We start from the raw sequence: 57,671 nt of genomic DNA, 5'->3' as shown, positions 1-57,671 counted from the left end.
CGATAGGGATAATCCGGCTGATCCGGATTATAATTAAGAAACTCGGCGAAGAGTACGTTTACGAAATCGGCTCCGCCCATTGCACCTCCGGGATGTCCGGACTTTGCTTTTTCTACCATCGATGCGGCAAGAATACGGATGTTGTCCGCCGCACGGTTCATGTTTTTAATTTCGTTCATTATCCTTTGGTCGATTAGTTATGAAGAACTGCATGGCAAAGGTAGATGATTTTTATCAGAAATACTAATCGGCATGTCCTTCACCTTTCCACAGCGAACATATTTTCCTGCTTCATGTCCGATAAAGAAAAATTTTAATCCTCAAAGAGTATCCGTATAGCGCTCTCTTTAACACGAAATCGTTATCATCTCCGGAGAGGTCCGGAAACAATTTTCCCCGCCAATCACACCCGATTGATCAAACAGGTTCATGGCGGGGATTTTTTCAGCCGGTTGCGAAAAGGTGTGTCAAAACACAATGTTATGACACACCGCCAAGCAAGCCGTATCGAAGCTTATGCGAGCTTCACGTTACGCATGTCTCCGCTTTTCGCAAACTCTTTGTGGAACGCGAAGCAACAATCGAGATTCTGTTGCGTATGTCCTTTGATGCCCATGTTGAGGTATTCGTTCAGCAATGGACGATAGTCGGGATGTACGCAGTTGTCGATGATTTCGTGCGCACGCTGTATCGGTGACTTGCCGCGCAAATCGGCCACTCCGTATTCGGAAATAATAATCTTCACAGAGTGTTCGCTATGATCAAGGTGCGAAACCATCGGAACGAAAGCGCTGATTTTTCCGTCTTTCGCTGTCGAGGGCGTGGTAAAGATCGAAAGATATGCCGAGCGCGTGAAGTCTCCCGAGCCGCCGATTCCGTTCATCATCTTCGTGCCCAATACGTGAGTCGAGTTAATGTTGCCGAAGATATCGGCTTCGAGCGCGGTATTGATCGTGATCAATCCCATACGGCGCACAAGTTCGGGATTGTTCGAAATTTCTTCGGGACGAAGCAGAAGCTTATCTTTGAAGAAGTCGAGGCGCGAATAGATTTCTTTCATAGCCTCCCGGCTGACACTCAACGAACAGCCGCTTGCGAACTTGACACGTCCTTCCTCCATCAACTTGATGACGGCATCCTGAATCACCTCCGTATAAATATTGAATGCGGGTATTTCCTTATTCTCGCCCATGCATCCGAGTACGGCGTTGGCCACATTTCCCACACCGCTCTGCAAGGGCAGGAACGATGCCGGAATACGTCCGGCTTTCATTTCGTTTACTAAGAAGTTCGACACGTTACGTCCGATGGCCAATGTCACGTCATCGAGCGGAGCAAAGGTGCTTCCGTCCGGCTCGTTATTCGTTTCGACAATCCCGATGATCTTTTTCGGATCGACCTTGACATAGGGCTTACCGATGCGATCGGACGGTTGATAGATCGGAATTTCGCGGCGTAGCGGCGGATCGGCCGGCTCGTAAATGTCATGCATTCCGCGAATTTCTTTCGGATGAAACCGGTTCAGCTCAATCAGAATTTTATCGGCCAAGCGACAGATCGTTGGAACAATTCCTACGCCCTCCGTCGGGATAATTTCACCATCTTCCGTCACTTCGGCAGCCTCTACGACAGCCACGTCTACTTTGCCTAAAAAACCGTAACGCAACGACTGTGCCAACTCGGAAAGGTGCATATCGAAATACTGAGCGCCGCCGGCATTAAGCAGCGCGCGCATATCCTTATTCGACTGGTAAGGGGTACGGAATTTAACGGCCTGGGCACGCGCCAATGCTCCGTCGAGGTGGTCGCCGGTCGATGCGCCGGTAAACATACCGATTTGAAAAGGATTTCCTTTACGATGCTCTTCTTCCGCTCTTTTAGCAATGGCTTCCGGAATAACTTTCGGACAGCCCGCGGGCGTAAATCCGCTGAATCCGACGTTGTCGTCGTTGTTTACATACGAGGCAGCCTCTTCGGCCGTGATGAATTTAAATGACATGATATTCTTCTACTATTTATTGGGTTAATGTTCTTATGGGGGCAAAGATAGCAATAATATCAAACCGAGGCAATGATTTGGAGGATTTCTTCCGCCGTGTGCGCCACATGCTGTGCGCCACATGCATTCAACTCGCTAAGAGGACGGAATCCCCATGTTACGCCCACCGACGTCACACCGGCGTTTTCAGCAGTCTGCATATCCACACCCGAATCACCCACATAGAGCGTCTCGGCTACCGACCGACCGGTAATTTTCAAAATATTGCGCACGATGGTCGGGTCGGGCTTGACCGGCACCCCTTGACGTTGACCGAAGACAGCAGCAAAACGAATCTCCGGGAAATAAGCGCGCACAAGCTTTTCCGTTGCTCGCTGATACTTGTTCGACGCTACCGAGAGTACAATTCCTTCGGTCTGTAACGCAGCGAGGAGATCGGAAACTCCATCGTACGGACGCGTGTAGTCGGCATTATGCTCATCGTAATAAGGAAGAAAAACTTCACGGACACGCAGAATGTTATCCTGTGTTCGCTCATCTTCGGGCAAGGCACGCTCAAACAGCTTGTTGATGCCGTTCCCGACAAAATATTTGTAGGCTTCGACAGGATGGGTCGGAAAGCCCGTCTGTTCGAGGGCATGATTCGTACTGTGCGCAAGGTCTGCAATCGTATCGAGCAATGTGCCGTCGAGATCGAATATAACGGATTGAATTTGTTTCATAAATGTTGTTGCTGATTTTTTTATCGGGCAAAGATACAAGGTGATTTTTTAACTACTCCTTTCGTCATGCGCTTTGATCAGGGCAATCGGGTCAAATGCCTTTGTTTGAATTGAACATGGCCTTTTTTAAACGCAAAGGTCTCCATTCATACAGAAAACAAAAAGACGGAGGAGAGCAGGATAATACAGTGAATAGTGACTGCTGAAAGCAGACCACCGACCGCTAAATGACGGCAGAATTCGGGTTTATGCCTGTTTCTCCGCAGGAAGATCGGTCGGTTTCTTTTTCTTGACTTTCAGGTGGTCGAACCCTTGGCCATAAACCCCGATGACGGCACTCTGCGAAATGAATGCGTGGGGGTCGATGTCGTTGATAATACGGAAGATGGTTGTCGATTGCCGTTTCTTGGCCAGCACGAACATCATCTTTTGCGGCTGTCCGGTGTACATCCCGACGGTATCGATCACCGTCACCCCGCGATGCATCGCATTGATGGCGCGGCCGATTTCTTCGTATCGTTTGGAGATGATAAAAAACTGCACGGACTGACGTGCGCTGTTGACGATCTGATCGAGCATAAAGCTGCATACATATAGCGTTACGAAACCGTAAACCACTTTTTCCCAATCTTTCAGCACAAAATAACTGGATGTAATAATGATCGTGTCGCAGATCATCATCACCCGCCCCAATGTAATGTCTCTGTATTTGTTGATGATGGCGGCCACAATATCCGTTCCTCCCGCGCTGCCGTTAGCCGAGAAAGCGATACCCAACCCGCATCCGCAGAACGAGGCGCCCAGCACGCAGGCCATAAAAGGCTGATCTTGCAATAATCTCATGCCCTGAGTCAACGCCTGTACGACCGTCAAAGCAGACGTCAGCATAAAAACGCCGTAAACCGTCTTGATACTGAACTTCCATCCCAGAATTTTAATCGAAAGCAATAATAAAAAGATATTTACTCCGAAATACACATACTGTACTTTCAGTCCGGTAGCAAAATAGACGATGGAGGCAATACCGGGCACGCCGCCCGTCACGATATCGTTCGGGAGTAGGAACACCGTCCATCCGATGCTGTAAAGCACCATCCCCAAAGCAATCATTAGATAGTCTTGCACTTCTCTGGCTATCACCTGATTCGATCTTATCGACGTAATAGGATTCATGTTGATGTTTTTCTTAAATGGCTGCAAAATTAGCAAAGATTCGCAAACCGCCTGCGAAAAATGAAAAGTTTACTCCGCGCGCAGTATGCAGGCTTCATAATGACCTGTTCTTTGGTTTTGAATATCCGATTTTTTTAGTTCGGCATCGGACCTTTTTGCTTCGACATCGGACCTTTTTGCTTCGACATCGAACCTTTTTGCTTCGGCATCGGACCTTTTTGCTCGGATATCGGACCTTTTTGCTTCGACATCGAACCTTTTTGGTTCAACATCGAACCTTTTTGCTTCGACATTGAACCTTTTTAGTTCGGCATCGGACCTTTTTGCTCGGATATCGGAATTTTTACTCCCACTCAATCGTTGCGGGCGGTTTCGAACTGATGTCATAAACGACTCGATTCACGCCTTTTACCTTGTTGATGATTTCGTTCGACACCTTGGCCAGAAACTCGTAGGGCAGTTGTGCCCAGTCGGCCGTCATGGCGTCGGTCGAGGTTACCGCGCGCAGAGCGATCGTGTTTTCGTAGGTGCGTTCGTCGCCCATTACGCCTACCGACCGTATCGGCAGCAGAATAGCGCCGGCCTGCCATACCTTATCATACAGTCCCCATTCGCGCAGCAGGGAGATATACACGTGGTCGGCTTCTTGCAAGATGTGTACTTTTTCCGGAGTGACGTCTCCAAGGATGCGTATGCCCAAGCCGGGGCCGGGGAACGGATGGCGTTTAAGCAGGTGCGGCATCATCCCTAATTCGGCGCCGACGCTGCGCACCTCGTCTTTAAAGAGCAGGCGCAGAGGCTCGACGAGTTTCAGTCGCATCTTTTCGGGCAGCCCTCCCACATTGTGATGGCTCTTGATGACCGTTCCGGTGATGGAGAGCGATTCGATTACGTCGGGATAAATCGTTCCCTGGCCGAGCCATTGAATGTCTTCGAGTTTATGCGCTTCTTCATCGAACACCTCGATGAAGTTCTTACCGATAATCTTCCGTTTCGTTTCCGGATCGCTTACACCGGCAAGCTCCTTGTAAAACTTTTCTTTTGCATCGACCCCGATCACATTCAGTCCCAAGTGTTCGTAATCCTTCAATACGGTCTCGAACTCGTTTTTGCGAAGCAGCCCGTGATCGACGAAAATGCACGTCAGGTTTCTGCCGATGGCTTTGTGAAGCAGCACGGCCGTTACGGACGAGTCGACGCCGCCCGAAAGCGCCAGAATTACTTGATCGTTGCCGAGCATGTCTTTCAACTCCTGTACGGTCGATTCGATGAACGAAGCCGGCGTCCAGTTCTTTTTGCATCCGCAGATGTTCAGAAAATTATCCAGCAGTTTCGTGCCGTCGGTCGAATGAAATACTTCCGGATGGAACTGTACGCCCCACGTCTGTTCGCCCTCGATGTGAAAAGCGGCAGCTTCCACATCGTCCGTACTGGCAATTACCCGAAACGTTTCCGGCAGGCGGGTAATCGTATCGCCGTGCGACATCCAGACTTGTGTTCCCGTAGCGATTCCGTGAAGCAGCGGGTCGTTCGTGTCGAGCGACGAGAGATGCGCCCGACCGTACTCGCGCGAGTCGGCCGATTCGACACTCCCTCCGCTTGTGGCCGAGAGAAACTGCGCTCCGTAACAGATACCCAGCACAGGATACTGTCCACGGATGGCGCTCAGGTCGGCCTTGAAAGCCTCGGGACTATTCACCGAATAGGGGCTTCCGGAGAGAATCACCCCTTTGACGCCCGAAGCATCGGACGGAAATTTATGATAAGGCACGATTTCGCAATACGTGTTAAGCTCTCTGATGCGACGACCGATAAGCTGCGTCGTCTGCGAACCGAAATCCAGAATGATAATTTTTTCGTACATAATCGTCTAAAGCTGATTTTAGGTCGCAAAGGTAAGAAAAATTGTCATTGACCAATGGTTAATAGCCGAACTTTCTTATCTTTGTCCCCCGAATAGATTGTTTACGTATGAATTCGGAAGAAAAAGAAATCAAGAAAAAAACATTTTTGATCATGGCCATCGTCATCGTGCTGCTGGCACTCGTCGCCGTGGGCTATGTCATTTATCACCAGCGGCAGCAGATGGCAGACATGGCCGAAATGTTCGCGCTCGAAAAAGAAGAACTTTCCGATGAATATGCCGAACTCTCCCTTCAATACGAAGGATATAAATTCAGCGTAGGCAACGATTCGCTCGTAGCGCTGCTGACCACCGAACAGATGAAGGTGCAACGACTGATGGAGGAGCTTCGCACGGTCAAGGCGACGAATACGCGACGCATCACGGAGTTGAAAAAAGAATTGGAGACGCTCCGGAAAATCATGCGGAATTATGTCATACAAATCGATTCGCTGAATGCCGAAAACGGACGCCTGCGCAACGAAAACGAACGGGTGACGCAGCAATACCGCCAGGCCACATCGGCGGCCGCCCAACTAACGCGTGAAAAAGAAAAACTTACCGAACGCGTAACGCTGGCCAGCCGCATGGACGCCACCGCCATACACATACGCCCCGTAACTTCGCGCGGCAAGGACGCCAAAAAGATCGACAAAATCGCGCAACTCGTACTTACGTTCCATCTGGCTAAAAACATCACGGCTCCGGTGGGAGAGAAGAATATCTATGTACGTATCATGCGTCCGGACGATGATATCCTGACTAAACCCAACTCCGGCGTATTTGCCTTCGAGAACAAGCATATTTCCTACTCCATGATGAAGACGATCGAATATGAAGGCGAGGAGTTACCCGTAACGATGTATTGGGATGTAGCCGAATACCTCTCGCCCGGAACTTATCGTGTCGATATCTTTGCCGATGGCAATCTGATCGGTCGCAAATCGTTTACGTTGCAAAATTAAACGACAAACGGCTTTTTTTGCACATTTTTTTACGTCATATCAGAATTATCTGTTACTTTTGCAAAGAATATTCATCAAACTTTAAATTTTAATTCGTGATGCAAAACAGACGTGATTTTATCAAACGAGCTTCCTTATTGCTCGCAGGCGGCATGGTAATGCCGAAACTTTTAACTTCTTGCAGCGGTGGCGCTGCTGCCGGATCTTCCAAGTATATCGGTCTGCAACTCTATTCGTTGCGTGATATGGTAAAAGATGCCGGAATTCAGAAAACACTTGAAACCGTCGCCAAGATGGGCTACAACAACTTGGAAACAGCAGGGTATAACGACGGCAAAATCTACGGATTGGAGCCGGCCGAGTTTAAGAAAATGGTCGACGATTTGGGAATGAAAGCGACAAGCGCACATCTCGGACGCGAATTGAGCGGCGACTACGAAGCCGATATGGCTTGGTGGAGTAAAGCTGTCGACACGCACAACGCAGCCGGATTCAAATACATGATCATGCCGTGGGCTCCGCTGAAAGGCGAACAGGCGACCCTCGACAATATCAAACGCTACGCCGACTATTTCAGTGAGATCGGACTCAAAACGGCTGCTTCGAGTATCCGCTTCGGTTATCACAACCATGATTTCGAATTCAAAGGCAAGATCGATGAAACGCCCGTATACGACCTGCTTATGGAGCATACCAGCGCCGACCATGTCTGCTTCGAGCTCGACGTGTATTGGGTGAAAAAAGGCGGATACGATCCGGTGGACTACATGAAGAAATATCCGAAACGCATCCAATTGCTGCATATCAAAGACGAAACAGCGATTGGTACACAAAATGTGGTAGATTATAAAGCCGTGTTCGATCAGGCTTATGCCGCGGGCGTCATTAAAGATTGGTATGCCGAAATCGAACGATATGACGGCATGCCCGAAGAAGATGTCAAGAAAAGCTACGACTACCTTGCGGCTGCCGACTTTGTGAAGTAAGTAAAAACGAGTTCCGTTTTCAGCCTTGCGGTTATGGGAGCATTGAAATTCGGTCATTGTGTTCCGATATTGCTTTTCCGATAAACAGAGTAGGGGATGTGTCAAAAACAAACGAGCGTTTGAGGCACATCCCCTACCTATCTTTTTGTCTCCATTGACTCGTCGTGTAGGCTGTTGTAATGCAATTTTAGGATCGATACAAAAATAAGAAGAGGATGATGAGAAAAATGATTATCGCGCTGATGGCCGGATGTTGCTTGCCGGTCATGGCGCAAAGCTGGCTCCCTCTCCAAGAGCTGGCTGCCAGACAAGCCGATTGGAAAAAACACGAGGCCGTCGCATTGCTCGACAGCATCGGAGTTGTCGTAGCCGACAACGGGTCGGGGAGTTTCACGATTCGTCAGGTCGTGCAAGTAAAAAACAAAGCGGGAGCGCTGAAATACCGGGTGATCAAATACGATTACGATCCGTTGACGGCCTTTGCCGAGTTCAGCCGTGCAACGGTTTATAAGGCCGATGGGTCGCAACGTTCCATCGATGTGAGTCAGGCTTGTGACTATGCGGCGCCGGCGCGTGCCATCTACTGGGGGGCACGGCAGATTATGCTCGAAGTCGGCGCGCTCGACGCCGGCGATATCATCGACTACGAAATCAGCAAGAAAGGTTTTACCTATGCCCTGCTTGCAACCGACGACGAGGAGCGCTTCGTTCCGCCTATGCGCGGACAGTTCTACGATATCGTACCGTTCTGGGTGACGGTCCCGACCGTTTCGAAAATCTACACCGTAGACATGCCTCGTACGAAGGAAGTACAATATGAGTTTTATCAGGGCGAATGCCGCTCGTCAGTGCGGCTCTCCGGCGATCGTAAAGTATTGAGTTTCTCCGTCGCCGACGCACACCCTTTTGTAAAAGAACCGAACATGGTCGATCTCTTCGATGTGGCGCCCAAACTGATGATGTCTTCTACCCCCGAATGGAAAGACAAATCGCTTTGGTTTAACAAGGTGAACGAAGATTACAACAGTTTTGCCCCCGACCCCGAAGCTCAAAAGAAGGTCGACGAATTGTTACGCGGAAAAAAGACCGAGATGGAAAAAATCGCTGCGTTGACTCACTGGGTGGCCGACAACATACGCTATTCCGGCATCTCGATGGGGAAAGGCGAAGGCTATACGCTGCATACGACGAAAATGAACTTTACCGACCGCTGCGGGGTCTGCAAAGACAAGGCGGCCCTGCTGATTTCGATGTTGCGGATGGCCGGCTTCGAGGCTTATCCGGCTATGACGATGGCCGGTTCACGCATCGAAGCGATTCCGGCCGACCACTTCAATCATTGCGTGACAGTCGTGAAGCTGTCCAGCGGACAATACATCCCTCTCGACCCGACGTGGGTGCCTTTCCTGCGCGAGCTCTGGTCAAGCGCCGAACAACAGCAGCATTACCTGCCCGGCATTCCTGAAGGATCGGGCTTGCTGGAAACGCCGGTATCGCCTCCCGAAAATCATTACTTCAAGCTTTCGGCGCGTACTTCGCTCGATGCCCATGGAACGTTGCGCGGCGAATTTACGGTGACTGCCGAAGGACAATCCGACGGTAGCGTGCGCCGTCCTTTCACGCGAGGTTTTATGACCAACTGGCGACAAGCGATGGAGAACGAACTGCTGCAAGTGTCGCCGCAAGCTCGTATGGTGAGCGTAGATTACGGCACCAATCCGAAAGACTATATGGCCGGACCGATACGTATCACGATGAAATTCGAAATCCCCGATTACGCGCTTACGGGCGACGGGGTGCTCATGCTACGCCCCATCTGCGGACGACTGTATCAGGGTACGCGTACGTACCTGCGCATCGATACGGACCGGGAGGAACGCCGTTATGCGTTCAAAGACGCCTGCTCGCGTCTGGTAGAACTGAAAGAAACGATGACCATTCCGGCAGGATATACCCTGCGCGGCGAAGCAAAAGAGCAGAAGCTGGCAAGCGAGGTTGCCGACTTCAACGGTTCGTTGAGTCAGCAAAACAATAAGGTGAACATCAATCATCAGCTGACATTGCGCAAGCGCGTATATGACGCGGCAGACTGGAAGGGTTTCCGCACAGCCGTCAAAGCGCATAAAGACTTAGCCGACGAATGGTTGATTTTTGAAAAGAAATAAACGTAAATACAACACAAGATGAAAAAATACAATCTACTGATCATCGGCTTGCTTGCTGTTGTTACGGCCATGGCGCAGCCGGAAGCGGTTTTCGATAAAATCGTTAAACAATATACATGGAACAGAGACGGAAGTATGACTTTCCGATACCGGAAAGAATTGAAACTGAACACGCATTTCGCATTCAATAATTTATACGGTGAAACATTTATTGTCTATAATCCGGAGTTCCAGGCCTTGAAAATCAATGAATCTTACACGAAGCAAGCCGACGGAACGGTAATCCGTACCCCCGACAATGCCTTTAACGAAGTGCTGCCGTCTTTCGCGGCCGATGCTCCCGCATATAATCATCTGAAGGAGATGGTCGTTACCCATACGGGACTGGAAGTCGGTGCCACGATCTATCTCGATTATACGCTCACCACCCACGTCGGATTCTATCCCTTTCTCGATGTGGCCGAACAACTACAGGAGCACTCGCCCGTGAAGGATTATCAGGTAGAGATTACGCTGCCGGAGGAAGAGAAACTTACCTATGGCCTGAATGCCTTAAAAGGGGAGCCGACTGTTCGTCAGCATAGCGGCATGACGACGTACGCATGGCATTTCCAACATATTCCGGCTTTTCCGATGGAGTCATATACGGCCGGAAAGGCATCGCCCATGCTTTTCGCTTCGAATGCGGAGGGAGAAAACGGCGTAGCATGGCTCTCGGCAATGAAAGTCGATCCGGAAGCATGTGCTTCGCTTGTTTCTATCTTGCTGGCAGACAGGCAGACGACCGATGAGAAGCGCTCGGAGATCCTGCGTTACGTGGTCGATGAGATCGCTACCGTCCGACTGCCGATCCTCCTGTCTGCCAAGATTCGTCCGCCTCGGGAGGTCTTGCAATCGGCCTACGGTTCACCGTCAGAAAAAGCGACTTTGCTGGCCTCCATGCTACTGGCCGCTGGCCTCGATGCCCAGATTATGATGAGTTTCCCGTCTTTTGCCACGCCGATCGCAGTCCATGCGATTTCCGATATTCGAGTGAAATCCGGTGATCGCTATCTTTCTCCCTCGCGTAAAGACGCGTCTGATCCGGCTCTGCGTGCCACACGCGACCAATTTTGGCAAACCGGAGAAAACGGGGTAGGAGTGATTCAGCTGGACGAAAAACAGATGACCTTAGACTATCAAGTCAACATTGCACTGAATGATACGCTGGCTAATGTGAGCGGCAGCCTGAAAAACAGTGAAGAAGTAACGGACCAAGCCGATTTCAGCCGAAAGAAACCGATTCGACCGACCAACGGTTATACCTTATATATATTACCGACTACCGATAAAGGAATCGACACATGGCGGCTACGACTGAATAGTACACGTACTCAACCGATGGAACTGCCTAACCGCATCAAAGAGTCATGCAGCTATACACTGACCGTCGACGGTTGGGAGGTAGAAACACGCCCTTTTCGGAAAGAAATGAGTAATCCGGTCGGAAAAGTCAGTTTAACGATGGATCGCGAAGATAACCGGTTGATCATTCGCCGTGAAATTGAACTTCAAAAAACGATTATCGAACCGGACGAATATTCTGCTTTCCGCGCATTGGTGCTGCTTTGGAAAAATGATGCGTTCCGCATGTTGATGCTGAAGAAAAAATAAGGCATCGGAGATTTTGTATTTCAAGAGACTACGCCGTTTGTTGAAAGGGCGTAGTCTTTTTGTTTTTCTGCCTGCCAAAATGACCGATGAGAAGTGTTAAAATGAAGCGAAAGCCCTCTTTTTATCGTTAAACGCGGTTAAGTGCCGAATGTAGCCGTTAAAAGTGTTAAAAAATCACCCTCAAAAGGAATAATTGCATCATTTTTGAGTTTTCTTTGTTGTAGAAAAGTGTTAAATTTAAATGTTCAACTAAAATATCAGAAGGTATGAAAACAATGTGGAAAAAAGGATTGGTAGTTGTTTTTGTGGCTGTAGTAAGTTTTGTTACAGCCATTGGCGCAGTGACTTATATGGTAAAGTATAATGCGACGGTACGGGCAGCCTTGGTCGATGACGGTGAAGGCACATTCAAACAACCGCTTCGATTAACAGGCTATCATGCCAGTGCGGCAGAAAATACGGACTTCACCTATGCCGCCGACATGGCCGTTCATGCAGTAGTGCATATCCGATCGACCGTCAAAGAGCGATCATCAGGCCGTGGCGAATACTTCGATCCTTTCGAATTCTTTTTCGGGAATGGACGCGGTTTTCAGGAACGCACACCGCGTCCCCGCTCGGGTTCAGGATCGGGCGTCATTATCTCGACCGACGGATATATCGTGACAAATAATCACGTGATCGAAAATGCGGACGAGCTGGAAGTAACCTTGAACGATAACCGTAAATTCTCTGCCAAGGTAATCGGCACAGACCCGAACACCGATATCGCACTGATCAAAATCGAGGCGAAAGATTTAAAAACCCTGTCGTTTGGTGATTCCGAACAACTCAAAGTCGGCGAATGGGTACTGGCCGTAGGCAACCCGTTTAACCTGACTTCGACCGTAACAGCTGGTATCGTCAGTGCTAAAGGACGCGGTATCATGTCGGGGAATACCAACCTGAACAAAATCGAATCATTCATTCAGACCGATGCGGCTGTCAATGCCGGAAATAGTGGGGGCGCATTGGTGAATACGAAAGGAGAATTAATCGGGATCAATACAGCCATTTATTCGGAGACCGGTAACTTCGCGGGATATTCTTTTGCTGTGCCCATCAGCATCGCCGGTAAGGTCGTGGCCGACCTGAAGCAATACGGTACGGTGCAGCGTGCCATCCTGGGCGTTGTTATACAAAATGCTCAAGCAGCAAGTCAGAGCGACAAGAAGGTGAAGGAGCTGGAGGGCGCTTACGTGGCAGAGTTTGCTCAGCGCAGCTCGGCTAAGGAGGCCGGTGTCGAAGTCGGTGACGTAATTACTTCGGTCAATGGGGTGCGCATCCGTTCGAATAATGCTTTGCAGGAACAGATCAGCAAATATCGTCCGGGCGATAAAGTGAAACTTGAAGTAAACCGTTACGGAGCAATCAAGAATTTTACGGTTGAGCTGCGTAACCCGCAGGGCGGTACCGATGTCGTAAAGAAAAACGGCGATGTAGCCGAAATGCTGGGAGCCGCTTTCCGCGAACTGAGCGATGCACAGAAGAAAGAATACGGCGTAAGCTACGGAATCGAAGTGAACGGCATCGGTAAAGGGAAAGTACAGGAAGCCGGTATCCGGAAAGGATTTATCATCATGGTTGTGAACGACCAGAAGATTTCGACGCCCGAAGATTTGTTCCAGATTGTAGAGAAGATACAAAAAGGTTCGTCTGAAGATCAAGGGTTGTTTATTAGAGGGTTCTATCCGAATGGAAGAACACAGCTCTACGCCATCAATTTCTCGGAATAAACCAATCGGTCGATGAGATTGTTATAGCGTTATAAAATGATAAAAACATGGGGGCACGCAGTTCGTGCACAAAAAAGTATTATCTTTGCACCCCCATGTTTTTCAACTATTCATTGAATGAGACAGTTAAAAATTACAAAATCCATTACCAATCGCGAAAGCGCTTCGCTGGATAAGTATCTTCAAGAGATTGGTCGAGAAGATCTGATCACAGTCGAAGAGGAAGTAGAGTTGGCACAAGCCATCAGGAAAGGTGATCGGAGGGCGTTGGAAAAGTTGACTCGAGCTAATCTGCGTTTTGTGGTATCTGTTGCGAAACAATACCAGAACCAGGGACTTAGTCTCCCCGACTTGATCAACGAAGGCAATCTGGGACTGATCAAGGCCGCAGAAAAGTTTGACGAGACGAGAGGATTCAAATTTATCTCGTATGCCGTATGGTGGATTCGTCAATCCATTTTGCAAGCATTGGCCGAACAGTCACGTATCGTACGTTTGCCGCTCAATCAGGTAGGCTCGCTGAATAAAATCGGTAAAGCCTTTTCACGGTTCGAGCAGGAGAACGAACGGAAGCCTTCACCCGAAGAACTTGCCCAGGAACTAGATATCCCGGTGGATAAGATTTCCGATACACTCAAAGTGTCCGGACGTCATATCTCTGTGGATGCTCCGTTTGTCGAGGGCGAAGATAACAGCCTTTTGGATGTGTTGGTGAACGATGATGCTCCGAATGCGGATGGAACGTTGATGAACGAATCGCTGTCGAAGGAAATCGACAGGGCGCTTGCTACGCTGACCGAACGCGAAAGTGACATCATTAAGATGTTTTTCGGTATCGGATGCCAGGAGGTAACATTAGAAGAGATCGGCGATAAATTCGGGTTGACCCGCGAACGTGTACGCCAGATCAAGGAGAAAGCAATTAGACGGTTACGGCAGGGAACGCGCAGCAGGTTGCTGAAAACGTATTTAGGCTAAGAAAAGATAGGGTTTGCCTCGGTAATGAGCAAACGCTTTCTAACGAAAAAAATCCCGGAGCGCAGTGCGTTTTCGGGATTTCTTTTTTTTGAATAAAACCATAAGAGGATACGTCAATTATCTGGATATGGAATAAACCCAAATTACGCGATATACTGTTCGGCGTTTACCATTAATAATGGACGAACGAATGTACGACAATGGTTACGTCAGGCCTACAGCCCCCCGACGAAATACGATGCCTTTTTCCCCAACGCTTCGCATTGGGCTGAATGATCTCGCCCTTTCAGGGTTCTTTCAGCGGTCAGCCAACAATTCAGCATGACAACGAATCAACGCATACAAGGGCTGAAAGCCCGGATTATTTCAGCCCCATCCCGCAAGGGTGGGGTATCGACATCCGGACCTTGTTCGGAGGGCTGAAGGCCTGAATGAAATTTATTCTTATATTTTCTATTGCGGAATCTGGGATAAAGTTAAACTGAAGATTTCAATACCAGATAATCTGCCGGCACAACAGCAAAAGAAGGAGAAACAATGCGGCAAACAACAAATTGTTTTTCTTCGAACGGAAAAAGCCGATGAGCAGAAACAGGATACCATAGACGCCGAGCAGTGTAACTTCATCAAAACGAAGTGTAAATGTAGCTCCCGGTATCTGACTGAAACGGTTTACCAACCACATCATGCCATGCGTCAACTGTTCGACCCATGATTGCAGTATGGCTGATCCGGGAACAGAGAGGGGGAGCAGAATCCAGATCAGACATAGAGGAATCAGCAAGGTGGCGATGAGGGAAAGAAACAAGTTGGTAAACAGGAAAACGGTCGAGCTTTGTCTAAAGTAATAGCAACAAAGCGGAAAGGTGCCGATTTGGGCGGCAACAGTAACAGTCAATATTCCCCAAGGAATAGCGATCAATGGGTTTCGGATTTCAAGCAGGCGGTACAAAGGAGGTTGCATATACAGGATGAAGAAGATCGCGGTGAAGCTTAACTGAAAGCCTACATTGAACAGGTAGAACGGATTGTAAATCAGCATCAGGAACGCGGATGCCGCGAGCGTGTTATACTTGTCCGGCGACCGCAGAAAAACCTGTCCGGTCATGAAGATCGTTAGCATCAGCGTTGCCCGTACCGCCGGAGGAGAAAATCCCGATATCGCGGCGAATGTCCACATCAAGATCACCGTCAATATATACCGAAACCATCGGAAAAATGATCGATCAGGAAAAAAAGAAAAGCAGACCACTAAGAAGCCGCATACGATGCCGACATGAAATCCGCTGACCGAGAGCAAATGGGCTACCCCTATAACGGAAAAGCGATGACGTATCTCGCGTGTCATTGTTCGCCGGTAATTGACCGTAATCGTCGCCAGTACAGCTTTCTCGCTGTCGGACAGTTGTAACCGGTTTAATTTCTCAACCACCCGTAACTGTATTTTCTGTGCTTCTTCTTGCAATCGGGAGGTTTGGGGAGGTTCTGATAACCGACGCTCGGCCAAAGCTGTAGCTTGGATAGCCATAAAGACAAAGCAGCAAGCAATCAGAACACCTCCCAACCAGCGAGCGTCATATAAATGTTCGGCATTTTTTCCCTTAGCAAAAAAAGAAAGAGATACAACGAGAATAACCGGCAGCAATAAAACGAACGACCAACGTTCGAGCGGAAAACAAATCTCCGCCAATATTCCTACGATCCAAAAGAAAAGCGGCCTCACAAAAGGTCGCTTCTGTATCTCTTCTATCATAAAAGGGAGGTGTAAGGTAAGACTATAAAGCTTTCAGCTCACGAATGGTCTCCATCGGATCCGAAGATTTGAAGACGTAACTGCCTGCTACGAGCACGTCGGCACCGGCATCCAGTAAAGGCCGAGCCGTTTCCTTATTTACCCCACCGTCGACTTCGATCAGCGTAGATAATCCTCGAGACGTAATCAACTGTTTGAGCTTGGCTACTTTAAGTACAGAATGTTTGATGAACGACTGAGATGCATAACCAGGATTGACCGACATGAGCAACACCATATCGACATCCTGAATAATATCTTCGAGCAAACCGATCGGTGTGTGCGGATTCAACGTGACACCGGCTTTCATGCCTGCATCTTTGATCGCGTGAATCGTACGGTGCAGATGGGTACAAGCTTCATAGTGTACATTCATCATGTATGCGCCTGCTGCTGCTATTTCGCGAATGAATTTCTGGGGCTCCACAATCATCAGGTGTACATCCATGGGCTTTGTGCATACTCCTTTCAGGGCATCCAATACGGAAAAGCCGAACGAAATATTCGGGACGAACACGCCGTCCATCACATCCAGATGAAGCCAATCGGCCTCGCTCCGGTTAATCATTTCGATATCGCGCTGCAAGTTCAGAAAATCGGCAGACAATAAGGAGGGGGCAATCTTATGACTCATGATATATCTCTTATTTTTTTGCAAAGATAGCAAAAACGAAGAAACTGTAGCTGCCTATAAAAAAACAGAGCGGTGTGTCAGAACGGACAAACTGCTTCGTTGCTTGCGAAATACGAGCTCGGTCACATACCTTAGTATGCTCCCTCACCCTCATCCTTAGCGCCTTGCTTTTTACTCATTCTTACACACCCTCCCGTGTTTTGTAAAACGAGTGATAAAGGCGCTCAATTTACGATAAACGAACCTAATTTGTCCGTACCTAATCGGGGATCATAGGTATAAACGCGTGCAAACTGACGTATCCAGTCTAATGTCTCCCGACGCGGAGCGGGAGTCTCAACGTTCATCCCTTTCACCTTCAAGTTCTGATTCTCGTTTGCAACATACGGTGTACTCATTTTCATAGGCATTCTTCTTTTTAAATTACTACAAGAAGAACGCTGCCAGAGATAAAATATTGTTTCCCGTCCGTTTATTTTTTACAAACGTTATGGTGAGGCGGGAAAGCTATGCGATCGAAAGCTCGATCCGGTTTTCTTCTGCCATCCGGCGCATGTTCAGAATTGCGTAACGCATCCGTCCCAATGCCGTATTGATGCTTACTCCCGTACGATCGGCAATCTCTTTGAAGCTCATATTCTGATAATAGCGCATCTCCAGTACCTCGCGCTGATTGTCGGGTAAATACTCCACCATCTTCTTAACATCGGAGAATACCTGAGCCTGTACCAGATGATCTTCGACCGTGCCTTCGCACAAACGCATGTCGTTGAACAAATCGACTTCCACCTCGTCGTTCGAAATCGTGTTCTCGTTCCGTTCCTGACGGAAATGGTCAATAATCAGGTTGTGCGCGATACGAGTGATCCAGGCTTTAAACTTACCGTTTTCCGTATAACGTCCCTGTTTGATCGTCATGATCACTTTCACAAATGTCTCCTGAAAAATGTCTTCCGTCAAGTCGCGATCACGCACAATATAATAGATATAGGCGTGTATGTTACTCTTGTAACGGTTCAACAAAACATCGAATGCTGCATTATTTCCTGTTGCATACATCACGACCAACTCTTCGTCGGCCATCGATTTTAAATTTTTCATTACGTCCTAAATATTGGTTTCAGAGTAATGTCTATGCAATAGGCAATTTGAATTTTAAAATGATACTTTTTTATTTTTTTACGCAACAAAGAAAAGAAGAATTACAGAAGTGGCCAAATTTTCATCTTAAAAAAAAGCCCCATTTCGTATTTTTTGTACAAAATGGGGATTCTTAAGGACGAAAGAGTCTTCTTCAGACAAATTCCTTATTTATTAAAACTTATAACCGAGCGTTAAGGCTATCCGTGTCGTGTTCGCCGTCACTTTGGCCGGCTCTGCATGAACCGGTTTGATATGATGTTTGGCGTCTTCGATAAAAACACTGGAAAACGGGTAGAGCTCTTCTTTTTGGGTGCGGTAAATGCAGGCCAAATCCATGTAGAAGTTCGGTGTGAAACGGTAGCCGAGCCCGGCCGTATAATAATGCGTCTGCCCGGCCGTCGTATAATGGGTTACCGTGCCGGCGGTAAAGACTTCCTGTTTACCCTGCGTTAATGTTTCTTGCATGGGAGACGGTTGCCATACATAGCCGCTACGTATCGCGAATTGAGGAGTAACCCTGTATTCCGCACCGACTTTAAGCGTCTGTCCCATCTTGAAATCCCGTTTTACCTGCGTGGTAATATCGCCGTAGTATTCCGTTCCACTTTCATTGCCCAAACGCATCGTTTTGTAATTCGTCAGTTCATAATCGACACTGATCAGCGCCGATGTTCCGATAATTCCTGCCATGCTGAAAATCCATCGATCGGGCGAACGAAACGAATAATGAAATGTTCCATCTCTCTTCGTTTCAGCACTCATTTTGGGTCTATCTGCATAAGCCTTGATATAACTCTCGCCTCGGGCAAATGCAAAATCCGTCATTTTATACCACTTGGGCGAATTGTATGCGACACCGAAGCGAAAAGCCTGTGCCGGGCGAATGATCACCCCCGTGTTGAGCGAATAACCTGTTCCATTCGTTTCCAAAGCGTTTTCCATAAACAAATAATCGCCCCGACCGAAGTCTTCGTCATGTTTCGAATATAATCGGTAGTTGATATCGGAAAGTCCTAGCGTAGCTCCTAAAAAGACATAATCGGAAATATTTAGTGAAGCCGAAAAATTATACTCACTGATCCAGCCGCTTTCCCGGATATTCATCATTGCTTCTTTCGGCGAAGCAGGATTCCAGATATCGTTTCCGTCACGCTCTCCGAAACCGCTGTGATAGACATCATTCCACTTGTACTTGGTGCCAAAGAATCCGGACTTGTATCCCAGAATAGACAGCCAATGAGCACTTAACTTTGGATTCTGGTAGGGATCATCGACTTTCAGATCTCCTTCCGGAATTCCGCCATCATTGAATGCATTCGTTGCCATAGCTGCCGTATAGTCTGCCAATGAATATTTGGGATTGCCGACTGCCTGATAAGTACGGTAAAAATTCTTTACCCGGTTGTAGGAAATTCCGAAGTTCCAACCTTTTATTCCCGTATCGTATCCTGTGGGAAAATATCCGACATACGACAAATTATCGAAATTGAATCGGGTGCGGTTTTGTGACCGATTAACTCCCGTCCAGTCCGACGACATATTGGCCATCGACAGATTCAAGGTGGTCTGCACTTCCGAGCTGCGATATACACCGAGCCCGGCGGGATTATGAGACATGACGGACATGTCTCCGCCCAAAGCGCCGAATGCTCCACCCATGCTCATCGACCGTGCTGTCCCGTTTAATTCGGTCTGCGAAAAGCGATACGCGTCCATCTCACTTTGTGCAAACAGCCATCCGCTGCTTAAAAAAAATAATATGCCTATATACAAACCTTTAGCCTTCATAATTTTATTTGTCTGTTTTAAGTAAATCGATTAAGGGTGCATTTTGCACCCTTAATCGATTCAATGTTATGATGTTTTCTCTTTTTCTCTGCAATGCGTTGTTCTATCGACGGCCACCGCCTGATCCGGAACGGTTACTGCTGCTGCTTCCACCGCCACCGCCACTGCTGTAGCTTCCACTCGAACGACTGCTGCTTCCGCCAAAGCTTCCGCCACTGCTGTAGCTTCCACTCGAACGACTGCTGCTCCCACTATAACCGCTTGAACGGCTACTACCTCCCGAATAGCTTCCACCCGACGAACGACTGCTTCCGAAGCTGCCGGAACGACTGCTTCCCGAATAACTTCCACCGGAGTTGCCGCGCATGCTCGAGCCTCTATCGCCCGAGTAAGAATCGGAACCGCGTGTCGTGCGTGTCGTACGCATGCTGCTGCTACGGCTTGAATTGCCCGAAGACGGATCATAACTTGAACGGCTGCTGCCCGAAGAGCGACTCGTGCCGTAACTGCCCGATCGGCTGCTGCCTATATACCCATCATCCGAACGTCCGGAACGGTTTGAACGACTCAGCGAGCTTGAATTCCGGCCTGACCGATCGCTGCTGCGCATCGATGAGCTTCGGTCGGAAGAATACCTGTCTCCGTATGACGAGGAACGAGAAGAAGCGATTCCGTCACGTGAGGATGAAGAAGTACGGTAGCTGGTCGAGCGGTTGCTGCCTCCTGTCATCCGACCGTACCCATAGCTCGGTCCCCAACTGTAATAACTATCTCTGTAATAGGGATAATAATGGTAATGATAACAGCTCCAAGACCCACCGTAATACCCTCCGTACCACGGATCATACCACGGGTCGTACCAGCCGGCATAAAAACCACCCCAGCCCCAGCCGAAGCTCCAGCCCCAATAAGGACGTCTCCATCGCCACGAATATGGCGAATAGTAAGTCCACGGATCATACCATGAATACCAGCTATCCCATCCGTTGCCGATGTTTATATTGATGTTCACATTGGACTCTCCGTCGGAATAATCTGTCTCGTATCCGTAGGAATAATAGCCGTCGCTCAGATTCAGTTCCACATTGTCCGCTCCGGCAATGGTGATTTTGCTGGGCGAATGGTAACGGACGATCCGTTCCGAATATTCATTATCCGAACGACGCTCTTGTACTTGGATCGTATCGTCTGCCATATCATCGTATGCCTCGTCCGCTCTTTCGTTGTATCGGCGATTATATGCGTCCACATCCATTTCCGTGATCGAAGTCTGCCTTGCGGTTGTTCTTGAATCGGAAGAACCGTAGGCCGAAGACGTGTGCTGACGACTCGTTTTCTCCTTTTTCTTTGTCTTTCCGGAAGAGAAATACACATCATCGTAAAACTCTTCCTGTGCCATTGCACCGAATGCTAACGTAAGCATCACCATGATGGAAGTTAATTTCATTGTTTTCATTTTCGTTTCTCCTCTATTTTTAGTTTATATTGCCTATCATCATTTTATTGTTAGACCTGATTTTACCGCTAAAGTTTAATGTTCGCCTGTCTTTGTCCGAAATAAAACGTTTTTTTCTCTGAAGACAAACATACAGTTTTTTCCGTATTCCAAGCAAGCGAATTAGAATATTTAACACAATCCATTGAGATACGGTTTCATAAGCATGATGCAAAAGAGGAATAAATGTGACGAGAGTACACCGTTTTTTATATTTTTTTAAGAGCGAAAAAACTGGTCGAATATGGCTATGTTATTTTCAGTGAGCAAGGGAACGAATATCTAATTCTTTTGTTGCTCAGGCATGTTGCTTTCTGAATCTCAAGGTGCCAGACGTTGGATTTTCCAATTTTTTCCGGATTTAAGATACAGAATTCGGTCGTGGAGCCGGTTCGGGCGTCCTTGCCAAAACTCAATGAGATGGGGAATAATCAGGTAGCCTCCCCAATGAGTCGGACGGTGAATCGGTTTACCGAAGAATTTGCGTTCGTTTTCTTGTTGTAAATGATCCAGTTCTTCACGCGAATGCAATACCTTGCTCTGAGGAGAAACCCATGCCCCCAGCTTACTCGTTTCGGGACGGGAGTTGAAATACGCATCGGAATCTTCTGCCGGAATCTTTTCGATCACTCCTTCCACTCTTACCTGTCTTTCTATAGGATGCCACGGAAACACCAAAGCGACATGAGGATTTTCTGCGATTTCTTTTCCTTTTCTGCTTTCGTAATTAGTGAAAAATACAAACCCGTTTGATGTGACTTCTTTCAATAAAACAATTCGTGCCGAAGGTGTTCCGTCACATAAAGCGGTTGCTAAAATCATCGCATTGGGTTCGGGGAGTCCGCTTTCAATCGCTTCTTGCATCCAACCCGAGAATTGATGTAATGGGTTATCATGCATCCGGGCTTCCCACAATTCACCTTGATTATATTCTTCTCTGAAATCTGATAAATTCTTCATAGATAAATTTATGTAATGTGATAATGGAGATGTTTTTAAAACAAAAGTACCATTTTATTTATATTTTGGTGCATGTCTGCAAGGTTCTCTGAAGCAATGAGTCTGAAAAACGTTGGAATGATTATCGAAGTGTTTCTTTTGTATTGGTTTAAAGTGTTTTGTTTTTTTAAACTCACTACTTTTCTTTCCAAGCTATTTTTAGAAGCCAATATCAGATAGGAAAATAATAGTATTTTTTGACAAAATAAATTTGTATATAATATTTATTTGTATATTTGTGCATGATTTTTAAAAAAAGACAAAGAAACGATCAAAACCAGAATACAAGTATTGATGGAAGAAGTTAAAAATATTATTACGAATATGATGAAGGGATTCATCGGCAAGAATCCGGGCTTATCTGTATTTTCTGCCGAGAGTAATCCTTCCACCTTGAGCATTAGGTTTAGTCTTCTCTATATAATAATATTTAACAAATGTATTTGTGCAAGACGCGCACCCGTCTCACGAGGAAAAGCAGTCGATACGCTCCGGAATTTCGCAGAAAACGCATACCGGAATCGACAAAGTAATCATAAAGAACAATGAAGAAAACAATATGAACCATTGAATAAGCAATATTGAAAATTTGAACGTATGAAACGAAAGTTAATCCTGTTTTTATCCTCTTTTCTGTTGGGAATAGGGATGATGACGGCTCAAGTATCTGTTAAAGGTATAGTCGTCGACGAGAATGGCGAGCCGGTTCCGGGCGCGAGCATTCAATTGAAAAGTAATAAAGGATATGGTACGGCGACCGACATGGATGGGCGTTTCACCCTCTCGGTACCGGAGGGGGCTACCTTAATCATATCTTATATCGGTACGGTCACACAAGAGGTAAGTGCAACTCCTGACATGCGGATTGTACTCAAATCGGAGAGTCAGCAACTTCAGGAAGTAGTGGTTACCGGGATGGTGGCTACCGACAAACGTCTTTTTACAGGAGCGACCGATAAGTTATCGGCCGACAAGGTTAAATTAGACGGTATGGCCGATATCAGTCGCGGTCTCGAAGGCCGTTCGGCCGGTGTTTCGGTGCAAAACGTATCGGGAACGTTCGGCACGGCGCCCAAGATACGCGTACGCGGGGCGACGTCCATCTACGGAAGCTCCAAGCCGTTGTGGGTTGTCGATGGTGTCATACAGGACAATATTGTCGATCTGGGCGCCGATGATTTGTCGTCGGGGAATGCCATTACCCTGATCAGTTCGGCCATTGCCGGCCTGAACTCCGACGATATCGAGAGTTTTCAAATATTGAAAGACGGTTCGGCCACCTCTATCTATGGAGCTAAAGCGATGGCGGGTGTCATTGTCATCACGACGAAGAAAGGCCGTGCGGGGTCGAGCAGTTTCGCCTACACCGGCGAGTTCACGACACGCCTCAAGCCGATGTACAACACGTTCAACATCATGAACTCGCAGGATCAGATGGGAATCTATCAAGAGTTGCAGCAGAAAGGTTGGCTTAATTACGCGACGATCTACCGTGCGGCCAATAGTGGCGTATACGGCAAAATGTATGAACTGACCCATCACTACAACCCGTTAACGCAGCAGTTCGGTCTGGCGAACACACCTGAAGCGCGTGCTGCTTATTTGCGCGCGGCAGAATTTCGCAATACGGACTGGTTCGATGAATTATTCAGTCACTCAATCATGATGAACCATTCGGTCAGCATGTCGACCGGTACCGAGAAATCACAGTCGTACATATCACTCAGTTTGATGAACGATCCGGGCTGGATGAAAGCCAACGAAGTGCAACGCTATACGGCGAATCTTAATAACACCTACAACTTGTCGAGGCAGTTTGCATTCACTTCGATCGCCAATGCGTCATATCGTAAACAGGAAGCTCCCGGCACACTCGGCCAGAGCAACGATGCCGTGACGGGACAAGTGTCACGTTCGTTCGACATTAATCCGTATTCTTATTCGTTGAATACGTCGCGTACGCTTGACTCCAAAACATATTATAAACGTAACTATGCTCCGTTCAATATTTTCAACGAATTGGATAACAATACGCTTTCGCTGGATATCGTTGACTTGAAGTTTCAAGGTGAACTTAAATGGAAACACCAGTCCGGATTACAATTGAGCATGCTCGGCGCGCTGAAATATTCGTCTGTTTCACAAGCTCACAAAATACGTGACCTCTCCAATCAAGCACTGGCATACCGGGCGATGGACGATGCAACGATTATTCAATCTAACGACTGGCTATATAAAGACCCCGATCAGCCGAACACTCTTCCCAACACGATTCTTCCTGTCGGAGGCTTTTACAGTAAAACAGAGTATAAGATGCTCAGTTACGACTTTCGCTTGGCCGCCACCTATAATCATGTATTTCGTGACATTCATATCCTCAACACCTACGCAGGGATGGAAATTAATTCGCAGTCACGCACCAGCGACTGGTTCGATGGCTGGGGCATGCAGTATGAGAACGGTGAACTGCCTTTTTTCGATTATCTGGCGTTCAAGTCCATGCGCGAACGCAATACGAATTATTATGGACTGGACAACCGTATCAACCGTCAGGCCGCCTTTTTTACGACGGCAACCTATTCGTATATGGGTAAATATACGTTGACCGGTACGCTGCGTTATGAAGGAAGCAACCGACTGGGAAAAGCCCGTTCGGCACGCTGGCTGCCGACATGGAATGTCGCTGCCGCATGGAATGCGCACGATGAAGTTTTTTTCCGTTCGTTACAACCTGCGCTGTCCCATTTGACCATGAAGGCCTCGTATAGTCTTACGGCCGACGCCGGGCCGTCGTGGGTGACGAACTCGCGCGTCGTCATCAGCAGCTATAACCCGTGGCGCCCGTCTGCCGGCGTGACCGAATCGGGTCTGCGTATTAATAGCCTTGAGAATTCAGCCCTTACATATGAGAAAAAACATGAACTGAATATCGGTGTGGATATGGGATTCCTGAAAAACCGCATTAATGTGTCGGCCGATTGGTATCGCCGCAACAACTTCGACTTGATCGGTTATATCACGACCCAGGGAGCCGGAGGTCAGGTAACCCGTATGGGTAACGTAGCCTCCATGAAATCGCACGGTTTCGAGTTTACCGTCTCTACGCGCAATATACAGCGTCCCGATTTTCAATGGACCACCGACTTTATCTTCGGGATGAATAAGACCGAAGTGACCGACCTCAAAACACGCAGCTTCTTGTTCTCATTGATCTCGGGTAACGGATTTACGCAGCCCGGATATCCGCATCGCGGACTTTTCTCCATTCCATTCACCGGATTGGACGAGCACGGTTTTCCGACGTTCGAAATCACGGACGAAGAGGGCAAGAAAATGAAGATAGACAAAAGCAATTACGGTTCGATCGACTTTCAGGAACGCGAACATCTGAAGTTTCTCAAGTACGAAGGTCCTACTGATCCGACCGTCACAGGCAGTTTAAGAAATGCATTTACCTATAAGAACTGGACTCTGAACGTGTTTGTCACCTACTCAGCCGGCAATGTCGTACGTCTTGATCCGATATTCAGTTCACGATACAATGATTTAGACGCTACTCCGAAAGATTTCAAGAATCGATGGGTGGTTCCGGGCGATGAAAAACATACCGATGTACCGGTTATTTCCTCCCGTCGTGAACATCAATTGTATTCTAACTTGAACAAAGGTTACAATGCCTATAATTATTCATCCGCCCGTATTGCCGACGGCGGCTTTGTCCGGATGAAAGAAATCTCGCTGATGTATGCGTTACCCGGCAAACTGCTTGCCGGCCGATTGTTAAAATCGGCATCCGTCAAAGTGCAGGGAACCAATCTCTTCCTTATCTATGCCGATAAGAAACTCAATGGTCAGGATCCCGAGTTTTTCCGTTCAGGTGGTGTTTCTGCCCCCGTACCGAAACAATTCACCTGTACGCTTCGTTTAGGATTTTAATTCATGAATCAAATTATTTTTAAAATGAAAAAGACAATCTTTCATATAGGAATTTTCTTTGCAGCACTTGGGCTGGTGACTGCTTGCGATACGTTTCTCGACGAAATGCCAGACAGAAGAACCGAGATAGACACCAACTCCAAAGTAGGTGAACTGCTCGTATCGGCCTATCCGACCGTCGATCCGATGATGATCTACGAGCACCGTACGGACAATGCGATGGATAACGGAAAACAATATGGCACACCGGATCAGACACTCGTCGAGAATTATTATTGGGACGATATCAGCGATACGAGCTGGGATGGCCCCGAAATGCTGTGGAACAGTTGCTATTCGGCCATTGCGGCCGCTAATCAGGCATTGGAAGCGATCGAACAGCTCGGCGAAAGCGACGAGAACCGACCGTTCAAAGGCGAAGCATTGCTTTGTCGTGCCTATGCACATTTCCTGTTAGTCAATACGTTCTGCCAGCCTTACAACGCTTCGACTGCCGGAAACGATCCGGGAATTCCCTACGTGGAAAAGCCGGAGACAGTCGTCGGAACGACGTACGAACGCGGAACGGTTCAGACAGTTTATGAAAAATTGGCTGCCGACATTGAGACCGGTTATCCGCTTATCAACGACCACGCGTATAAAGTCACGCACTACCATTTCAACAAAAAGGCAGCATCGGCCTTTGCTACGCGTTTTTATTTATTCTACGGTAAATACGATCTGGCGCTCCGTTATGCCGACATGACGATCGAAACGAATCCTTCGGCCAATCTGCGCGATCTTAAATATTACCAATCGTTGACATCCATCTCCGAATGGCGCGACCGCTTTATCAGCAAAGATGAACCGGCTAATATCATGCTCGTGGCCCTGCGGTCACGATGGGGAAGGACGTACAGAAGCCAGCGTTACGGTGTTTCTACCGCGATCACTTCGTTGCTCACCTACCGTTCATCCGGCCCGTGGGGGAACAACGCATTGCCGGATATGGGGTACCTGTGGAGTGGATCGGGAAGTCCGATCGCCTACCAGCCCAAGTATAATGAAATTTTCGAAATCACCGACCAGACAGCCCGAACGGGACAGCCGCACGTGGTACAGATGGCTTTTACCGTCGACGAAACGTTGATGTGCCGTGCCGAAGCCAATATCATGCTTAAAAACTATGAGGCTGCGGCACAGGATTTATCTTACTGGTATGTCAAGAAAGGAGGGAAAGCGGCTACCGTAGAGCAAATCGTTGCCTACTACAACGCGCGGGCCATATCCGAGCAGGCCGCTCTGGCCAAAGGAGAATTAAGTCCTTGGCTCCTAATGGTCAAACCGTTCCATACCGCCTTTATCGTCGAAGCCGGCACGCAGGAACGCATGTTGCAGGGGGTGTTGCACGCGCGCCGCATCGAAACAATGTATAGCGGATTGCGCTGGTTGGATATTCGCCGCTATGGCATCGAAGTGATTCACAATGTCGACGAGGGCACACCGATGACATTGACTCACGATGACCTGCGGCGCGTGATACAAATACCGAAGGCTGTCATATCGGCCGGATTGCCTCCTAACCCGAGATAACGAATCGAATCAGTAACCGTTAAAATAAAAACAAATGATGAACAAGATAATATGGATGTTGCTCGGAGGCCTTCTGACGGCAGGGATACTGTCGTCGTGCAGCGAAGATGCGCCTGATACTTCAAACAGTATTTTCAATACTACGAGCGAAACAAGAAACGAATTCGACCAATGGCTGCAAAAAAATTATGTAGATGCCTACAATATCGATTACAAATACCGGATCGACGACATTGAACTGGATTACTCAAAAAACTTGACACCGGCCGAGCTGAAAAAGAGCATGCAACTGGCTAAAATCATTAAGCATGTCTGGTTGGAAGCGTATGTCGAAGTAGCCGGCATCGATTTTATGCGTAAGCACGCGCCCGGTATCCTGCTCGTGCTCGGATCGGCATCGTGGAATAACGACGGAACCATTACCCTTGGCACGGCCGAGGGGGGGCTGAAGATCACACTTTATATGGTGAACTGGCTCAATCCGAAGAATGTAGCGGATATGAACCGTTATTTCTTCAAAACGATGCACCACGAGTTTACGCATATCTTACAGCAAGATATCAATTACCCGCAGGAATACAATCTGATCAGCGCTTCGGATTACCGCCCTTCGGGATGGAACAACCGAAGAGCAATCAAAGACTATGCTACGCTCGGATTCATTACATCGTACGCCGGACATTCGGCCGTAGAAGATATTACGGAACTGACTTGCTGTTATGTGACGTTTACCGACGATCAATGGAACGCCGTTTTCGAGGCCGCCGGTCCCGAAGGACGGGCCAAACTGAACCAGAAAGTAACCATCATGAAACAGTACATGAAGACCGTCTGGAAGATCGATATGGATGTATTGAAGCAGGTCGTACGCCGGCGCATGAACGAGGTGAAGCAGATGAGTCTGCTGGAGCCGTCGTGGATGCCGCTGATCTCTCAGCATACGCCGGCAATCGGCCATGCGGCTTTACAGCAACTGCAGAACGAACTACGTTTGCAATGGAACGACGCGCTTAAAAATATCGAAGCGCACCCTCATCGCTGTCATGTACACGACGCGAATCTGATCAATATGTTACAACTTAATAATGATAACGAATAAAACGATATGAAAAGAATCGTATGGCTATTATTTTTGACGGGGCTTGCCGTATGGACCTCTTGCAAACAGGAGGTGGAAGACTTTTTCGACCAATCGGCATCGGAACGCATCGAAAGCGAGATTATCAAATACCGTGAATTGCTTTTAAAGCCCCGACACGGTTGGATCATGGAATATTACCCCGGTGGTTCCAATCAGTTGTATGGCGGATACGCCCTGACCGTAACGTTTTCGAAAGACGGGCACGCCACGTTCCGATCTGTCTTGTCGGACGATGTAAACACTACATCGAACGGGCTTTATTCCCTTCGCAAAGACGTAGGGCCTACCCTCAATTTCGATACATACAACGATTTGTTTCACTATTTCTCGGATGTAGATTTGGGACATGGCGGAGGAGTGGGAAAAGGCATGCTGGGCGATTATGAATTTATGCTGGCTTCGGGCAGCGATACCGAAATACGGATGTCTGGTAAGAAGCATGGTTCGGTTATCCGTATGTATCCGCTCACGGAACCGGCTGTCGACTATCTGCGGAAAGCCCGGAGTATCCGTGACTCTTACATTATGATACCTGCTACGAGCATCCCTAACGGCACGTTCGGTGGGCAGCCTGTTCAGGTGGAAATGCTCCATCCGCAGCATTTCCTGCTCACACAAGGAAAAGATCAAACAAAGCTCTCGTTCATGTTTACCGATAAAGGAGCGAAGCTCTACCAGCCTGTTACGCTGAATGGCGTGACGGTGGAAACGCTTCATTGGGATGCGCAGGCACGCGTCTTCACCGGCTCCGACGGAAAAGCCAGTTTCCCGCTCGTGGCCAAACCGTTCGGTTTAAGGCTCGACCAATTGCTGGGCGATTACGTATTCAGTTATCTGCCCAGCAGCAATGTGACGGAGCCCAAGACGGTCGATGTCAAAATCTCACAAAGTGCCAATGGAAGGATCCAGATGACAGGACTACCCTTCAACGTCCGACTGACGTATAACACCAAATGGGGGGCACTTGAATTGAAGCCTCAGCAGCTACGGTCCAACCCCAACGTAAGTCTGGCGATATGGGAAGTGGGAAGCTATCTGAATGCAAGCGGCGATATGGGGTTGCTCACCTTATGGAACGGCAAGCATGACTCTTTCGAACTGACATTCGTAGAAAATGATTTCGAATGGTTCGCCGGAGGAAAGCAGGTACATCCCAACGCTTTTATCATTTGGAATACCTCGACCAATCCGGGAAGTGTATACACCGGATTCGGAGACGCCCGCTACATGAAACTAAAACTGACCAGAAAAAAACAGGAGGAATAAACAGATGAAACGATACAAATTATGGTTATATATAATATGGATACCGGTCGCGATCGGATGGTGGTCGTGTTCCGATAACGAACCGACGGTCGAAGAGCCACCATTTAACGTGACGAAGACAACGGCGAATTTCGATCACAACGGTGGAAACGGCACGATCGAATTAAGCAGCGAAGGGGTACAGGCACAGGCCGGCGACGCCTGGCTGCAGGTAAGCGTACAGGGACGAAACGTTAGCCTTACCGCACAAGCCAACAAGAGTTATGAAAGTCGTACCACCGTGGTGACGATGACGAAAGACGGTCATACCGAAAAAGTACCGGTCACACAGATGGGTATTATCTCGATTACGGAGGTCACTTCGTACGACTTTCCCAAGACGGGAGGACGTAAAGGCTTTCTGTGGAAAACCGACCAGCCTTACGAAATATCGGGAGCCGATGCCTCCTGGCTGTCGTATCGAATCGTCGGCGACTCGCTCATCTTTACTGCGAAAGCATTGGGCCTGTACGACGACACACGTTCGAGCAAGGTGAAAATCAAAGCCGGACAGTATTACGAAACGACGGTGACATTTCGTCAGGTAGCCCCTTATTTTGCCTACGAATGGGCTTTAGGCGATTATATGATGGAATACCGGACAGCCAAGGACAGTGTCGTCCTCAAGCTCGATGTCTCGCTGGTGCAGAAAGCTAAAAACAAAACGTACACGCTCAAAGGACTCGATTTCAACCTTACCGTGCTCTATGTCGATACGGCAGGCATCGCCATCAAGTCTCAACGGCTTACGACTACCGGCGATGAGATCTGGCTCGCCGCATGGCAGGGCGGTTACGGAGGAAACGGATTCTGGGCGAACACCAAGTTCGGCGTGATCAGCCGGTGGAACAAAGACAAAAGAAAGATCGAGTTCACCATGGTGGCCGACGGTACGACCGACGAACAATGGAAAGACAAACAAGGCCATCTGATTAAACCCGGAGCCTTTCTTCTTCGCAATACGACGAAGAATACCACGCATTCGCCGGCAAAAGCCGCTCGTCTGGTCGATATGAAACTCATCAAGAAGTATTGAGTACGGAAAGAAGCGTGCTTCTTCGAAACGTAACGAAAAGAGGGTGTGTCAAAACGCAATGTTGGGGCACACCCTCTTCCGATTAAAAAACGTGCGTCCTTTGCGATAACCCCGATTTTGTCGAGCCGCTTCACCTCAAACCGTTAAAAGAACAAAAAACGGGAACGCCTTTCACAGCTCTCGGAACGTTAAAACAAAATGCGGGAGGCTTTTCACAACACTTGGAATGTTAAAACAAAGTGCGGGAGCTTTTTCACAACACTTGGAATGTTAAAACAACATGCGGCAGCCTTTTCACAACACTTGAAACGTTAAAACAACATGCGGGAGGCTTTTCACGGTTCTTAATTCGTTCAAACATGATGCGGCGGCCTTTTCAGCGTGGTTCGATATGCTGCAAAAAACAACGGGCATCGCGTGCACCGTTGCACGGACGGTCTGTGCAACAGAGGTGAGTTCGCCGTCGCAAAAGTTCTTCTTTTGCTTGCAACCGAAAGACGCTTCGGAGTATGCCGGAGTACGTGGCCGAGAGGAAATTCCGAAAGCAACACCGCAGTCGGGGATTTATGATACACCGGTAGCCTAATACCGTTTCGTCCGGTAGCCTAATACCGTTTCGTCCGGTAGCCTAATACCGTTTCGTCCGGTAGCCTAATACCGTTTCATCCGACAGCCTAATGTCGATTCGATCGATTCGTTGCGTAAGTATATTGAAAGGGGGCGAACAAGGATTGATTTTCTTCTTTTTTATATCGCGCGAAATTATCAATAAAACATAATTTTATCACCTTTCTGAAAATAACAATTTTCTGTCGAATGCGGAAAATAAAAAGGCTTTTTAAAAAATAGTCTTCTATGTGTGGAGAATATATTTTAAAAAGTGTTTGTATGTGATGATTTTATATTTGTATGCGGGCTGTGTGTCTGTTTTCCAAATTGGGAACACAAGATGATCATATTATATTTGCAGCGTTTCATACATCAATGGCATCTAATTAAATTTTCGTTATGATAAAAATAAAAACAACTCTTCTCTTCCTCTTTCTTCTTTTTTTATCCTTGCCTGTTGGGGCGCAGACGCAGACCGGCTTATTGGTGGGAGGAGGTTCGGGAAATTTTAGCTTTGGAGAGATCAAGTCCCGAGAGAACAAGACCCTTAGAGACGTCGATTACAAACTGAACGGATTCGTAGGTTATCGTTTTCGTTTGCATCCGTTTACTTCGTGTAAGGCATTTGTCGATCTGGATGCTTCCGTCGGAGTAAAATCATGGGATTACCTGTATCGCCCGATTCTAAAGCCGCAACCGTCCGACAACCCGCAGGTCGGTGGAATCTATATCCTGTCATCATCTGCCTATGCTTTCTTCGCTTCATTGGGAGGTACGGTCAATTATCCTGTTTACAAAGGATTGAGTGTGGGGTTGGGCGTGGAACCGACCTATTATTTCGTAAGTTACGAAAAGAATGATATGAAGCGTCCGCTCGATGTGCCGTTCGTCGGGAAGATTGCGTATAACTTCAAATTCATGGAGTTGGGGATCAGTTATAAACATGGTTTGATGAATGTGGTCGAGACGAAAGACTTTGCTTCCGGAAGATTCCGTGACTGGCAGGTGTCCGTATGGATTCCGTTCTAAATTATCCCACCGATTCATCGCATCAAATACATATAATGAGAGAGTATCTTTTTCTTGGTCTGCTTGGCCTGTTTGTGAGCGCTTGTTCCGTCAACTACGATATACCGCCGTCGTCGGTGACGGAGGCGGAGCGTATCATTGTGAACAGCTATCTGAATCCGTCGGACTCGATCCGGGTGAGACTGCACAAATTAACCCATTCGGAGAAGGGGTATGCCATACACGCCTTGACGGGAGCGCATATCGTTTTAAAAGAAAACGACGCGGTGCTGTTCGATGGTGTCTGTACGGACTCCGTGTTGCTGTTGCCCAAGCATCCGCAGGCAGGGGCGACCTATTCGATCGAAGTGACTTATTCCGGTCTGCCGGAAGCTCGGGCGCGCACCCGTGTGCCGTCTTCAATCCGCTGTACGGCTGCCTATTCACCCGACGGCTACCGGAATCTTATTCGCCTGACCTCTTTCGATATCGCCCGGTGCGAAAACGAAAATCTTTGGATCACCGCCTACCGGCAACGGCAGGATACGGTCGTCGATCAATATCCCGATCTATATGCCAATAACGGACTGATCGACATGGTGAACAGGCAGGTCGGTACGAGGATCGTCAACGAGCAAGTCGGCGCGATGTATCACATCGGCTTTCTGCGAATCAAGCGTAAGAATCTGGCGTCTCTGACCGAGCTTGTTTTTGCTCCGGTCTATGCGTCGAGCGGAAGGGATACCGTCCGGAGGCCCGAACCGGACAAAATACGGGTCAAGTTGATCACGGCGACTCCCGAATACGACCGATATAATAAAACGCTGTATGAACAAAAAACGATGATCATTACGGAGGATGATATTTCATCGGTTTTTTACAAGCCTCAGCCCGTATCCGGCAATGTGCAACAGGGACTCGGTATATTCGCGGGCATAAACGAAGAAAATTACGTATTTCAGTTACCTGAAAGAGAAAGGATATGGCCATGAAAAGAGTCGGTTTGTTTTTTCTGTCCGGTTTAGTGGCAGGGGCTGTCTCGGCACAGGAGCCCTCCGTTCCGGCCGACAGTACGGCTGCATCAGAAATCAGAAGGCAAATATTGCTCGATGAGGTGGTCGTGGAAGCTCGAAGCAGGAACATCGACAGTCGCGGATTAGGCAATATGCGAATCAATACGAATCTCTTGAAAGTATCTCCGCTGTTTCTCGGTGAGCGCGACGTGATCAAGACGCTGCAATTCCTACCCGGTGTCTCGGCGGGTATGGAGGGCTCTTCCCAACTGAATATTCGCGGAGGGACGAACGATCAGACGCTCTACCTGACAGACGATGTGCCGATCTATAATCAGAATCATACGTTCGGCCTCTTTTCCATCTTCAATGCGGATGCCATCCGTACGGCGGACATCTATAAGGGAGGTATTCCGGCACATTATGGTGATAAGTTGTCGGGGGTCGTTTCGGTCGATGCGAAAGAAGGAGACTTCGGAAAGTACCGGCATTCGGTATCGTTGGGACTTCTTGCCGGTACGGTAGCCTCCGAAGGCCCTATCGTCAAAGATCGATTGAGTTATCTGATTGCGGGCCGGCGTTCTTTTCTCGATTTGCTGTTTAACGGTTTGATGTCGGTAATCAATGAGCGTCAGGCAGGCTATCCGACGGTTTCTTTTGCCGACCTTAATGGTAAGCTTACCTGGAAACTCAACGACAACCATCGATTGTCGTGGCTCTTTTATTACGGTTACGATGATATGGGAGGGATCAATAGGGAGCATAAAAAGTATTCGGAAGAGAAATATTGGGAGAAATTCGGCTACGGCTGGAAAACGCTCACTACGTCGCTTCGTCATCAGGCACGGATCAAACAAGGTCTGTCCTTATCGGGCCACGCTTATTACACCGGACTGAGCAACTTCAACTATTACAAGAACAAACAAGAGTCTACGGAGTCGAAACAGGCGATGAAAAACGAACATGCTTCGCGAATGAACGAATTGGGGGCAAGGTTTTTGTTAAAGCATGAGATCGCTGATCGTCACACGCTTTTTTACGGATGGGAAGGGGCTTATCAACGATATATGCCGGATTACGTATATAAATCGCTCAACAAACACAAGTCCGTATATCATAACGATCATCTGACACTTTTCAAGACATCGGCCTACGTGTACGATGAGTTCAAATACCGGAAATGGCTGTTCAGTATGGGACTTCGTGCTTCGTTGTATCGTAGCGGGACGATCAGCCGGTTCGCTTGGGAGCCGAGGTTGAAAGTAAATACCTTTATCGGAGAGAAGCACAAACTGATGCTGGCTTACGACCGGATGTATCAGCCCGTACATACGATTAATGAGATCGATTATAATGCCAAAACGGATTACTGGGTGCCATTCCGCGAAAACATCTTGCCGCAATCCGATCAGATATCCGTCGGCTGGAAACATTATATGAACGAGCATCTTACACTGTCGGTCGAGGCTTACTATAAGCGAATGCGGCATCTTCTGCTCATCAGCAATCTGGAATATTATCTGGACACCCATTCGGATTACGTACAGGGAAAAGGATCTTCAATGGGGGTAGAGTTTATGGCGGAATATGGTCGAGGAGCCTTTACCGGGTGGGTGTCGTATACGTTGTCACGGTCGAGACGCACATTCGGAGGCCGTTCGTATCCGTTTAAATACGACGCGCCTCATGACTTATCGGCATTCGCCGGATACGTGGTACGCCAAAAACCGACCAACACCCATACGCTCTCTCTGCAAATGCAGTTTAAAAGCGGATATCCGTATTACGTTCCCGAAGTATCTTATCCGGGCATGGGCTTACCGACTCTTCCGAACGGATACATCGAAACGAGTGGGGATCTTTTTGAAGTTCATCACGTCCCTCATTACCCGAATATCCGGCTGAAAAATTATTTCAGGGCAGACATCAATTATACGGTCGAAAGGAAATTGAAACATGGTGGGCTGACGTGGCAGTTTTCGCTGTTGAACGTAACGAACCGTGCCAATCCGTATGCGGTTTATCAGAAAGACGGGAGGTATAAGGCTTTCGTACTGATTCCTATCCTCCCGTCCATATCGGTTAAAAGAAGTTTTTGAACTTCCGAGCGCTTCTTGCGTTTTGCGTTTTTTTACTTGTCAATTGATTGTTGACTTAACAGTTTGTCGAGCAGCGGTCTGATTTGCTCCGAGCTGGGTGCGGGAGCTCTGTACATCCGTAATTTTCCGTCGGGGTCATAGAGCAGGAAATGAGGGATGGAAGTCACGTTGAGCTGCTCGGCAAAGGCCGATTCACCTCCGAAAAGCTGATGACCGTGCATCTGCAAGGCTTCGAGCGTACTCTTCCAAGTGCTGCTTTTCTTATCGAGCGAGATGCTGACAAACGCAATGTTTTTGCCTTCGTATGCTTTCTCCAATTTTTGGAGAAACGGTATTTCTTTTCGGCAGGGGATACACCACGAAGCCCACAAGTCGATGTACACATAGCGTCCTTTAAACTGCTCCATCGTAACAAGTTGACCCATTTCGTTTTTCAGCATCGCATCGGGCGCGGACGAACCGACGGTCGTGTATTTCAAGTAATCGAATCGCGTACATAGTCGCTCGCGTTGTTCCTCCGACGAAAAATGAACAGCCAATTTCCTGAAAAAAGCTTTGTCTTGCTCATACGTTTCACTCATCTTATAGCTGAGAATATAAGCTTCCATCATGGATTCGATGGTTTTATCGACCATCGAACGGTTAGATACGCTTTTTTTCAGCAGTTCGACATTCCGTTCTATCTGTGGAAGTGTCAGCCGTGCGTTGGGATGAACCCCGTTGTTCGTATTCAGATACTTCCGTAAATGCGAGGCGGATGATGGAAAGAGCATCGCTTTTTCGTTATCGAAAAACTCGGATACACCGAAGGGAAGTGCATAATACGTTTCCGGAACATTCATTTTTACCTTATTCGCCTGTTCATTTATCAGAGGGAGCTGATAGAACAAAGAAAGATAACGTTCATAGGCCTGAACTTTCGCAAATTCGATGACTTCGGGATCATGGCCTTCATACTTCTTTAAGCTTTCGAGATAATAGTCTTCCCACTGTTTTAAAATGGTTTGACATGCTTCCACGTCTTTCGGTGGATTTTCCCACGCCATACGGCTTAACTGATAAAAGAACAAGTCGTTTTCGATAAGCATTTTATTCTCTTGATCTGTTATATCTCGGGTCTCCGGAAAAAATGTATGCTCATCCGTCTCATTATAAATGAGTTCGAACGTATGTCCCGGTCGCATGTAGCAGATATGCCGGCTGATGTATTTATTTCCTTGCTCTCCCACCTGCGTAATCAGGTAAAAGAATCCCGGATGTTCCAAATCGAATTCTTTGGCAAATGTCATCTCTTCGCTTACTTCGATGGTTGGAGAGAGAGGGGCAGCCGTCGTGCCCGGCGGCTGCATCTCTACCAGTTGAATCGTAACGGGCAGCTTTTCATTCAACGTAATCAAGCCTTTTATACCGGCCGTTTTTTGCGCATGGCCCGCCGCCCCACAAAGGGCGGCAAGAGCCAGGATGATCCACGATTTCCGTATCATTTTCATTAAAAACATATTTCTCTGTTAACGCGGATTCTGTTTGATATTCGGATTTCTTGCAAGTACTTTGTTGGCAATAGGCATGACAAGGCGATTGTCGTCGGGAGTCAGCGTCACTTTACCATGCGTAACGATGATGTTATGTCCCTCGCGATTCAAACGTTTGATGTCGGCCAGACGAAGCCCGGAGAAAGCCAGTTCGAGTCGCCGTTCGCGCAAGACAAGCTGCAAGACCTCTTCCTTGTTCGATGCTTTCAGATCCGTGTACGTTTCCGACGTAAAACGTTTTACCCGAATCGCATTCAGGTCGTTCAAGGCTTCCGTTATTTTGCCTTCGCGCGCATTGGCTTCGGCACGGATCAGATACATTTCATTTGTCTGCACGCCGCCGTATTTATAGTTCCCCACAAAGATATTGGACGACAAAATACCGGTACCTTTCAGTGCGGCTCCGTACCAGTCCTGTTGAGTCGTTCCGAGCGTAAAACGCAAGTCGCCGGGAGCATACAGCGCTTCCAGTTCGGGCGACATGAAGAAGGTAAACGCATACGCCCCGACTTTACTCTGGTACTTGTAGAGGATGATATCCTTGATGTCGTCCGTAACATTGGGGAAATTTTTAAGCCCCCGATGTTTGGCCTTGGGGTCTACCCAGGTCGTGTCACGGTTATAGTCGTACAGATAACTGTTGACATCGAGCGCCTTTTGGGCATACGTCCGGGCTTTCGGATAGTCGGCTTTATACAGGTACACACGTGCCAGTATGCCGTAAGCGGCTCCCTTGGTCGGTTTGTAATTATGCTTTGCTTTATCGGGCAACAGCTCGGCCGCTTCGAGCAAATCATTCTCGATTAACGCATATACGTCCTTAACTGACGAGCGAGGCAGAAGGGCGTTGATGTCGGGCTTGAGCGGCATCGGCACTCCCATCTCCGTACCGGCTGTGGCCGGATCATAATGTCTGGCATACGCGTTCACCAATTGCAAATACGTAAACGCGCGATGTACAAGCGCTTCACCCCGAATGCGATTACGGTCGATACCGGGAGTACTCTCGGCCTTATCGATGCCTGCCAGAATCGTATTGCAAGTATAAATCGTTTTATACGCATTCTCCCAATCCGAATCGGTTTCATCCAGTTCGAAAAAGAGCGGTTCGAAGTCGTAGGCTCGGATCGCCGATATCCCGACTAACCGTACATCCCCCCGGTTTTCGTCAGGCAACGTAATTTCATCCGTCATATAAGCCGACATATTCGAAGTTCTGGAGAAAACATACGGCTCCGAAAGCAAATACTCGAAATCGCCGAGTGTAGAAGGTACGACGACTCCCTTGGGTTTTATATCTAAAAAATCATCGCAGGCAGATAAAGCGATGAATACAACTATCACAAAGTATATTATATTTTTCATTTTGTCTGTTTTTTAGAATCCGTATCATTTAGAAATTCAGATTGACCCCGATCGTATAGCTGCTAACGGGTGGCAGATAAGAAAAACGTCCTTCTGCTAAATCATAATATTCAGGGTCGATGCCTTTGCTATTGGCAGTCCACGTCCACAGATTACTTGCCTGCACGACAAGTTGCGCGCGTGAGAAGAGTTTACGCCCGATCAGTCCGGCGAAGTCATACGATAAGGTCAGCGTATTGAGCTTGACGAACGAAGCATCCTCATCCCACGAGTCGTTGTAGAGGTAGTAATTCCTCCATTTCGGATCGATGGAACTTGACGAGTAAATTCTCGGGATATTCGTTGTTTTCTCGTCGCCCGGATTTTTCCAGCGCTTGGCGATATCGGTGTTCAGTCCGTACGATACCATTTCCGGCCTGGGCAGACGCATTAGATGTCCCAGCTGGTATGAAAAGACCGGGGTGAGTGCGAAGTTACGGTACGTAAACGTAGAGATGATTCCTCCATAGACCGGCGGAGTGAGCGTTCCGACATATTTCAGCGCCTGTACATCACTCATTTTCTTTTTCCACCCAACGACCTCTCCGCTGGCATCATAAATCTGCGGTTCACCTTTTTCCGAAAGCCCTGCCCATTTATAACTGTAAAGATAGCTTAACGGCTTACCTTCAATCGGGCTTCCACCGGATACATAATATTCCGCAACTTCCTGCGGGCTCTGGACTTTTTCCACACGATTCACGTTGTAGCCGAAGTTGAACGTCATATCCCACCCGAAGGTTCCGCGTAAAATCATTCCGTTGATACGCATATCGAGTCCCCGGTTGGATACTTCGGCCGTATTGATTCGTGCCGAATTAAATCCGGTGGTGGGGTCCAACTTATGGTTTCCTAACAAATCGGAGCTGTATTTATGATACAGATCGATCGAACCCGACAGGCGGTTGTTCAGTAAAGCAAAATCGACCCCGAAGTTCGTCACAGCCGTTTTCTCTTTGCGCAACTGCTGGTTTTCTGGTGTACTGATGGTCAGCATATCTTCTTGAGTATTGGAATTCTTGCCGTATCTGGCCAGCGAATAAGGACTCGATTTGCTGATATTACCATTGATTCCGTACGTCAAACGCAATAAAAGATGATTCAACCACGAAATATTTTTCATATAAGCCTCTTCCGACAAACGCCAGCTAAGTCCCGAACTCCACGTGGGGTCGTAGCGGTATTTCGGATCGGTTCCGAACAAATCGGACTGATCGATACGCACACTGCCGGATACGGTATATTTTCCCTGGTAGGAATACGATCCGTTCAGAAAGACGGAGAAGAAACGGTTTTTACTTTCCGAAAACTCCGGATCCCAACGGTAGGAGTCGTAATCGCCCCGGTAATTGGCCGTATACTGCGAAAGCGAATAGGCGTCGAAGTTATTGACCGACAAAGCCCGGTCGTTATAGTTATAATAGCGTTCTTTGTTCTGAAGGGTAAAATCTTCGCGTACTTCGGTACCGGCAATCGCATTGATGCTGTGTTGCTCGTCGATGACGCTGTCGAACGTCAGCAAATTGCGCTGTGTCCACGAACTCGACCAGTTTTTCGACAAATCGAGCAGCGGACCTTTGGGAAACTTATGCTTGTATTCTTTTTTCGTCGCATCGTATACCGTCCAGCTGTTGATCAAATTTTTCAGGTAATAATTATGCAAGTTGCGATAATTACGTGCACGATCGGTACCGGCCTCATACAAGAACTTCGTACTAATCTTGAGCCCTTTGAACAGAGTGTATTCAAGTCCGGTATTCAATCTGACGGATGCGTTGTTCGAGGTGATGTCGTTGTTATCGATTTCCTGTTTCAGGTTATACGTCCAATCCAGAAAGCCTTTGTCGTAATATCCTTGTTTGAGGTGTTCCGCCACATTCGTATAGCGGGAAAGATAGTTTCCGTTCTCATCTACATTCAACTCGTAAGGCTTGCCGTGGAAAGCATACAAATCGACCCCGTTGTTCGTGTTTTTCCGGAATGCCGTGTTGACGCCCATCTCTAATTCCAACCCTTTCAGCAAGGTCATCCGGCTCTTCATGTTAATGATAATCGCATGGTTGCTGTCGCCTTTTGACATGCCTTGATTTCCGGTATATCCGACCGAAGTATAATATTTATATTTATTCGTTCCACCTGCAATGGACAGATTTACCTGTTTCTGCACACGGCTTCGGAAGAACAGATCCCGTTCCGAAAGATAATCGTTTTGTCTGAGCCGTTCCAAACCTTCGTTCAACTGCGCATCGTCTATTTGGCCTTTATGCTTTTTGTAGTAAAGCTCTTCTACCCTTGAGTAACCGTTACGTTCGGCCGTGGCTGGGTTAAACCATCCTTTGCCTCGGGCAATGGCTTCCGTTTCAAAGTCGATATATTCGGCGGCGGTAGGACGTTGCAGGTAACCGAAGTCCGGCTTCTCGTCAATCATGATGTTGGAGCTGATATCGAAATATGTTTTTCCGTCATTTAATTTTCCTAACTTAGTCGTAATCACGACGACACCGTTCGAAGCGCGTATCCCCCAAATCGAAGCGGCCGAAGCGTCTTTCAATACCGTGATGGTTTCGATATCTTTGGGATTGATCGTTTCAATATCGTTGACAGGCACTCCGTCGACCACGAAGAGTGGCGTTTTATTGGCATATATCGAACTTACCCCTCGTATGTTTATCGTAGATTTACCGACAAATACGCCCGGAATAGCACCGGCCAACCCTTGTTTGACAGACGTTGCGCCGAGTTGCAGCAAGTCGAGCTTATCTTGTTTTACCTGCGTAAATGAACCGGTCGCTCTTTCTTTCGATAAAGTCTGATATCCGGTTACGACGATTTCACCCAGCATGGCCTCATCGTCTTCCATCACGATGGCAAGCTCAGTACGGCCTTTGACCGGAATAGACTGCTGTTTCATACCGACATACGACACTTCAAGCACAGCGTTCGGAGCTAAGTCGGACAAGGTAAAGTGTCCATCCATATCGGTGGCAATGCCTTGTGTTGTGCCTTTGACAAGGATCGACACTCCGGGCAGAGGCTCGTTCTGTTTGTCGGTGACACGTCCCTTCACCGTGATTCCTTTGGGCGTTTGCTGTTTCATCGCCGCCGCTTGCTTTTCCTTCCGATAAATGGATATTTGCCGCTCTACGACATGATATCCCAGATCGGTGTCATGAAACAAGGCATCCAAAACTTGATGGATATTTTCCTTGCTGCGTTTAAGACTTATCCGCCGGTTCAGTTCGGATGATGCGTTATCTGCCACAAGAAAGACATAATCGCTGGACTTCTCGATCTCCGAGAATGCCTGCTGAATCGTTACGTCCTGCACATGAATAGAGATTGCTTTTTGTTGCGAATGTTTGGCGTCTACCGGCAAAGCAGATAAACCAAACAGGCATACTAAAAAATTTAGGGCAAGGACTCGTAATGTTCGGTTGTGTGCTTTACGCACAACACGATTTGGAGTGTAATTTTCTTTCATCTGTTGTTTGTTGTTTAAAATAAATGTTTTTCTGAATCTTCCGACTCCTGAGACTCATCCAATGAATGTTTCGTTACGAGCGGATGTTCCGCCGATAGTTGTCGTATGATCTCTGCAGGAGTTCCTCTTTTTCCGCTTCGCACAAATCGAAAAGTAATCTGTCGCGAAGCGGAACGAAAGGAGCTGTTGGCGAATTATTTTGCGAGCCAACTGTCGATTAACGCGATTGTTGCCTCGTCCGAAGGACGGGGAGCAAAAGCATTGATAATGTTGAAATTCTTATCGATAAGGATAAAACGCGGGATGCCATACAGTAGCCAGCCGTCTCTCATTGCCATATCGGCGGAGTGGAACTGTTCGAGTTCCTTTTTGTGTTCTTTCAGGAAAGTTAGCCACGGTTCACGCGTTCTGTCAGTAGAAACGGGAACGAATACGATGTCTTTACCCACATATTTCTGACTTACCTTCTCGAAGAAAGGAGCTTCCTGCAGGCAGGGGCCGCACCATGTTGCCCACAGGTCAACGTAAATCAGTTTGCCTTTAAAGTCGGACAGTTTTTTCGCATTACCGGAAACATCCGTGAGCTCCAGATCGATTGCCGGCTGTCCGGGCAACAATCGCATGTTTTGCGTAATCTTGCCTTCTACTTCTATTGCGAAGTCCTTATTTTGAACCGTCTGCAGGAATGTCCGGGCTTTTTCGAGGGCTTCTTCGGATACGTCTCCCATACGGAGTTCATTGATAAGCTTGGAGCTTGCGAAAAGCTCCTGTGTACGAACGGGTAGTGTTATTCCCTTGAACCATTTATCGTTGAGCACCGAATCCAGCTGATTGGAAAGTACGTCGCGAATAACGGCTACATCAAGCAACTCTTCCGACAGAAATTCCTGTATCTTCGGTGAAATCTGCGGAGCAATCGATGTCGTAAATTCATCCCATTTAGCCATCATCTCATCCCTGTTTTTTACTTCGGCGAAGAGCTTCGAATAATTGGCATAGTAAATCCAGCTGTTCACGACATCCGCCTTGATACGCGCCGTCTCCAGCTTCTTGAATTCATCCGACACGTTGGTCAATGCTTCCAGTTTGAGCATACGCACTTGCGCCAGACTGTCGACAACCTTCATCGTAGATGCCAAATCTTCCTTGACGTTCTCACCGGCTTGTAAGAATGAACCGCTTTTCGGGAACAAACGATCTTTCATGTACGTGTTAGCTTCGGCACCTTTTCCCTGAAACTCGGCGTCCGTGCTTTTTTCGGAGATTTTAAACGTCAGATCATCCCCCGGCGTAAGGTAAATCGTATTCCGTCCGACGTTAAAATAAGATGGCTCGGTCAGTACGATCGTCGTATCTACATTGCCCTCCGAGTCGATCTGAAGCACGATGTCGCGGCTGTCGCCCAAGAGAGAGGAGGCTCCGTTGTAACTCATTCGTACGACGTCTTTTCCGACGTTAAGAAACTGCCCTTTGAGATGGACGGTAGAAGGTGTTTCGTCTTGCTTCTTGTTGGTTTGGCAAGCAATCAAGCAGCAACATAATGCTGCAAATGGCAAAATTGTTCTCTGTTTCATAAATTTATACATAGTTTGATTATCGTTTGTTCGGTGTCATATTCGGATTGAAGCGCAATACGGTCGGAGGAATGGGAAGGATGTATTTCGGGTCACCCGGAGCCAGCGTATATTTCACTCCGTTTGCCTTATGTACAATGGTCTTCGCAAACCGTGGTTCACGGTTCAGACGTTTCAGATCAATCAGGCGGGTACACCCTTGAAATACCATTTCCCTTCTTCTTTCGTCGAGTACTTTGCGCAGCGCATCTTCATCGTTCTCTGCCATCAGGGGCGTGTTATCGATGATCCGATGATCTCTCAGCTTGTTGATGTAAGAAATCGCTTGCTCCTTATTGCCCAAACGAGCTTCACATTCGGCGGCAATCAGATAAATTTCGGGAGTCGACACGGCCATGTTGGCATAGATAAATGGAGCCCAAAGATCGTATTCTGTCGTGATGCTGCCAATCTCTTTGGCGAAATAAAGCAAAAAACGTTTATCCTTCTCCTTGTCATACAAATGAATCAATTCATCGGAGCCGTATACTTTCATTGACAAACCAAACACATAAGGAGCTAACCGGATATAAATATTTTCCGGATTCTGGTCTCGCTGAGGAACATTAATACGACCGATAAATTTTTTCGGGGCTACTACTTTGTAAAGCTTCAAGTCTAACAGTTCGGCATTGTGTTCGAGAGATTTCCGCGCATTTTCGAGGGCCTTCGGATAATCGCCCATATATAAGTACATACGAGCTAAAAGTCCGAACCCTACGGGCTTCGACGCTCGAAACGCATTCAGCACAGGTCTTTGAGGCAGATAAATCGCAGCTTCGTCGAGATCTGCTTTGATCTGATCGTAGACTGCCTGTACGGTGGCCCGTTGAAGATTCTTTTTATTGATATCCTGATCCAGTAATAAAGGTACGCCGGGGTCTGTCGCTGCCGTTTCCGGATCGTAATGATTGGCATACGCATTGACGAGAATAAGATATTCGAAAGCACGTCCCATCAGCGCTTCTGCTTTTACTTGTTTCTTGTGTTCTTCAGAAGCATCCTTGGAATCCATGACTTCCTGAATGATGACATTGTACGTGTAAATACGATAGTATGAATTGCTCCATAAACCATCTTTTTCACCGTCTCCGAATACTTCGGACTGGAATGAATAAAGACGTTGCAGAGGAAGTGCGAGGGTCTGATAGCCTCCGGTCACCGCATCATTACCGGGAAGGAAAACATCGTCGGTCATATAATTCGGATAAGAGTCCGAGGACTTCATTAGCTGGGCAAAGTTCAGCAGCGTTTCGTAATGTTCGCACTTTTCGGGAATCACTACTCCTTTAGGCTTAATATCGAGAAAATCGTTACAAGACGTACATGCCAGTATGCCCAGACAGTAAACTAATACATTATAATATATCGTTTTCATTAGAAAGAAGAAGTTTAAAAGTTAAGAGATAATCCAAACGTACAGGTGGTAGGGTGTGGCAAGGTCAGCATTCCCCTGCCGTAACTTCCGATGGTATATGCTTCGGGATCAATATCTCCGTTGGCCGCCCACCACCAGAGGTTGCTGATCTGACAGGTTAATGTGGCGCTGTTCAACGAGAACCGGCTCAAGAAATTCTTAGGCACGTTATAGGTAAGCGATACATCCCTAAGCTTGATATAATCGGCCTTTTTAACGTGTACATCAGCTGCATACCATGTTTGTGCCTGCCTGTAATAAATATTCGTATTGAAAGCAGGCGCTACATTCGGAATGTTTTCGTCTCCCGGCTTTCTCCAGTGATTGATCGCCTTGCGGTTTATGTTCGTGCCCGGATCACCGTTCATATAAGTAGAGATGACATCACGCATCACATGACCGCCATAGAAAACGAACATGAACGAGAGATCGAAGTTCCGGTAAGAGAATGTGTTTTTTAACGAGGCCGTATACTTCGGTATTCTGGTGCCCGAGTACACCAAATCGTCGACGGAGCTGACATTTTTGACTTTTTGGCCTTCACGATCATAGACCAGTACGCTTCCATCTTTCGGGTCCAGTCCGGCATAACGATAACTGAACAAACTCGCCATTGGTCGCCCGACCGTCTGCACATTCGTAGAAGTGTACGAAAACACACTTTCTTTGGTTCCGGTTAAATTCGTTAGTTCATTCCGATTGTAGCTGAACATCAGATGGGTATTCCACGCAAAATGTTTATTCTCATAATTTGTGCTTTGCAGAGACAGCTCGATCCCTTTGTTCACCATCGATCCGTAATTGACCATCAGATTCTCCCAGCCGAGTGTCGGATCCGCATTCCGATTGCCCAACAGGTCGGAGGTGCTTTTGTGATAGAGATCGATACTTCCTCCCAGTCGTGATTTAAACAAGTCGAAGTCAATTCCGATATTGGTCGATACGGTCTTTTCCCAACGTAATTCGGCATTCGGCGGATACGAAATTTGGGATTCAAAGTCACCGACCCAATTGTTATATCCGGTATTGACGATGTTCAGATATGGACCTACGTTTTTAGGCACATTTCCTCCTACTCCCGAGGTCAGACGAAGGGTCAGGCGATTGACCCACGCGATCTCTTTCATGAACTCTTCGTTTGCCATACGCCAACTGCCTCCCAATGACCACAGCGGCCTGTACTGATACTTCGGGTCAGTACCGAAAAGGTTGGACTGGTCTATACGTATACTGCCCGTCAGCGCATAACGGTCGTCGAATGTATAAGAGGCATTGCCGTAAAACGAAACAAACCGATCTTCTTTATGAATCAACTCATTATGTTCTTTATAAACCCAATTAAACGATCCACCTAACGCCTCGGTACCGGTCAGAGGTTCCATAATAAGCGGATTAATCGATTTAATACCCAAACTGTTATCGTCATAGCCCATGTAGTAATTTCTTGAACCGGTATGGCGTACAAGGCGTCTTTCCGCCCCACCGAGTGCCGCGATGGCATGTCTGCCGAAAACACGGCTAAAATTCAGCTGCGAACGCAGGGTATAGGAATACCACTCCGCACGCGTTTCGTCAAGCTGTCCGCCATCGGGTACGTTCAAGGTCAGTTTTTGCTTTTGGGGATCGTATTGTGCGGCATTGTTGATCATGTCTCTGACCATAAACGATCTGTCGGAGTAATACTGACGGTTCTTGGCATACGTATTTTCCGTCTGATATTTCAACTCGAGGTTCAACCCTTCCATCAAGTCGACCTTCAGCCCTGCATGGATACGAAAATAATTCTCCGCATGCTGATAAGATTCTTCCGAACGGTTACTGATCGGATAATAGGTCTGATCTTTTAATCCGAGTTTTTTCAGGCGCTCGATTTCGTATTCCGATTTATTCTGCTTCAACGAAAGCTCATTGCCTTGTTCGTCTCGTAACATGTAATAGCTTGGATATCCCAAAATCAAATCTGCATAATTTGACACCCCATTGTCGCCCGAATTACGGTAGAAGCTCCCGCTTATCCCCATATCGGCTGAGAGCCATTTAAAGAAGTTAATATCATCTTTCAGGCTGAATCCTAATCGTTTGTTGTCTTGAAACTTCTGATTCCCATATTCTTCGAGATAATTTAGCGTCGCTATATACCGGTTCGTCTGTGTGCCGCCTGATAATGATAGATTGTGCTGATGTACGAGTCCCGTACGCGCGAACTCGTCTTCTATCTGCCGGCGATTGTCGAGATTTCGATAGATGTCGAGCGATTGTTTTAGCTCTTCGTCGGTCAGTTCCTTATTTTCGTGCTTATAAAGCAGTTCCCTTACGGGGTTTAAGGCATACCGTTTATCCAACAAGCTGTACTTGTTATGGTAAAAATGAAACCCTTCCACTTGTAAATCGACTAATTCGGAGCTGTTCATCAGATTAAGATAACCCAGATCGGGTTTGGGCATCAGTTTTACACTACCATTGTAACTGATTCTGGTTTTACCTTCTTTCCCGCGCTTAGTCGTGATGACAATCACTCCGTTAGCAGCTCTGGCACCATAAATGGAGCTGGCCGAAGCATCTTTCAACACAGTGATATTCTGTACTTCAGTCGGATTGATGGCATTCAGATCGCCCTGATACGGCATGCCGTCTACGATATATAGCGGATTTTGCTCTCCATGAATCGTTGTAATACCGCGGATAACGATCTTATCGTCTCTTGTCGTCTTGTTTATTCCGGCCACCAGTCCTTCGATGCGTGAAAGGACATTCGTCTCAAGCTTTCCTTGTGTGTTTTTTTCCGAAACAACGGCATAAGAACCCGTAACACGTTCTTTTGACAAGGTTTGATATCCCGTGACAACAAGCTCATTTAGAACGAGCTCATCGTCTTCCATCACAATATTGAGGGTGGTTCTACCGTTTACAGCAATGGTCTGGGACTTCATCCCGACATACGAAACTTCCAGTATCGCATCACGAAGCACATCCGACAAAACAAAGTGCCCGTCCATATCGGTGGCGATGCCCTGTGTCGTTCCTTTTATCAGGATGGAGACACCCGGTAGCGGCTCATCATTTCTGTCTGTCACCTTTCCTTTGATTGTGATGGCTTTGGATTCCTGTTGTTGCACTAAGGCTGCTGACGGTTTCGCCGTTTTGAGATAGACTGACACTTGGCGTTCCACGACGCGGTAGCCAAGTTCTGTGTCGCTAAACAACGCATCCAACACACGGTTGAGAGGTTCTTTCTTTCGATCGATCGTTACACGTCGGTTCAATGCAGAAGCGGCATCATCGCCTATCAGAAACACATAGTCGCTGGATTCTTCAATTTCAGAAAACACTTCACGAATCGTTGCGTTGCGCATGTCGACGGAAATTTCTTTCTGTTGTGAATAGCTGCTTTCTGCCAGCATACCGAATGAACAAAACAGGAACAGCAAGACTCCTGTCTTCGTAATGTTGATTATTCTGCCGTACCTTTTTAGAGCAAAATAATTCATGTCGTTTCTTTTTTTCATAGATGTCTTTTTGATGTTCGTTTGACGGAACTATTTCCGATAAATAATAATTTCTTTCTACCAGCCATTAATTCAGAATTTGACTTTTGATTCAATGTTGCTTCACACGTGCCGATTGTTTTTTACGGATCCAGATCAGGTTATCTTCTCGCTTATAGTCGGTGGATGATAATACGGATACTGTCGTCATCACACTGTCGAGATTGTTCGACAGAAACAGTTTTCCGGAAACGGTCTTCTCGTTTAAGGCAATGTCGGAACTGCTTTCAAAGGATACATTATAGTAACGTCCGATTTTTTTCAGCACGTCGGTCAGGGATGTACGATTAAATTTGATGACGCCATCGTGCCAGCTGGTATATTCCGAAGCATCTACGAGGCTTTTAGTCAACTGTCCTGATGAAATCGCTACCATCTCATCCGGAGCGAGTGTAAGCGGTGGTTGATTTTGTACTTCCACCTGTACGCTTCCCGATACCAGCACGACGGATTCGGTCGGCTCGTCTGCATAAGCCGACACATTAAACCGTGTACCTTTCACATGTACGATTGCTTTCGGGGTATGCACCAGAAAAGGACGGTCGGACGGAGCGACCTCAATATACATCTCGCCTTGCAGATGTATCTCGCGATTTGTACCCGAGAACTCCGCCGGAAAGGTCAGTTCCGTGCCTGAGTTCAGCCATATACGGGAACCGTCCGCGAGCGTGATAAACGAGCGTTTTCCGTAAGGAACGAGTAGCCTGTTCGGTTTATCGTCTGCCAGTTGAAGGGCTTTGGTATCGATACTCGTGCCGTCAAGAATAGAGGCTTTGCCTTTCTCCGAGAGGGTTATTTCGGAGGAAGATTGCAACTCGATTGTCTGGTCGCCCGCAATCAATCGTACTTGCTCCGAAGGCAAGGTATGCCCGACAATCTTATCGCTAAGTGCTGTTGGTTGTTGCCCGTCGCGTGCGGACCATGTCATTATACCGATCGTAGAGATAACGGCGAATATCACGGATGCCGCTGCTATCCACCATGCAGTCGGTCGCGTGCGGACCGGCTTATGATCCGGAAGGCGAGTGAGTAGCTGTCGATACATCGCATCTCGGGCCTCGGGACGTAGCCGACGTTTTTCGTTCAACCGTACCGCTTCAAAGCGTCGGCAAGCCTCGCGCAGTAAAGGCTCGGCTTGCGGATGCTCCCGTACGAATTCTTCCCAATATCGTTCGGTCTCGTCAGTACGAAAAAGTCGCCAGACGATAAACATATCGTCGTTTAAAAAGTCGGCGCTGGATGAAAAATGTTGTTTTTCGATCATGTGACTAACTGAATGTTACAAATAAGACGATAATACTAACTATTTGTAGACAAAAAGCGGTAAAAAAATATTATTTTGTTGCGGAGAACGCTTTGGAATCGCTTCTGGTAAAGGATTTATTGCGCTGGATATTAGTTTGTTTTTTGTCGATCGGGGCTTTATCGGCCAGTTGTATGTTTACGTATGACTTCCAGAGCACGGTAAACGAGTTTACGCACAGACGCGGCATTCATTCCCATGATTCCGGCAATCTGGTCGTAATCGAGCTCTTCCATGTGGCGTAAGTAGACGGCTTCGCGCTGACGGTTGGTGAGTATGCTTAACAGCCGTTCGACTTTTTCTTTCAATAACAATCGTTCTTCTTCGTGTTCAAATAGTTCCGCCACAGAAACTTCGACTGAAAATGCAAGGGTTTCGTCGTCAATGGTTTTAGTTATGTATTGTTGTTTTTGTAGGTCGATTAGGCGGTTACGGAGGCTGCGAAACAGGTAAAAACCAATGTTTTCGATATGCAGTAGTTCATCTTTTCGAAGATACAGTTTGCAAAAAACATCCTGAATAGCGTCCATACACACATCGGATGCGAATCCGAGACTTGTCCCATAAGCATGCAGATTGCTTACATATTTAGTGTATAGCTGAGAAAAAGCAGCTTCTTGCTTATCCGGAAAGCTCATAATGATATGCCTTGAATGTTAACTGCATTTTCATTTGTCGGGCAAATTTACAAAAAAGATTCATGAATATATCGGTCGAATAGGTCGGCTTGCCTTTTCTTCTTCCAAAAACGAAAAGTCTCGCATCGATTAAACTGCTTTGCAAGACGAAAAGGAAGCCGTGAGATCATGTTGGGAAAAGCGTGATGTAGTCGACGAGAGCAGTCATTCATTTGGACTTGTTAAGACGGGATTTATACTGAACTTGAATTTTTGATCATCGGAAAAGTGAAAAAAATTTTGCAGGTTGGGAAATATTTGTACCTTTGCAGCCGAAAAAAACGGGATGTAGCACAGTTGGCTAGCGCGCCACGTTCGGGACGTGGAGGTCGGACGTTCGAGTCGTCTCATCCCGACTTTTTAAAAGAGCTGTCTCAGAAGGGAACAGCTCTTTTTTTGTTTTCGGAATATGTTGGATCGATGAAATGCATCAACCCGATTTTTTATTATTGCTATCCGATAAAAGTTATTTTCGAAAGAAAGAGTGTCTCTTTTATCGGATAACAATGGTACTCATGATATCGGGCTTACAGCCCTGGGGGCATTACTTTTTTGCAACGTGCAGCGTTCGGCTGAATGAATGAGGGTGTGTCTAAACGCCATGTTTGGGCACACCCTCATTAGGAGTATAAGAATGGGGGAGATACAAGGCGCTAAAGATGACGCGAGGGAGCATACTTAAGGTGTGTGAACGAGCTCATATTCCGGAAGCAACGAAACAGTTCGCCCGTTATGACACACTCCCTTTCTTCGAATGGTTAATTGCTGTTTAGCAGTCAGCAGTCAACGTTCGTGATTCATTGTTTCTCACTCTTCACTTTTCACTCTTCACTTTTCACTTTTCACTTTTCACTCTTCACTCTTCACTTTTCACTTTTCACTTTTCACTCTTCACTTTTCACTTTTCGTTTTTCACTTTTTATATTTTTCCATCTCAGGCAGATACCTTTTGATGGCGGCGATGCGTGTCGCGTCGCTGGGGTGTGTACTCAGCACTTCGGGCGTACCTCCGCCTCCGGCTGCCGACATTTTTTGCCAGAACGTAACGGCTACCTCCGGATTATACCCGGCCATGGTCATAAACACCAAACCCATATAGTCCGCCTCCGACTCATGTTTGCGCGAGTAAGGGAGGATGACGCCCAACTGCGCCCCCAGTCCGAAAACGGTCGCTCCCAACTGTCGCATGGCCATCGATTTTTCGCTCAGCGCGGCATTGACGATGGAAGCGCCGAACTGGGTCAATAATCCCTGACTCATACGCTCGTTACTGTGCTTGGCCACGGCGTGCGCGACCTCGTGACCGACAACGACCGCCAACTCGTCGTCCGAGGCAGCCAACCGAAGCAATCCTTCGTAGACCACGATTTTACCGCCGGGCATACAGAAAGCATTCACTTGGTTGTCTTTAATCAGATTGAATTCCCACCTGAAATTAGCGAGCTCATTTTCCAAACCGTTTTGACGCAAATACGTCTCGGTTGCTTCGGCAATCTTTTTGCCGACACGTACCACGGTGGCGGTCTTCGCCTTATCGGTCGACTTCGTCGCCGTTCTCATATATTGATCATACTGGGTCAGACTGGCAGTCAGCAACTCCGAATCGGAGACTAACAGCATCTGTCTTCTGCCCGTCAGCGGCACGGTACCGCATGAAGTTGCCAGCAGCGCTACCATGCAAAAAACAAGTATCTTTTTCATGTCGTTCTTATCTGTACGTGAAGAATAAACGATTTTAGGCTGTATACGTTGAGGCGGATGTATCTCCTCCTTTACCGGTCCAGTTCGTATGGAAAAATTCGCCGCGTGGCCGGTCGATGCGTTCGTACGTGTGTGCGCCGAAATAGTCGCGTTGCGCTTGCAGCAGATTGGCTGGCAGTCGCTCGGTACGATAACCGTCGAAATAGTTGAGCGCGGCGCTCATCGACGGTACAGGGATGCCGTTCATCGTAGCGGCGGCCACGACGCGTCGCCAACTTGCCTGAGCCGCCAATACCTTTTCTTTGAAGAACGGGTCGAGCAGCAGGTTGGTGAGGTCGGGATGCTTATCGAACGCTTCTTTGATTTTTCCGAGAAAAGCCGAACGGATGATGCATCCCCCGCGCCACATCAGGGCGATGCCGCCATTGTTCAGTTCCCATCCGTATGTTTTGGCGGCTTCGCGCATCAAAGCATAACCTTGAGCATACGATACGATTTTGGAGGCATACAAGGCTTGCCGAAGGTCTTCAATAAACGCTTTTTTATCTCCGGAGAAAGAGGGCGCGGGGCAACACAATTCGCGCGAAGCTGCGACACGCTCCTCTTTTTGTGCAGACAAGCAACGGGCGAACACAGCCTCGGCAATCAAGGTCAGAGGCACTCCTTCGTCGAGAGCGACGACGGCCGTCCATTTGCCGGTACCTTTCTGACCGGCGGTATCGAGTATCCGGTCGATGACGAACTCGCCCGCTTCGTCGCGATAGGCAAGGATGTCGCGGGTGATCTCGATCAGGTAGCTGTCCAGTTCGCCCTCGTTCCATTCCTTGAAGACTTCGTGCATTTCGAGGTTCGACAGACCAAGCAACTCTTTCATCATCTGATATGTTTCGCAAATAAGCTGCATGTCGCCATATTCGATACCGTTGTGTACCATCTTGACGAAGTGTCCCGCACCGTCTTCGCCAACCCAGTCGCAGCAAGGCATTCCGTCGGCCTGTGCACAAACGGATTGGAAGATCGGTTTGACAAGTTCCCAGGCCACTTTCGATCCTCCGGGCATCATCGACGGACCGTTCAACGCGCCCTCTTCACCACCCGACACACCGGTGCCGATATATAACAGTCCTTTGCTTTCGACGTATTTTGTGCGGCGAATGGTATCGGGAAAATGGGTGTTCCCTCCGTCGATAATCACATCGCCCGGTTCGAGGAAGGGGATCAGTTGCTCGATAAAATCATCGACCGCCTGCCCCGCTTTGACGAGGAGCATCACTTTGCGGGGACGTTTGAGCGATCGACAAAGTTCTTCGATCGAATGTGCCGCGATAAAATTCTTACCCTTGCCGCGTCCGTCGACGAATTTGTCGACCTTCGCCACCGTACGGTTGAAAACGGCTACCGTAAAGCCTTTACTCTCCATATTGAGTACGAGATTCTCGCCCATCACGGCGAGACCTATCAGTCCGATATCTGCTAATTTATTCATCATTATTTTTATTATTTATCATTGTTAATACAAGCGAGGCAGTCCGATTGTTTTCTGTTTTCAACAGTCTTTCCGCCTTTGTGCATCTCTATGGTGAGATACCCGCAAAATTAGTGAAAAACGGTCGGAACATCAAAGACGATCGTGGATTATTTTTTCGGCGTTCAGCCGGTCGGATCCGAAATAGAGCAACAGTCCGCGCGCGGAGAGGAAAATCAAAAAAGCGATCCAGAGGGCCGTATTACCAAGCCACGGCGCCAAGGCATAAAAACCGGCCAGATAGAGGACGGTGGAGAGGAAGACGGTATTGCGTAAAATCTTCGTCCGTGTGGCTCCGATCATGATCCCGTCGATCATAAACGGTACAGCCCCGATGAGCGGTACGGCAATGACCCACCCGATGTATTGTCCGGCACAGGCGATGATCTCGTCCGAAGGCGAGAAGATGGCGAGTATCTCTTTCCAGCCGATAAGGTAGAGTCCGACAAACAAGACGGCAATCAGCAACGACCAGCCCATCAGTCGGCGGATAAACCGGTGCAAGGCCTCACCATTACGCTCACCTACGAAACGGCCGGAAAGCGCTTCGGCCGAGTAAGCGAATCCGTCGGCCAGGTAGGAGAAGAGCGTGAACAGCTGCATCAACAAGGCATTCGTCGTCAGTATCACGTCGCCGAAGCGTGCCGAAGCAGCCGTAAAAAAGGTGTAGGCAATCACGATGCAAAACGTACGCAGAAAGATATCTTTGTTGATATGCAGGAAATGAACGACGGGAGCCAGCCTGAGCGAGTCGCGGAGGTTGAAATAAGCGCCATACGAACGATACTTCATGAGCCAGAACACAACCGCCATAATCAGCCCCGTATATTGCGCGACGACCGTTCCCCAGGCTACTCCTGAAATACCCATCCCCAGACCGAAAACGAATCCGACACTGAACACGATATTGACCACGTTCGAGAAGATGGCTATATACATCGGCGTACGCGCGTCCTGCATTCCGATATACCAGCCTTGAATGGCAAAGAGAAGAATCGACGCGGGCACAGCCCAAATACGCGCGAAAATATATTCGGCAGCCAGTGCCTGTACCTTGTCGCTGCCCTGCATGAGCGCCAGGGAGTACTTCCCTATCGGCTGTTGGAAGACAAGGATCAGCACCGCAAGAAGCATGGCTAACCAAACGGCTCGCACGAGCATGTTGGCACATTCGGCATGACGTCCCGCGCCGTAGGCCTGCGCCGTGATACCGCTCGTACCCATACGCAGAAAGGCGCAGTTCCAGTAGATAAAGTTGAAAATCGTCGTCCCGATCGACAAGGCCGCGATGTTCGCGTCGTCGCCCAATCGTCCGGCGATGGCGGTGTCGGCCATACCGAGCAGCGGAACGGAAATATTGGAGATAACGTTCGGAACGGCCAGACGAAGGATATGACGGTCGGTATCGGTATATTTCAGAGCCATCGTACGTTTATGATAATGACTCTATAAATGCATCCGCCGTCATTACGGGAATCGATGATTGTTTGAAATCTTTTCCGTTACGCGATATAATGATCGAAGCATGGACGGCCATAGCCGAGTAATATTGCAGGGCGTCTTCAAAATCGGGAAAATCGGAGTGCAGTGCAGCCGTTACCTCCTGCTCGCTGACGGGAGATATTTTAACGATTTGTTTTAGTTTATTCAAAGCGACAAGCGAAGCTTCCGCGCCTACGTCTTTTCTAAAAATATAGTGCGTATTACAAAAGGAAAGAGACGATACATAAGTTTCGACCATGCCTTGATACGCCAGTTCAAAGATTTGAGCAGCTCCTTTGCAAAAAGGCTCACGAGCTTTCATGAAGTCGAGAATAACATTCGTATCTAAAAACAGTCGGGTTCTGCTCATTGATGTTTCTTTTCTACATGTGCATGAATTATTTCGCGCTCGTTGATATCGTCAAGGTTGCTTTCTGCATCGGGAATACTACCCATCAGATCACGCACAAAGGGCGAAAGCGGCATTTCCTGCGATTGTTGTTTTCGTGATTGAATCATTGCGCGAAAATGGTTTTCGATCATTTCCGATACGGTTTTACCCTGCTCCTGTGCGATAAGCTGCGTCTGTTCCCATACCGACTTATCAATATTTAAATGTAGTGTAACCCCCATACGATGTGATGCTTTTGCGTTTTCATCTGCAAAAATACGACAGATTATCTGTCTCTCCAAATTTATGTCGACTGCCATCTTCCTTTCATCGCACAGTAAACCCCAACCCTTCCAGGCCGTTTCGTGTCTCTTCGGCGACATGGGTAAGGTGCAGGCGGAAATTCTTACATTCGCGACGTATCCAATAATCCCCGCGCAGTTTTTCGAACATGGCGGGCGATTGTTTCAGCCGTTCGCTGTCTTGCGCGATGGGATAAGTATGCGTCACGGCTTCGTAAAAAATCGCTTCGGCTGTTTTACCGGTGCCGTCGATCGCGAGCGTTGTGGTCATGGGAGGCGGCGGAATATCGGCCGGATACCAGTCGCGCAAGACGTTGAGGCCGAAGAAGCGACAAAATTCATGCACACAGGCGGCCGTTCCGTTGGCTTTCCCGTCCGACGAATACCCGGCAATGTGAGGAGTACCGAGGTACGCGTCGCGCAACAGTTCGAGGTCGATGGCCGGTTCGTTTTCCCACGTGTCGAGGATGAAAGCGGACAGTTTTTGCGCCGAGGCTTTTTTCAGCGCGACGCTGTCGGCCACTGCTCCGCGCGACGAATTGATAAATACCGCGCCGTCCTTCATTTGTCCGAAGAAATCGTCCGACGCCAGATGGTACGTCGGGTACGCCCCTTCGCGCGTCAGCGGCGTATGACACGTGACGATGTCGCTTTCTTTCAACAATTGTTCCAACGGAGTGAAAGCCGCATCGCCTTCGCGTTCGGCGCGCGGCGGGTCGTTCAGGAGGACACGCATGCCGAGCGCCTCGGCCGCTGCCGCTACTTTGCGACCGACGTTTCCCACGCCAATCACTCCGATCGTCGTGTCGGCCAGTCGCAACGCCCGCTCATGCGCCAGCATGACGCATGCCGCCACGATATATTGCTGCACGGACGAGGCGTTGCACCCCGGCGCATTGACCCAGCGGATGCCTGCCGCATCGCAGTAGGCCGTGTCGATATGATCGAATCCGATGGTCGCCGTGGCAATCAGCCGGACACGGCTGCCTTTCAGCAGCGTTTCATTGCACAGGGTGCGCGTGCGGGTAAACACAGCGTCGGCATCTTTTACATCGGCCGCCGTGATGGCAGCGCCGGGCAGATAAACAATGTCGGCATAAGGTTCCATTATCCCTTTGAGGAAAGGGATTTTATCGTCGGCAATAATTTTCAGTCGTTCCATTCGAGCGGCAAAGGTAGCATAAAAATCGGTTGGCATAAAAAACGCGCGTTTCTGCCATCACACAAAACGTTTTGGTTCTTGCGACGCCGTTGCAAGCATCATACGAAACTGTTTGATGCTTGCGGGCCTGCTGCAAGCATCATGCGAAACTGTATGACGCTTGCGGGGCTGCTGCAAGCATTATGCGAAACTGTATGACGCTTGCGGGGCTGCTGCAAGCATCATGCGAAACTGTATGACGCTTGCG

General features: G+C 48.0%; 42 protein-coding genes and 1 tRNA gene (1 of these 43 running past the window's edge). 16 read left to right on the top strand and 27 right to left on the bottom strand.

All coding sequences use genetic code 11. The annotated features are described in order from the left end of the window. From EII41_RS00925 to guaA, 6 genes are all read right to left on the bottom strand, one after another. Positions 1-179, bottom strand: partial view of a transketolase family protein gene (locus EII41_RS00925; RefSeq protein ID WP_124789053.1) — the 5' end (the start) only. It extends 1,855 nt beyond the left edge of the window; only the first 179 of its 2,034 coding nucleotides appear in the window; its start codon is at positions 177-179; its stop codon lies beyond the left edge, outside the window. A gap of 335 nt (positions 180-514) precedes the next feature. Further along, entirely contained in the window at positions 515-1,999 is a 1,485-nt protein-coding gene (locus EII41_RS00920; RefSeq protein ID WP_124750294.1) for an acetyl-CoA hydrolase/transferase family protein, read from the bottom strand. A 59-nt stretch (positions 2,000-2,058) separates the two neighbouring features. After that, positions 2,059-2,721, bottom strand: a complete 663-nt coding sequence (locus EII41_RS00915; protein WP_124789052.1) for an HAD family hydrolase — start codon at positions 2,719-2,721, stop codon at positions 2,059-2,061. 246 nt (positions 2,722-2,967) lie between these two features. Next, positions 2,968-3,894, bottom strand: a complete 927-nt coding sequence (locus EII41_RS00910; protein WP_124750296.1) for a YitT family protein — start codon at positions 3,892-3,894, stop codon at positions 2,968-2,970. Positions 3,895-3,963: 69 nt separating this feature from the next. Beyond that, positions 3,964-4,251 (bottom strand): hypothetical protein, encoded by a 288-nt coding sequence (locus EII41_RS00905; RefSeq protein WP_124789051.1) that lies wholly within the window; start codon positions 4,249-4,251, stop codon positions 3,964-3,966. Continuing rightward, complete coding sequence (gene guaA, locus EII41_RS00900) at positions 4,238-5,758, bottom strand: glutamine-hydrolyzing GMP synthase (RefSeq protein WP_124750297.1); 1,521 nt, start codon at positions 5,756-5,758, stop codon at positions 4,238-4,240. The genes EII41_RS00905 and guaA overlap by 14 nt, the downstream gene beginning before the upstream one ends. Positions 5,759-5,865: 107 nt before the next feature. Here guaA and EII41_RS00895 point away from each other — a divergent pair, with 107 nt between their 5' ends. The 6 genes from EII41_RS00895 to EII41_RS00870 all read left to right on the top strand — a co-directional run bounded on the left by EII41_RS00895 (position 5,866) and on the right by EII41_RS00870 (position 14,319). Then, complete coding sequence (locus EII41_RS00895) at positions 5,866-6,762, top strand: hypothetical protein (protein WP_124750298.1); 897 nt, start codon at positions 5,866-5,868, stop codon at positions 6,760-6,762. A 98-nt stretch (positions 6,763-6,860) separates the two neighbouring features. Further along, positions 6,861-7,748 (top strand): sugar phosphate isomerase/epimerase family protein, encoded by an 888-nt coding sequence (locus EII41_RS00890; protein ID WP_124789050.1) that lies wholly within the window; start codon positions 6,861-6,863, stop codon positions 7,746-7,748. Positions 7,749-7,966: 218 nt separating this feature from the next. After that, on the top strand, positions 7,967-9,913 hold the full coding sequence (locus EII41_RS00885) for a DUF3857 domain-containing protein (RefSeq protein WP_185711793.1): 1,947 nt from the start codon (positions 7,967-7,969) through the stop codon (positions 9,911-9,913). Positions 9,914-9,931: 18 nt separating this feature from the next. Next, on the top strand, positions 9,932-11,566 hold the full coding sequence (locus EII41_RS00880; RefSeq protein WP_124789048.1) for a DUF3857 domain-containing protein: 1,635 nt from the start codon (positions 9,932-9,934) through the stop codon (positions 11,564-11,566). Positions 11,567-11,832: 266 nt separating this feature from the next. After that, positions 11,833-13,341 (top strand): Do family serine endopeptidase, encoded by a 1,509-nt coding sequence (locus EII41_RS00875; protein WP_124789047.1) that lies wholly within the window; start codon positions 11,833-11,835, stop codon positions 13,339-13,341. Positions 13,342-13,458: 117 nt separating this feature from the next. After that, the gene (locus tag EII41_RS00870; RefSeq protein WP_124750303.1) at positions 13,459-14,319 is read left to right on the top strand and encodes an RNA polymerase sigma factor RpoD/SigA; all 861 of its coding nucleotides are present in this window, start codon (positions 13,459-13,461) and stop codon (positions 14,317-14,319) included. A 490-nt stretch (positions 14,320-14,809) separates the two neighbouring features. On the opposite strand, the gene EII41_RS00865 is transcribed toward EII41_RS00870, so the two are convergent. The 7 genes from EII41_RS00865 to pdxH all read right to left on the bottom strand — a co-directional run bounded on the left by EII41_RS00865 (position 14,810) and on the right by pdxH (position 22,131). Further along, positions 14,810-16,072, bottom strand: coding sequence for a ComEC/Rec2 family competence protein (locus EII41_RS00865; RefSeq protein ID WP_124789046.1), 1,263 nt, complete (start codon positions 16,070-16,072; stop codon positions 14,810-14,812). Between the two features lie 22 nt (positions 16,073-16,094). Continuing rightward, positions 16,095-16,745 (bottom strand): ribulose-phosphate 3-epimerase, encoded by a 651-nt coding sequence (gene rpe / locus EII41_RS00860; protein WP_124750305.1) that lies wholly within the window; start codon positions 16,743-16,745, stop codon positions 16,095-16,097. 224 nt (positions 16,746-16,969) lie between these two features. Further along, the gene (locus tag EII41_RS00855) at positions 16,970-17,149 is read right to left on the bottom strand and encodes a hypothetical protein (protein ID WP_124750306.1); all 180 of its coding nucleotides are present in this window, start codon (positions 17,147-17,149) and stop codon (positions 16,970-16,972) included. Positions 17,150-17,252: 103 nt separating this feature from the next. Then, positions 17,253-17,846 (bottom strand): RNA polymerase sigma factor, encoded by a 594-nt coding sequence (locus EII41_RS00850; protein ID WP_124789045.1) that lies wholly within the window; start codon positions 17,844-17,846, stop codon positions 17,253-17,255. A gap of 213 nt (positions 17,847-18,059) precedes the next feature. Then, on the bottom strand, positions 18,060-19,676 hold the full coding sequence (locus EII41_RS00845; protein WP_124789044.1) for an OmpP1/FadL family transporter: 1,617 nt from the start codon (positions 19,674-19,676) through the stop codon (positions 18,060-18,062). 103 nt (positions 19,677-19,779) lie between these two features. Further along, positions 19,780-21,132, bottom strand: coding sequence for a hypothetical protein (locus tag EII41_RS00840; protein ID WP_124789043.1), 1,353 nt, complete (start codon positions 21,130-21,132; stop codon positions 19,780-19,782). A 360-nt stretch (positions 21,133-21,492) separates the two neighbouring features. After that, the gene (pdxH, locus tag EII41_RS00835; RefSeq protein WP_124789042.1) at positions 21,493-22,131 is read right to left on the bottom strand and encodes a pyridoxamine 5'-phosphate oxidase; all 639 of its coding nucleotides are present in this window, start codon (positions 22,129-22,131) and stop codon (positions 21,493-21,495) included. 636 nt (positions 22,132-22,767) lie between these two features. Here pdxH and EII41_RS00830 point away from each other — a divergent pair. From EII41_RS00830 to EII41_RS00790, 9 genes are all read left to right on the top strand, one after another. Continuing rightward, the gene (locus EII41_RS00830) at positions 22,768-26,106 is read left to right on the top strand and encodes a SusC/RagA family TonB-linked outer membrane protein (protein ID WP_124789041.1); all 3,339 of its coding nucleotides are present in this window, start codon (positions 22,768-22,770) and stop codon (positions 26,104-26,106) included. Positions 26,107-26,130: 24 nt separating this feature from the next. Continuing rightward, a complete protein-coding gene (locus EII41_RS00825; protein WP_185711787.1) occupies positions 26,131-27,678 on the top strand; it encodes a RagB/SusD family nutrient uptake outer membrane protein in 1,548 nt (515 codons plus the stop codon). A 34-nt stretch (positions 27,679-27,712) separates the two neighbouring features. Then, on the top strand, positions 27,713-28,777 hold the full coding sequence (locus EII41_RS00820; protein ID WP_124789039.1) for a putative zinc-binding metallopeptidase: 1,065 nt from the start codon (positions 27,713-27,715) through the stop codon (positions 28,775-28,777). 6 nt (positions 28,778-28,783) lie between these two features. Further along, positions 28,784-30,085 carry a DUF4302 domain-containing protein gene (locus EII41_RS00815; RefSeq protein WP_124789038.1) on the top strand — a complete coding sequence of 434 codons (1,302 nt, stop codon included), beginning with the start codon at positions 28,784-28,786 and terminating at the stop codon, positions 30,083-30,085. A gap of 4 nt (positions 30,086-30,089) precedes the next feature. Continuing rightward, a complete protein-coding gene (locus EII41_RS00810) occupies positions 30,090-31,160 on the top strand; it encodes a BACON domain-containing protein (RefSeq protein WP_124789037.1) in 1,071 nt (356 codons plus the stop codon). Between the two features lie 391 nt (positions 31,161-31,551). Next, entirely contained in the window at positions 31,552-31,746 is a 195-nt protein-coding gene (locus EII41_RS00805; RefSeq protein WP_124789036.1) for a hypothetical protein, read from the top strand. A 422-nt stretch (positions 31,747-32,168) separates the two neighbouring features. Beyond that, positions 32,169-32,798 (top strand): hypothetical protein, encoded by a 630-nt coding sequence (locus EII41_RS00800; RefSeq protein ID WP_124789035.1) that lies wholly within the window; start codon positions 32,169-32,171, stop codon positions 32,796-32,798. Positions 32,799-32,833: 35 nt separating this feature from the next. Continuing rightward, positions 32,834-33,769, top strand: coding sequence for a DUF4249 family protein (locus EII41_RS00795; protein WP_185711786.1), 936 nt, complete (start codon positions 32,834-32,836; stop codon positions 33,767-33,769). Further along, positions 33,760-35,889, top strand: coding sequence for a TonB-dependent receptor plug domain-containing protein (locus EII41_RS00790; protein ID WP_124789033.1), 2,130 nt, complete (start codon positions 33,760-33,762; stop codon positions 35,887-35,889). Before EII41_RS00795 ends, EII41_RS00790 begins: the two co-directional genes overlap by 10 nt. Before the next feature lie 32 nt (positions 35,890-35,921). On the opposite strand, the gene EII41_RS00785 is transcribed toward EII41_RS00790, so the two are convergent. The 8 genes from EII41_RS00785 to EII41_RS00750 form a co-directional block, all read right to left on the bottom strand. Beyond that, positions 35,922-37,379 (bottom strand): TlpA family protein disulfide reductase, encoded by a 1,458-nt coding sequence (locus EII41_RS00785; RefSeq protein ID WP_185711785.1) that lies wholly within the window; start codon positions 37,377-37,379, stop codon positions 35,922-35,924. Positions 37,380-37,397: 18 nt separating this feature from the next. Then, entirely contained in the window at positions 37,398-38,786 is a 1,389-nt protein-coding gene (locus tag EII41_RS00780) for a RagB/SusD family nutrient uptake outer membrane protein (protein ID WP_124789031.1), read from the bottom strand. A 28-nt stretch (positions 38,787-38,814) separates the two neighbouring features. Further along, positions 38,815-42,306: a SusC/RagA family TonB-linked outer membrane protein gene (locus EII41_RS00775; protein WP_124789030.1), complete on the bottom strand. Its 3,492-nt coding sequence runs from the start codon at positions 42,304-42,306 to the stop codon at positions 38,815-38,817. A 194-nt stretch (positions 42,307-42,500) separates the two neighbouring features. After that, the gene (locus tag EII41_RS00770; RefSeq protein WP_124789029.1) at positions 42,501-43,880 is read right to left on the bottom strand and encodes a TlpA family protein disulfide reductase; all 1,380 of its coding nucleotides are present in this window, start codon (positions 43,878-43,880) and stop codon (positions 42,501-42,503) included. A gap of 19 nt (positions 43,881-43,899) precedes the next feature. Then, positions 43,900-45,297 (bottom strand): RagB/SusD family nutrient uptake outer membrane protein, encoded by a 1,398-nt coding sequence (locus tag EII41_RS00765; RefSeq protein ID WP_124789028.1) that lies wholly within the window; start codon positions 45,295-45,297, stop codon positions 43,900-43,902. Positions 45,298-45,311: 14 nt separating this feature from the next. Beyond that, positions 45,312-48,842, bottom strand: coding sequence for a SusC/RagA family TonB-linked outer membrane protein (locus EII41_RS00760; protein WP_260425423.1), 3,531 nt, complete (start codon positions 48,840-48,842; stop codon positions 45,312-45,314). A 91-nt stretch (positions 48,843-48,933) separates the two neighbouring features. Continuing rightward, complete coding sequence (locus tag EII41_RS00755; RefSeq protein WP_124789027.1) at positions 48,934-50,145, bottom strand: FecR family protein; 1,212 nt, start codon at positions 50,143-50,145, stop codon at positions 48,934-48,936. A gap of 158 nt (positions 50,146-50,303) precedes the next feature. Next, positions 50,304-50,822 carry an RNA polymerase sigma factor gene (locus tag EII41_RS00750; RefSeq protein WP_124789026.1) on the bottom strand — a complete coding sequence of 173 codons (519 nt, stop codon included), beginning with the start codon at positions 50,820-50,822 and terminating at the stop codon, positions 50,304-50,306. A gap of 321 nt (positions 50,823-51,143) precedes the next feature. Between EII41_RS00750 and EII41_RS00745 the strand changes: the two genes are divergently transcribed. After that, positions 51,144-51,217, top strand: a tRNA-Pro gene (locus EII41_RS00745). A 556-nt stretch (positions 51,218-51,773) separates the two neighbouring features. Here EII41_RS00745 and EII41_RS00740 read toward each other — a convergent pair. From EII41_RS00740 to EII41_RS00715, 6 genes are all read right to left on the bottom strand, one after another. Beyond that, entirely contained in the window at positions 51,774-52,562 is a 789-nt protein-coding gene (locus tag EII41_RS00740) for a M48 family metallopeptidase (RefSeq protein WP_124789025.1), read from the bottom strand. Between the two features lie 34 nt (positions 52,563-52,596). Continuing rightward, positions 52,597-54,048 carry a decarboxylating NADP(+)-dependent phosphogluconate dehydrogenase gene (gnd, locus tag EII41_RS00735; protein ID WP_124789121.1) on the bottom strand — a complete coding sequence of 484 codons (1,452 nt, stop codon included), beginning with the start codon at positions 54,046-54,048 and terminating at the stop codon, positions 52,597-52,599. A gap of 132 nt (positions 54,049-54,180) precedes the next feature. Next, positions 54,181-55,512 carry an MATE family efflux transporter gene (locus tag EII41_RS00730; protein WP_124789024.1) on the bottom strand — a complete coding sequence of 444 codons (1,332 nt, stop codon included), beginning with the start codon at positions 55,510-55,512 and terminating at the stop codon, positions 54,181-54,183. A 7-nt stretch (positions 55,513-55,519) separates the two neighbouring features. Continuing rightward, positions 55,520-55,939 (bottom strand): type II toxin-antitoxin system VapC family toxin, encoded by a 420-nt coding sequence (locus tag EII41_RS00725; protein ID WP_124789023.1) that lies wholly within the window; start codon positions 55,937-55,939, stop codon positions 55,520-55,522. Beyond that, a complete protein-coding gene (locus EII41_RS00720; protein ID WP_124789022.1) occupies positions 55,936-56,280 on the bottom strand; it encodes a DUF6364 family protein in 345 nt (114 codons plus the stop codon). The genes EII41_RS00725 and EII41_RS00720 overlap by 4 nt, the downstream gene beginning before the upstream one ends. Positions 56,281-56,287: 7 nt before the next feature. After that, a complete protein-coding gene (locus EII41_RS00715) occupies positions 56,288-57,460 on the bottom strand; it encodes a 4-phosphoerythronate dehydrogenase (RefSeq protein ID WP_124789021.1) in 1,173 nt (390 codons plus the stop codon). Positions 57,461-57,671 lie beyond the last annotated feature (211 nt).

The organism is Tannerella forsythia (genome assembly GCF_003860135.1).
Classification (GTDB): Bacteria; Bacteroidota; Bacteroidia; order Bacteroidales; family Tannerellaceae; genus Tannerella; species Tannerella forsythia_A.
The sequence above is the reverse complement of the archived record's forward strand: the minus strand, read 5'-3'. Positions and strand labels throughout refer to the sequence as shown.

Bases quoted from the DNA above. Each gene is read 5' to 3' on its own strand.
- EII41_RS00920 (WP_124750294.1), bottom strand. From the start codon at position 1,999: ATGTCATTTAAATTCATCACGGCCGAAGAGGCTGCCTCGTATGTAAAC.
- EII41_RS00915 (WP_124789052.1), bottom strand. From the start codon at position 2,721: ATGAAACAAATTCAATCCGTTATATTCGATCTCGACGGCACATTGCTC.
- EII41_RS00910 (WP_124750296.1), bottom strand. From the start codon at position 3,894: ATGAATCCTATTACGTCGATAAGATCGAATCAGGTGATAGCCAGAGAA.
- guaA (WP_124750297.1), bottom strand. From the start codon at position 5,758: ATGTACGAAAAAATTATCATTCTGGATTTCGGTTCGCAGACGACGCAG.
- EII41_RS00895 (WP_124750298.1), top strand. From the start codon at position 5,866: ATGAATTCGGAAGAAAAAGAAATCAAGAAAAAAACATTTTTGATCATG.
- EII41_RS00890 (WP_124789050.1), top strand. From the start codon at position 6,861: ATGCAAAACAGACGTGATTTTATCAAACGAGCTTCCTTATTGCTCGCA.
- EII41_RS00885 (WP_185711793.1), top strand. From the start codon at position 7,967: ATGAGAAAAATGATTATCGCGCTGATGGCCGGATGTTGCTTGCCGGTC.
- EII41_RS00880 (WP_124789048.1), top strand. From the start codon at position 9,932: ATGAAAAAATACAATCTACTGATCATCGGCTTGCTTGCTGTTGTTACG.
- EII41_RS00875 (WP_124789047.1), top strand. From the start codon at position 11,833: ATGAAAACAATGTGGAAAAAAGGATTGGTAGTTGTTTTTGTGGCTGTA.
- EII41_RS00870 (WP_124750303.1), top strand. From the start codon at position 13,459: ATGAGACAGTTAAAAATTACAAAATCCATTACCAATCGCGAAAGCGCT.
- EII41_RS00865 (WP_124789046.1), bottom strand. From the start codon at position 16,072: ATGATAGAAGAGATACAGAAGCGACCTTTTGTGAGGCCGCTTTTCTTT.
- rpe (WP_124750305.1), bottom strand. From the start codon at position 16,745: ATGAGTCATAAGATTGCCCCCTCCTTATTGTCTGCCGATTTTCTGAAC.
- EII41_RS00855 (WP_124750306.1), bottom strand. From the start codon at position 17,149: ATGAAAATGAGTACACCGTATGTTGCAAACGAGAATCAGAACTTGAAG.
- EII41_RS00850 (WP_124789045.1), bottom strand. From the start codon at position 17,846: ATGAAAAATTTAAAATCGATGGCCGACGAAGAGTTGGTCGTGATGTAT.
- EII41_RS00845 (WP_124789044.1), bottom strand. From the start codon at position 19,676: ATGAAGGCTAAAGGTTTGTATATAGGCATATTATTTTTTTTAAGCAGC.
- EII41_RS00840 (WP_124789043.1), bottom strand. From the start codon at position 21,132: ATGAAAACAATGAAATTAACTTCCATCATGGTGATGCTTACGTTAGCA.
- pdxH (WP_124789042.1), bottom strand. From the start codon at position 22,131: ATGAAGAATTTATCAGATTTCAGAGAAGAATATAATCAAGGTGAATTG.
- EII41_RS00830 (WP_124789041.1), top strand. From the start codon at position 22,768: ATGAAACGAAAGTTAATCCTGTTTTTATCCTCTTTTCTGTTGGGAATA.
- EII41_RS00825 (WP_185711787.1), top strand. From the start codon at position 26,131: ATGAAAAAGACAATCTTTCATATAGGAATTTTCTTTGCAGCACTTGGG.
- EII41_RS00820 (WP_124789039.1), top strand. From the start codon at position 27,713: ATGATGAACAAGATAATATGGATGTTGCTCGGAGGCCTTCTGACGGCA.
- EII41_RS00815 (WP_124789038.1), top strand. From the start codon at position 28,784: ATGAAAAGAATCGTATGGCTATTATTTTTGACGGGGCTTGCCGTATGG.
- EII41_RS00810 (WP_124789037.1), top strand. From the start codon at position 30,090: ATGAAACGATACAAATTATGGTTATATATAATATGGATACCGGTCGCG.
- EII41_RS00805 (WP_124789036.1), top strand. From the start codon at position 31,552: ATGCTGCAAAAAACAACGGGCATCGCGTGCACCGTTGCACGGACGGTC.
- EII41_RS00800 (WP_124789035.1), top strand. From the start codon at position 32,169: ATGATAAAAATAAAAACAACTCTTCTCTTCCTCTTTCTTCTTTTTTTA.
- EII41_RS00795 (WP_185711786.1), top strand. From the start codon at position 32,834: ATGAGAGAGTATCTTTTTCTTGGTCTGCTTGGCCTGTTTGTGAGCGCT.
- EII41_RS00790 (WP_124789033.1), top strand. From the start codon at position 33,760: ATGGCCATGAAAAGAGTCGGTTTGTTTTTTCTGTCCGGTTTAGTGGCA.
- EII41_RS00785 (WP_185711785.1), bottom strand. From the start codon at position 37,379: ATGAAAATGATACGGAAATCGTGGATCATCCTGGCTCTTGCCGCCCTT.
- EII41_RS00780 (WP_124789031.1), bottom strand. From the start codon at position 38,786: ATGAAAAATATAATATACTTTGTGATAGTTGTATTCATCGCTTTATCT.
- EII41_RS00775 (WP_124789030.1), bottom strand. From the start codon at position 42,306: ATGAAAGAAAATTACACTCCAAATCGTGTTGTGCGTAAAGCACACAAC.
- EII41_RS00770 (WP_124789029.1), bottom strand. From the start codon at position 43,880: ATGAAACAGAGAACAATTTTGCCATTTGCAGCATTATGTTGCTGCTTG.
- EII41_RS00765 (WP_124789028.1), bottom strand. From the start codon at position 45,297: ATGAAAACGATATATTATAATGTATTAGTTTACTGTCTGGGCATACTG.
- EII41_RS00760 (WP_260425423.1), bottom strand. From the start codon at position 48,842: ATGAAAAAAAGAAACGACATGAATTATTTTGCTCTAAAAAGGTACGGC.
- EII41_RS00755 (WP_124789027.1), bottom strand. From the start codon at position 50,145: ATGATCGAAAAACAACATTTTTCATCCAGCGCCGACTTTTTAAACGAC.
- EII41_RS00750 (WP_124789026.1), bottom strand. From the start codon at position 50,822: ATGAGCTTTCCGGATAAGCAAGAAGCTGCTTTTTCTCAGCTATACACT.
- EII41_RS00740 (WP_124789025.1), bottom strand. From the start codon at position 52,562: ATGAAAAAGATACTTGTTTTTTGCATGGTAGCGCTGCTGGCAACTTCA.
- gnd (WP_124789121.1), bottom strand. From the start codon at position 54,048: ATGAATAAATTAGCAGATATCGGACTGATAGGTCTCGCCGTGATGGGC.
- EII41_RS00730 (WP_124789024.1), bottom strand. From the start codon at position 55,512: ATGGCTCTGAAATATACCGATACCGACCGTCATATCCTTCGTCTGGCC.
- EII41_RS00725 (WP_124789023.1), bottom strand. From the start codon at position 55,939: ATGAGCAGAACCCGACTGTTTTTAGATACGAATGTTATTCTCGACTTC.
- EII41_RS00720 (WP_124789022.1), bottom strand. From the start codon at position 56,280: ATGGCAGTCGACATAAATTTGGAGAGACAGATAATCTGTCGTATTTTT.
- EII41_RS00715 (WP_124789021.1), bottom strand. From the start codon at position 57,460: ATGCCAACCGATTTTTATGCTACCTTTGCCGCTCGAATGGAACGACTG.